This window comes from Thermosipho sp. (in: thermotogales), from assembly GCF_020054775.1.
Taxonomy (GTDB): domain Bacteria; phylum Thermotogota; class Thermotogae; order Thermotogales; family Fervidobacteriaceae; genus Thermosipho; species Thermosipho africanus.
The window spans coordinates 1-57,671 of sequence record NZ_JAIHAP010000004.1 but is presented as its reverse complement, the minus strand read 5'-3'; the positions used below and the strand labels follow the sequence as shown (position 1 = coordinate 57,671).

Below are 57,671 nucleotides of genomic sequence, written 5' to 3'. Positions count from 1 at the left end.
ACAACGACTGTAGTATATTCCATTGCTCCTGCTTCTTTTAATTTACTAACTAATCTTGCAACAGCAGATGCTTTTTGACCTATTGCAACATAAACACAATATACACCTTTTCCTTTTTGATTTATTATTGTATCAATTGCTATTGCAGTTTTACCTGTTTGCCTATCTCCGATTATTAACTCCCTTTGACCTCTTCCAATTGGAATCAAAGCATCAATTATCTTTATACCTGTTTGGAGAGGTGTGTCAACTGGTTTTCTGTAAATAACTCCAGGTGCTTTTACTTCAACATCTCTAAATTCTTTTGCTTCAATTGGTCCAAGACCATCTACAGGTTCACCAAGTGGGTTTACGACTCTACCAAGAAGTGCTTCACCAACAGGAACTTGCATTATTTTCTTTAATCTTTTTACAGTATGACCTTCTTTAATTCCTTTATAATCACCTAAAATTATTATACCTACATTATCTTCTTCCAAGTTAAATGCAACACCTATTGTCCCTGTTTCAACAAACTCAACCATTTCATTGGCCATAACGTTATTCAAGCCGTATGCTCTTGCAATTCCGTCACCGACTTGTATAACTTTACCTACGTCTTCTAAATTAATTTCTTCTTTGAATCCTTCAATTTTTGACTCAAGTACTTTTACAATTTCTCCGGGATTTATTCTCAAAATTTCACCCCTTTCTTAAGAAAAAAACTTCCTTAGCAATCTTGTCCATTCTTCCCTTTATTGACACATCTATCATTTTTCCTGCAAATTCTATAACTGCTCCTGCAATTAAAGATTCGTCAATTGTTTCTTCAATTACAGGGGTTTTACCGACATATTTTTCTACAAAATCATTTATAACTTTTATCTCTTGGTCTGATAACTTTACAGCAGTTTTAACATTAACCAATATCTTATTTTCAATATCAATAGCAGCGTATTTATAAAGCGCTTGCATTTGAGGAATAAATTTTTCTCTTTTGTTTTCAAAAACAATATTGATAAAGTTTAAGAAAGCTTCGTCAGGGCTTTCTTTAAAAACTTCCTCAAATGCTTGCTTTATTACAAGAGTCTTTTGTTCTGGTTTTACAATTGGATTGTTGAAAAATGTTGCAAAACTTTCATAAATATTCTTTACAAAAGATAAGAATTCTCCATATTTTTCGATTTTATTTAATTTTTGTCCGACAATCAATAACGCTTTAACATATTTACTGGCAATAACAGAATATCTCATTTTTCAGACCCCTTTAAAACTTTCACAAGATATTCCCTCTTTGCCTTTTCGTCTAATGTGCCTTTGAGAACTTTCATTGCAAGAGCAACCGCAATTTCTCCAACCCTTTGTTCCACTTCCTTTATCATTTCTGCACGCTGTCTTTCAATCTCATCCTTTGCTGCAGCAATGATTTTTGAAGCTTCATCTTCTGCTTTTTTCTTGGCATCACTAATAATATTTTCAGCTTCATCTTTTGCCTTTTTTATTATTGAATCAGCTTCGCTTCTAATTTTCCTTAGTTCTTCAGTTGCTTCATTTTTAAGCTCTTCAGCTTCTTTTCTTAATTGTTCAGCTTTTGCTATTTCCCCTTCTATCTTTTCTTTTCTTGCGTCCATGACCTCAAAATATTTATCGTAGAGAAATTTCTTTAAGAAGTATAAAAGCAACAAAAAACTCATCAGTTGTACAACTGATGTCAAATTAATTTCAAACATATCCATAATATCGCCTCACATTATAATGTAAGAAGTATTAAGAAAGCAATCAAAAGGGAGTAAATACCTGTTGATTCAGCAACAGCGTCTGCAAGTAACATACGAGTTGTAATTGTTCCAACCATTTCAGGTTGTCTTGCCATTGCATCCATTGCGTGTGCACCAATGTTACCTTCACCTATACCAGGACCGATAGCTCCTATACCCATTGCAAGACCTGCACCGATTGCTTTACCCATAATAATTAATGCATCTGCCAAGCTTTTTTCCATAAGTACCAACCTCCTCTTAAAGATTTATGATATTTTTTCTGAAATATATGCAACTGCCAACATTGAAAACACAAGTGCTTGAACCAAACCGACAAACATACCAAAGTAACCCCAAAATACAACAGGCATAAATAAATACTTAACTAGATACGAAAGCATAAATGTTAAAATTGCACCTCCACCGATATTTCCAAAAAGCCTTAAAGAGTGAGAGATTGGTTTTGCAAGTTCACCAATGATATTCATCGGAAGCATTATTGGTGTTGGTTCCATCCATGATTTAAGCCATCCGCCAAATCCCTTTGCTTTAATTGCAAACGCATGGCTTATTACAAAGACCATTAATGCATAAGTTAGATTTGTATTCAGATCAGCGGTTGGTGAAAACCAAGTATCCTGAAAGAGAGTAAATTTAACGTGACCATCTACCACACTTACATTTATACCTGGAATTGCACCACCAATTACATTAGCGATTGATATGTAGATAAACAAGGTGGTTGCAATCATAAAGGTAGGCTTTACAAACTTTGGATCATCAATAACACTTTCTACAACTTCATACATAAAGTCCATTACTGATTCAGATAGAGCTTGCTTTCTATCCGGAATAACTTTAAAATTTTTTCCAACGCGTACTGCGAAAATAATAAGGCCTATAATTATAGCCCAACTCATTATTAGAGTTAGAGGATTAATTCGTGTGTACCATGCTTTTGTATCAGAAAATTGTACTATCCATCTGTTAGCAAGTCCTTTTGTTACCTCGGCAGTGTCTTTCGGTACAAAGTAGATGGCATTGATAATTCCAACTACAGTATAAATTATTAAAAATATTAAAAGACCTGTGCTAATCTTTTTTTTCATGCCAGCCACCTCCAAATAAAAAGCCCACTAAATACGCAGAAATTTTTACATTTATCAATCCTAAAAAAGCACTAATAATTGCTGTGAGTTTTTCTTCAAAAATAACTCCTACTAAAAGAAAAATACTGGCTGAAAAAATATAACGAATGTAGTATCCTTTTTTGCTGACTTTTCTTTTTAAATTCAGACTAATTATATCGTAATATAGTGAAATTATGTATAAAATTGCACCAAGTGTACCAAAAATGTAACTTACTATAAACGTCGTTTTGTTTTTTGTAATAATACTACCAATAGTTATTACAATTAAAGCTATAAATATTATAACATAAATAAATTGTTTAATTATTTTTTCGTTTTTCATTTTTATCAACCTTTTCAACTTCTTTTAGCAGTTGCCGTATAGCATTATAAATACCAGATATAGCACCAAAAAACAGAAAAATAATTACAAATAATTTGTCTTTTTCAAAAATTTTATCTAACCATTTTCCAATAAAATAGCCTACTACGACATTACCTATTACCGTTGCTCCAAAAAGAGTTAAAAGATTTAATTTGTTTAATTCTTTTACGACATTGTCCTTTTTCATACTATAAAAATATCTCTTGGAAGACTACTTAAAACTTCACAGCCGCTTTCCGTGAGTAGAATATCGTCCTCGATTCTAATACCAAACTTGTTTGGCAAATAAATACCTGGTTCTACAGTTACAACGGAATTTGCTGGTAATTTTTCACTATTTAAATAACTTAATCTTGGCTCTTCATGTACTTCTAAGCCAATACCATGGCCTAATGAATGTCCAAAATATTCTCCATATCCTTCATTTTTAATGTGTTCTCTAGCAGCAAGGTCAATTTCAGCACCTGTTAAAGATGCCCTCGCAATTTCTATAGCTTTTTCTTGAGCTTTGTATACAACACTGTGAACTTTTTTGACTTCTTCAGAAGGTTCACCAATGCAGAATACTCTAGTTAAATCACTTGCGTATCCTTTGTAAAATGCTCCCCAGTCAACAACAACAGGTTCACCTTTTTCTATGGCTTTTTCGCTAGCTATTCCATGTGGAAGGGAACCACGCCATCCGGACGCAACGATTGTATCAAATGAAAATTTATCTCCACCAAGCATTTTAATTTGGTATTCAAGGTAAGCTGCAAATTCTTTTTCAGTCATACCAACTTTAACTATTTCCAGAGTTTTTTTGAAAGCTTCTTCTGCTATATGAATTGCCTTCCTTATTAATTCAATTTCCTCATCTGTTTTAACTGCTCTAAGTCTTAAAAGCTCTTGTGAGACATCTATAAATTCAACACCATCAAGATTATTGTTTAAATATTCCATAACTTTTGCTGACGTTTTATCTTTTTCAATTCCAACCTTTTTTGCTTTTATATCTTTTAGGAGTTCAACTATAAGATCTAAAAATTTTTTATCGCCTTTGAACTTTACAAGATCAAATTCTGACTCCAATTTTACTTGTTCCCAATATCTTGAATCAGTTACGATTATTCTTTTATCTTTTGAGAATATTACACCAGAAAAGCTTCCACTAAAACCAGAAATAAATCTTGTAGTCGGTTTGTTAGAGCCTTCAAAATTAAGAACTAATAAAGTATCTAATCCTTTTTCGTTTAGTAAATTTACTAAATTCATCATTTTCCCCCTTTCATTTTTCACTTGGTGTGCCTGGCGGGATTTGAACCCGCAACCTCTGGATCCGGAGTCCAGGGCTCTATCCAATTGAGCTACAGGCACTTACCTAAACTAATATAATTTTACCACCACTTTTTAAAAAATTCTTTCCATTTTTTTCAAATTCTTTTTTTGTAATGACTATATTATATTTTTTGTCAAGTGTATCAGGATTTGAATATGTAAAATTTCCAATACTTAAATGCAAAAAAGCTATTGAATAATCTTTAGTTAATGCGTCAGCTTTAATATTTTTTGAAGGTGGAACTTCATAAAATAATGCATTTTCTTCCCTTAGTTCTAAATTTAAAAATTTTTCTTTTCTAAATTTTTGAGCAACACTTGGATTTTGTACAAAATCCATAAAGATCTGTCTCGCGCTAAAGGCGTCATCATCTTTAATACCAAAAGAGCTTGCCATTTTTGTAGTCAGCCGTTCATCAATTAAAAAAACGTCGTACCCTTTTTCTACTAATTTATTTGCAAAAGTTAGAACTTTAAGACTCTGTGTTGAATAGTTTCCACTCATTGATAATGGGATACCCATGACGATCTTTTTGGCATTTGAAATAAGTTTCATAATATCTTTAGTTTTTACAGCGCCGCTTTTTGAAATAAAGTTGTTTCCTATTGCGTATCCGCATTTGCTATTTCCATAGTCGATTGCTATTATCATTGTACACCTCTATATTTCAAGATATGTATCATACATATCTCTTTCTTCAATCATCTTATAAATATCCTTTATTGAATTATTTAGTAAGAACATAGTATATCTTTCAAAGTATCTAAGTTCAAATTCACGTTCAATATTTCTAAGAATTTTTTTTCTTTCTTTGTAATCTTTTATTGCTTGATTTAATATCTTCGGAGAAATTGATACATTTTTGGAGAAATTCAAAAATTCTTCTTTGTTTTTTATATTATTTTCAAAGAATTCTTTTACTGCATTTTCGAGGTTTTCTGGAAATAGTTTTTTTAGATGTTCCATTCTCTTTTTGGCGTCCTCTTCGTTGTAATAAAGCTGCAAAATGGTATATGAATCTCCAGAAACTGCATCTATCAATTCTTTAACAGAAAGTGGAAAATCAAAAAGTCTTATTTCTGAACCATTAGGAAGCATCGAAGGGAGTCCATCTGAATTTGTTGATGATACTAATTTTTTTATTCTTCCTTTTTTAATAAGTGTGCTTATAGCCTTTTTTTGGAAATCCTCTAAAATTGGGCTGTAGAATACCAGATCTTTAAATTTGTATCCTTTAGTAATTAATTTTTCATAGAATTTTGTTACGTAGTTATAGTTTGAAAACAAGAATGCAATAGAATCAACGTCATAGTCAATAGTCTTTTTTGAATTCCTTCTATCTTCAAGGCCAAAGTTTAGTTTTCTTTCTTCACTATATAAAGGAATGTTGGTGTCAAATTTATATAGACTTGTAATTATCAATTTTTCTTTTTTTAATTTTTCTAAAAGTTTTTCATACATCTCAGTTGAGAGAGCTGACAAAATATGTATTTCATTTAATACAATAAAGTCAAAATCATCAATTGGTACTTGATCTTCGATTATCATTACTGCATTTGTAATAACATGGTTTGAAATTTTTCTATTTAAAGAATTTACAAATGAAAGGTCCTTAGGTGAGTGCCTTGAAAGGCTTTCATATACATGAAGCGTCTCAATGTTATTTGGATTTACTATTAAAGTTCTTCCTTTTTGCATTAAAAGCATTAAAAATGCGTTTCTTGTCATTGGATCCATTTGTAAAACAAAAGGTCTTTGGATATGAAGATACTTTTCAACTTTTTCATACCTTTGAGAAAGCTCATCAAAAACTCCAAAGTGTTTAAATTCTTCTTCTTTTTGTGATTTCCAGTCATTTGTAAATGAATAAATGAAGTATTTATCGTTGTAATCTTCTTCATGGACGGAAGAAATTTTAAAATCTAAGATATTTAAAATAGGTCCAACTCCATTTTTTCTTATATTTGCAACAACATCTAATGATGTAAGGAAAGCTTGAATTGCAGGTATATCATAATAATTTTTTCTAAGACCGAATCCGATGCCTTCCACAGTTTGTTTGTTTTTGCCTTTAAGGATCATCCTTACGTTGGAGTTGGTGTTTCCAAAAAATCGTATTCTATCAACAATACTATCTTTAATTAAGAAAACAGGTTCAGGATTTCCATGACCAAATGGTTCCAAATACCTGAGAGAATCTATGATTTCATCATTTATATCATCAACTTCTAAAATTGAGTCTATCTCAATTTTTGAGTCTACTTCGAAAAAAGTATTTCCAAATTTTTCTGATATTGCTTCAATTAATTCTGGTATTTTCTCGTTCTTTATGCTAAATCCTATTGCCATTGGATGGCCTCCAAATTCTTCGAAATAACTTGCAAAATCTGATAAAACTTCTAAAATATTTACACCATCCACGCTTCTACCTGAGCCTCTTCCAATTCCGTTTTCCAAAGATACAACTAAAGAAGGTTTGTTATATTTTTGAACTAATTTTGTGGCTACAATTCCTAAGACACCTGCATGCCAGTTGTCACCGCTTACAATTAAAATTGGCAGATCTTTAATTTTAGAATGTTCAATCTTTTCTATTGCTTCTTTGAAGATTTTGTTTTCAATCTCTTGCCTAGTAAAGTTGTATCCCATTAACATTTCAGCAAGTTGTTCTGCAGAAGAAATGTTATCAGTCATTATTAGTTTGTAAGCATCTTCTGCTGAATAAAGTCTTCCCGCTGCATTCAATTTTGGTGCAAGCCTGTATCCTATATCTTGACTTGATATATTTGTAATATTTAATTTTTTCATAAGCTGTAAAAGACCAATTCTGTTAGTTGTATTAAGTTTCTTTAAACCTTCTTTTACTATATATCGATTTTCATCAACTAAATCCACCATATCAGCTATTGTTCCTAATGCAACAATATCTAATACTTCATCAACTTCATCGCCTGGAATTCCAAGCTCTTGCGCGACAGCAGAAATTAATTTATATGCTACTCCAACTCCTGCAAAATCCCTGAAAGGGTATGTTTCATCATCTCTTTTTGGATCAACCACAGCGTGAGCTTCAGGAATTTTATCTTTGATTGTATGATGATCGGTTATAATTACGTACATCCCTAGTTCTCTTGCTTTTTCTACTGCTTCAAAACTTGTTATTCCGCAATCAACGCTCAAGAGAACTCTGTAGCCTTTTTTAAAATATTCTTCTACAACTTGTGGTTGTATGCCATAACCCTCATCAAGACGGTTTGGAATGTAATAATCAACTTTCCAACCATATTTTGAGAGGAAAGTTACAAGGGTGGCCACACCGGTGATACCATCTACATCGTAATCACCATATACAAATACTGGAAGCTTTTTTTCTCTTGCTTCCAATAAATACCTAACAGCCTTATCCATGTCTTTTAACAAAAATGGAGAGCGAAGGTGTTTTTTAGATGGGTATAGGAATTTTTCAATTTCTTCAAAATCTGTATAGCCTCTTGTTACCAATAACTGAGAAGTTAAAAATGGAAGATTTAACTCCTCAGAGATCTTCTGAGCAAGCTCCTTATTAAATTTTTTTAATTCCCATTTCACTATCCTACTCCTTTCTTTTTTATTTTTTCTTTTGTAATTATTTTACCACAACTAAAATTTAATTAAAAGAATTTAATTTTTTTTAAAAAATGTTGTATAATATAATTGCATTTCTACTTTTCTCACCCTCTTTTCTTTTTTCTTACTGTGTTCCATGTTCCACCAGCAACATTTTGTAAACGGAAACAAGCTTTACCAAAAAATTTCATAGGAGGTGGAATTATGAGGAACACCCCTTACTATTGGCTAGTTCTTCTTGGAGAAAAAGAGTATCATATTTTACCAATACTTTTTGTTCCATCTCAATCCCATGTTGATAACATTCTTGAAACGATTTACAAAAACAAACTTATTGATTTTGAAGTCAAAAAGGTAATGTTTTCAGATAATTTTGAAGCAGTTAAGAGGGTTACTGAAAAATATCTTAATTAAGAAGGGTAGTTTTATATGTTGAAAAATGGTATTGCTTACAAGGCTCTTGTTAGGTTTTCAGTAATAGATAGTACACAAATTGTTAGGGCTGCAACAGAAAAACATGGACTTTCTCCAATTTCTGCGGTAGCATTAGGTAGATTGTTGACTGGTGCTGCATTAATGATTCCTTGGCTTTCTGAAAAAGAAACATTAACCTATATTATTGAAGGTTCAAATCAAATAAAGTACATAGCTTCTCAAGCAAAAAGTGATGGTACTGTAAGAGGCTACGTTATCCCAAAGATAGTTGAAACAATGACAAATGAACTTGGAAAATTTGATTTAAAAAATGCTATAGGAAAAGGCACATTGAAGGTAGTAAGAGATCTAAATTTAAAAACTCCATATGTTACACCAGTTGAGTTAGTAAGCGGAGAAATAGCAGAGGACCTTGCACATTATTTTGCTGTTTCCGAACAGCTCCCAACTGCTATAGCACTTGGAGTTTTAGTTGACAAAAATGGTATTAAAAAAGCCGGTGGAATAGTTATTCAAATTTTGGATAAAAATTTACCTGAAAGTGATATACTAGAAATTGAGAAAAAATTTAAAGAAATTACTCCGATATCAAACTTTTTAGAGAATAATACTGTTGAAGATGTTGTAAAACATATATTTGGGGATAAAATTGAAAAAATTGAAGAAAGAGAAGTAGAATTCAAATGTAATTGTTCATATCAAAAGGCTGTTGAGTCATTGAAGCTTTTAAAAGTAGATGAGCTTAAAGAAATGTTAAACGAAGGAAAAGCTGAAGTTGAGTGTAAATGGTGTAGTACAAAATATTATATTGAAAAAGAGGATATCGAAAAGATTTTGGAGGAAAAAGAAGAAAAATGAGTATTTCATCTAAAGTAACTTATATAACTACTGTTATTACAGCTATTACAATGGCAATAGTTTTGATCCTTTTATACTCAAGTATTCGGTTGATGATCTATCAGTCGACTAAAAAAGATCTAATTGAAAGTGTTAGACCTTGGCTTGTTACACCCATGGGAAGAATGCACAATCCAAAAAATGATATTTATATTTCAAAAGATGGGGTCGTTATTGTTGATCCTTACGAAATTGGGCCAATAAATAAAATAGGGAAGTTTGAAATTAATGGTAGAACTTACCTTTTTTTAAGGGCAGAAAATTTGATAGTTGGAAAAGATATTACTCCTATAGTAAATTACTTAAATAACATAAAGAAAATTTTTGTGTATATTTTTGCTATTTCATTGTCACTTATTAGTTTTCTTACATACTTTATAACAAAGAAATCTACAAAGCATTTAAGAAATTTTGTCAGTGAGCTTTCAAAAATTAAAGGCGATAATTTAAGTTATAGATTTATAAAGCCGAATACTCATGATGAAGTAGATGAGCTTGTTGAAAAATTTAACGAACTTATGGATCGTGTTGAAAAAAATTACAAGCTTCAAGAAGAATTTGTATCAAATGTATCTCATGAATTAAAAACTCCAATAGCAAACTTAATAGGTTATTCGAAAATGCTTGAAAGATGGGGTCACAAAGATGAACAAATTTTAAAAGAGGCTATAGATTCTATTGCTCAAACTTCCAAGAAGATGAAAGACTTGGTTGAAAATATGATATTACTTTCAAAAAATCTGGAACTTGATATGGAACAAATTAATTTAAGAACGCTAGTTGAAGGGATAGTAGCTGGATATAAAGATATTGAAATTAAAATAATCGGAGATGGAACAATTTTGGCCAATAAAGAAGCTTTAGAGATTGTAATTAAAAATTTAGTTGATAATGCTATATATCATGGAAAAGCACCTATTGAGATAAAATTGTATCAAGACAGAATAGAAGTATCAGATCACGGAGAAGGTATAAGCAATGATTTAAAAGAAAGGATATTTGAGAAATTTCATAAGTCGAGAAAATCTAAAGGTCATGGATTAGGACTATATATAGTAAAGAAACTTTGTGATCAAATGGGGCTTAATATTTATATTAAGAATGATAAATATACCACATTTGTAGTTGAAAGGAGTGAAAAAGATGAAAACTGATATTGAAATTGCAAGAGAAGCAAAATTGGAGAAAATAACAAAAATAGCAGAAAAAATAGACATATCAGAAGAATATGTTGAGCCATATGGAAAGTACATAGCAAAAGTTGATTTGAAAATATGGGAAAAAGTTAAAAATAACAAAGATGGAAAGTTAATTTTGGTAACTGCAATGACCCCAACCCCAGCCGGAGAAGGTAAAACAACAACAAGTATAGGGCTTTCTATGGCACTAAATAGACTCGGGAAAAAATCAATAGTGACACTTAGAGAACCATCACTTGGTCCGGTATTTGGAATTAAAGGTGGGGCTGCCGGGGGAGGCTATTCTCAAGTTCTCCCAATGGAGAATATAAATCTTCATTTTACCGGTGATATACACGCAGTTTCAGCGGCTCATAATTTGATATCAGCAGTAATAGATGCACATATAAAGTTTGGAAATGAACTTGGAATTGATCCCACTCGTATATATTGGAAAAGAACCATTGACATGAATGATAGGGCTCTTAGAAATATAGTTGTAGGTCTTGGAGGAAGTGCAAATGGGCAGCCACGTGAAGATGGATTTATAATTACTGCTGCATCTGAAATTATGGCTATTTTGTGTCTTGCTAAAGATCTTAAGGATCTAAAAGAAAGACTTTCAAATATAGTTGTAGCTCAAAGTTATGACAAAAAGCTTATTAAAGTAAAAGATTTAAAAATTGAAGGAGCACTTGCAGTTTTATTGAAAGATGCTATTAAACCTAATCTTGTTCAAACAATTGAAAATACACCTGCATTTGTACACGGAGGGCCATTTGCAAATATTGCCCATGGAACAAATAGCATAATTGCAACAAAATTAGCGTTAAAGCTTTCTGATTATGTAGTAACAGAAGCAGGATTTGCAGCAGATTTAGGTGCGGAAAAGTTTCTTGATTTTGTTTCTCCAACTGCAGGCTACGATGTAAATGCAGTTGTTGTAGTTGCTACAATAAAAGCTTTAAAATACCATGGTGGTGTTAAAAAAGATGAACTTGACAAAGAAAATGTAGAAGCAATGCTAAAAGGATTGGAAAATCTTAGAGTGCATGTTGAAAATTTGAAAAAATATAATGTTCCGGTTATTGTAGCTCTCAATGTGTTTGGAAGTGACACGCAAAGAGAATTAGATGAATTTTCAAAGAATTGTGAAATTCCTCATGCACTTGTTTATGCCTTTGAAAAGGGTGGAGAAGGTGCTGTTGATTTAGCAAATCTTGTTCTTGAAAACATAAAAGAGAATCAATATAAGCCTCTTATTAAACCAGAAATGAGTCTCGAAGAAAAAATTGAAACACTTGCAAAAGAAATTTACAGGGCAAGGAACGTGATTTATACCGATAAAGCAAAAAGTAAATTGAAGTTCTTAAGAAAGCATGGATATGATACACTACCGGTAATTGTTGCAAAAACACAATCAAGTATTTCTGATGATCCAAAAAAGATTAATGCACCATCTGGTTATACTTTTACAATAAGAGATTTTGAACTTTCTGCAGGTGCAGGGTTTATAGTGGCACTTGCAGGTGACATTATGAGAATGCCGGGGCTTTCAAAAATTCCAAATGCGGTTAATATAGACATTGATGAAGAAGGAAATATAATTGGTTTATCATAATATAAGATCCTATAAAAAGTGTCTAGTTACTTTTTTAAAGAATAAAATGTGAAAAAATTATAGCAATTTCCCCAGAATGTCTGGGGAATTTTTTATACTAAATATACTCCTTTATTTTTTACAAACTCAATAAATTTTTTGTAAGTTGGATGGTTTTCAAGAGTTGATGAATCACCGATGCAAATTAATTTTCTTTTTGCACGTGTGATTGATACATTTAAACGTCTCAGATCTGTTAAGAATCCTAATTCTTTTCTCTGATTTGATCTAACAAATGAAATGATTATAACTTCCTTTTCTCTTCCTTGAAATCCATCAACTGTATTAACTTCTACTCCAAGATTGAAAGATTTAATTAAATCGACTTGGTCATCGTAAGGTGTTATAACACCAATATATTCTCTATTTAACCCAAGTTTTAGAAATTTTTCAACAATATCTTTTACAATATTTGCTTCAAGCTCATTGAAATATGAAGTTGAATCCTTTTTTTGGTTTTCTGTTTTATTTTTTCTACTTTTTGTGTCAATGAAAATAATTGTATTTTCAGGTTTTGTAATTTCATCACTACCTTCAAATCCAAGATCTTTTAAAGTTATATTTCCAATGCCTGATTTGAGTTTTCCATTGTAAAATTCTATATTTGGAAATTCCATTATTTTTTCATTCATTCTATATTGAATATTGAGAAGTTCTTTCATGTGTGGATATTTATCAACGAGTATTTCAAATAATGTTATAGAAAGTTCTTTTGCTTTTTCTGAGATAATAGTTGGTGGAAGCTGTTTGTGATCTCCAGCTAGTACAAATTTTTTACCTTTTGAAAGCGGAATTAAAACACTAGGTATAGTAGTTTGTGCTGCTTCATCTATAACGACAACATCAAATTCAAATCCTTTTAAAATTTCAGAATATGAGGATGAGTTTGTTGAAAATACAACACTTGAGTTTTCAATTATATCTTTTGAAATCTCTTCCTCAAGTTTTTCCATTTCTTCTTTGATTTTTTCTATTTTATTGTTTAAAGTTATCCACTCTGCCATGGCATTTATCATTTTTAATGGTATTCCCCTTGTTGTTTTACCTTCTTTTGAAAGTTTCAAAATTTGTTCATCCGAAAGTCCACGTCTCCACTTTTGTATAGGTTTTTGGAATTTCTCTCTTTTTTCTATTAAATTTGAAAACTCTTCTTTTAATTTATAGAGTTCTTTATATCTTTCATGTTTTTCTATTTTGAACAAAAGAGTAGAGGATAAAAGTTTTTTTGATACTCTTGAAGGATGACCAATCCTTACATGAGAGACTTTTTCAGAGAGCCTTTCAACAAGATTATCAACAGCCATATTGCTATCTGCCGAAACAAGAACTTTTTTCCCTCTCTTTACTTCCTGTAAGATATACTCAACGAGTGTTCTTGTTTTTCCGGTTCCAAATGGACCGTGAATAAGGAAAAAGTTTTTGCTTGAAAGTGCTTTAGAAATGGAAAGTTTTTGAGAATAATTAAGATTTTTATCAAAAGGTTTAAAATCAATTTTTTTAATATCATCAAATTTGATATCTTTTAGAATGTAAGAAAGAACTTTTTTGCCATTTTCAGATAAGTTTTTTAAATTATCAATTTGCCTTTTATATGTTACGTCGCTTGCGTAGAGATCAATTCTAACTTCTTTAAAACTTTTTGGAAGGAGTTTGTCTAACGAAACTACTATAAATTTTGAACCTTTTTCGACTACAACACCTTTAAAATCGTCTCTAACTTTTCCTTTATTTTTATTTATTAATACTTCATCACCAACATTAATTTCTGTTTCAATTATTTTACTTCTTCCAAATTTAATAAGATATAATCCAAGTTCTTCTCCGATTACTTTTGGCTTTAAATTTAATATTGCTCTTCCCTTTTTTTCTCGTTCAAAGCCAGATAAATTTTTTATTTCCCACTCCATTTTTTTTATTTCTTCATTTCTTTCTAATTGAACAAGTTTAATTAATTTCTCAATGTATTTTTTCAATTTTGATCACCTCACCTTTTTTATTATATCATTACAGTTTCTAAGGATTTTTTAAGGTTAAATATATATAATGAAGATGTAAAGTGCAGGGAGGTGAGATAATGCATTGGTTCTATCCAGTATGGTACCACGGCTTTTATGGATGGATTATTCCAGTAATTGGACTTGTTTTATTTATCCTAGTAGTGTTCTTATTTTATAGAATATTAAAAAACTTGATAAAAGATTTTAATGAAAAAACGTCTTCGTCGTACAATTTTTCAAATGATGAGAGTTTGAAAATTTTAAACGAGAGATTTGCCAGAGGAGAAATTAGTGAAGATGAATATAAAAGAATCAAAAGTCTAATCCTAAAAAACTAATTTTTAAATAGGAGGTGGAAGTTATGAGAAAATTGGTGTTTTTACTTGTTTCAATTGTATTTATAAGTGCATTATTTGCTTTTCCTTATAATTATCAAACAGCTAAACCGATGGATTATGAAAATGTATGGGATAAGTTAAGAAATGTAGAAGTAAGTGAACCAGCAACATACACAGGAACAATAAAAGAAGTTTACATAATAGCAAATCCAGGTTTTTCAAAGTCAAAAATTATACTTGAAACAGATGAAGGAAGCGATGTTGAGATATTTGTTGGACCTATGTGGAGATTTTTTGAATTTAAACCTGGAGAAAAAGTAGAACTTGAAGTAGTAAAAGTTAATTTTAGCAAAGATTCATCATTTTATTTAGCATACAAACTTAGAAGTGAAGGTATTACAGTAGAAATTCCTTACAAACAAATGATAAAAGAAAGAATTGAAAATTTAAAAAGGCTCAAATTTCAAAATAATGTGGTCCCAGGATTTCAAAGAAGACCATTTAGACCGATGATGCCACACTATGGTAATCCTTATGGAAATGGTTATCCTCCAATGAATAGGCCACAAAATGGATGGAAATAGAAAGTAGGGCGCACTTGAGCGCCCTACTTATTTTTTTGTAGTATTTCGTAAAGTATTTTATCACAATTTTTGAAAAAATAAACGTATCCTATTAAAAGCTTTGATTAGTATATTAAAGAATTATGTTATATTCTTCAATAATTCAGTTTTATGTTAGGATTTTCACAAAATATAAAGTTTGATAAATATACTAATATAAGTGATAATTTAAGTGTATTACAACAACATAGGGAGGTATTGAAAATGAGATTAAGTGAACTTGGTAGATTAGAGGCTCCTGGACCACTTTATAAAATGGCACAAAACCAATTCTTAAGAGCTGCAAAACTCATGGATTTAGACCCAAACATTGGTAACTTTTTACTTTGGCCACAAAAATCACTAATTGTTCATTTTCCAGTAGTAATGGATGATGGGAGAGTTGAAATATTCGAAGGATATAGAGTTCAACATAATACAGCAAGAGGTCCTGCAAAAGGTGGTATAAGGTATCACCCAGAAACAAATTTAGATGAAGTTTCTTCACTTGCATTCTGGATGACTTGGAAATGTGCTGTTGTTAACCTTCCATACGGTGGAGGTAAAGGTGGAGTTAGAGTTGATCCTAGAAAATTATCAGAAAAAGAATTAGAAAAACTCAGTAGAAGATTCTTCTCTGAAATTCAAATGATGGTAGGACCAACAAAAGATATTCCTGCACCAGACGTAAATACAAATGCAAAAATTATGGCATGGTTTATGGATACTTACAGCATGAATACTGGAAATACTACACTTGGTGTAGTTACCGGAAAACCATTAGACCTTGGTGGATCAGAAGGAAGACCAGAAGCAACCGGTCGTGGTGTTTCAATTACAGCTGCTGAAGCATGTAAGGCAAAAGGAATGGATATTTCAAAAGCAACAGTAGCAGTTCAAGGTTTTGGAAACGTAGGTTCTTATGCAGCAAAAATTTTACATGAAGAATATGGTGCAAAAATTGTTGCAGTAAGTGACGTAAGTGGTGGCTTATACTGTGAAGAAGGCTTCGATGTAAATGACCTTATTAGATACAGAGACGAAAATGGAGGAGTTATCAAAGGATATCCAAAAGGTAAACCAATATCAAATGAGGAATTACTCACATTAGATGTTGATATCTTAGTTCCTGCAGCGCTTGAAAATGCAATTAATGGAGAGATCGCAAAAGATGTTAGAGCAAAGATTATAGTTGAAGGTGCAAACGGTCCAACAACAGAAGAAGCAGAAAAAATATTAATCGAAAAAGATGTCCTTATTGTTCCTGATATTCTAGCAAACGCTGGTGGAGTTACAGTATCATACTTTGAATGGGTACAAGACTTACAAAGCTTCTTCTGGGATATAGATGATATTAGAAAGAAATTGCACAGGATAATGACAAAATCTTTCAGTGAAGTATACGCAACAAAAGAAAAATACAACACAGATATGAGAACAGCTGCATACATTGTCGCAATTTCAAGAGTAGCAGAAGCAGTCAAAAAAAGAGGATATTTCCCAATGTAATAAAGTCTATAAAAAATCAAGCCCCCTTCAAATTTTTGAAGGGGGCTTTTAATTTTGTATAGTAAAAATTAAACTCTTGCGCTAATTAAATCAATAACATCTTTTACTGTGTTAATTTTTGAAAGATCGGAATCTTCCACTTTTACTCCAAATTCATCTTCAAAGGCCATGACTAAATCCACCATATCTAATGAATCAGCACCTAAATCCTCAGTCAAACTCTTTTCGTCCGTAACTTCTTCAATATCCACACCAAGTTGGTCAGCGATAATTTCCCTTATTTTTTGAATTTTTTCCATTTTAATCACCTCCTGTCATAGGAAATAATACCACAGAGAAAAGTTAGTGTCAATTAAAAAATTTAATGTAAATTAATTTTTAAAACAAAAATAAATCCCGCATTCTTGCGGGATTTATTATACCTATATGTTTAATATAAACTTCATTAATTTTCCAAGGAAAGTATTTTCATCTAATTCGTACTGAGTTGGTTCATAACTTAATAGTTCTAAAAATTTTAAAATAAATTCTTCTAAATCATTTGGTTCGGTATAATTTTCCCAAAAATCTTCTAAGGAAGTTCTTTCAATTTCAAGCATGTGTTGGGCTTTTTTCATTAAAGGAAAATCATACTCTGAAAGTACTTCTAAAGATTTATCTATTAAATCTTCAAAGTTTAATTTTTCAAAGAGTCTTCCAAAGTATATTATTTGAAAGACTTTATAAAAACTAACTATCTTATCAATTTTAAATAAAACCATGGAAGCTTTTACAAGGTTTTTTTCAATTAATATTGGATCTGCACCGGCAATATAGGCACTTGAAATTATATATGAAAGTTTTTGATTAAAATCTTTAGCTTCTATTTTTGAAAATTCATCTAGGATAATTTCTCCTTTTTCATCCGTTAGATCAAATACTTTTTCTAGCTCGTCAAATTGAAAGTTTATATTGGAAAGCTTTTCTTCTAGTTCGTCTTTTAATTTGAATAGTACTTTTTTCAGGAAATCAACATATTCGGGATCATATTTTGTTAATTTATCAAGGATTTTATGATCGTATCCTTTAGTATAGAGCAAAATTTTTAAATAATTTTCTTCATACTCTTCTCCAGCAAGTTTAAGGTTTTCCTCTGCATCTTCATACAAACCTAAATTTTTTTGTAGTAATCCAAGTTCATTATATACTTCTGGAGTTGGGTAATTATTTGCCAACTCCTTTAGAATCTGCAAAGCTTGAAAATGTTTTCCAAGTCTAATTAAAGTATATGAAAGGTTGTATGCAATTTCAGGTTTGTACTCCACAGATAATCCATCTCTAAAAATTTTTTCAGCCTTTTCAAATTTTTGAAGTTCATTATATAAGACCCCTAATCTCAAATATACCTGTGGTAGTTTTTCAATTTTTAAAGCAGATTTATATGCAATTTCTGCATCTTTAAATTGACCATTTTCAAAGTATGTATCTCCAATTTTTAAAAGAGGTAATGAGAATTCTTTGTTTAATTCAAATGCCTTCATGTATATTTCTATTGCTTCATCGTAATCCTTTTTTAAATAAAGAACGTTCCCTAGTTCATAGTATCCAATATAGAAATTAGGATTTAATGATACTGCTTGTTTTAACTCAATTTCTGCGTTATCATAATCACCTAGTTTAGCAAATAATAATCCATAGTAAAAGTGATATCTGTAATCGTATAATACATTTTTTGCTTTTTCGAGTATTTTTCTCGCTTCTTCATATTTTTGTTCATTAAGTAATTTTTTAAACTTTTCATAGTAAAAATAAACAAGGTAAGTTGCCCAATAATCTGTTTTTTCAACAGAATATTGGGCTTCAAGTCCTCTTACTATGACATCTAAAGGTATTCTATCCATTTCTGTAATAAGCGGCATATCCTCAACTAAAACAGGTAGTTTGACTGGTAAATTCTGTTTTTTGGCAACTTCAGGTTTTATTGGTAAATATACTATAGCCTTGATCCTATCACTCCTCCTATTTTTTAACCAATTTTCCCAAATTTTCTTCCGGCAATTACATGAAAATGTATATGTGGAATTTCTTGTCCCGCTTGTTTTCCATTGTTTTGAACAATTCTATATTCTTTAAAATTTAGTTCTTCTGATAATTTTTTAATTATATTAAATATTTTCCAAAATCTTCTTTGATCATCTTCTGATAATTCGTGTATTACAGGAACGTGTTTTTTATAAATAACTAAAAGATGTATTGGGGCAACAGGGTTAATGTCTTTGATAACTATAAAATCTTCATCTTCGTATAACTTTTCGGATGGAATTTCATTGTTTATTATTTTACAAAATACACAGTTTTCCATGTTTTCCCTCCCTACAATTTTATTATTTCTTCAACTTTTGGACCTACAGAAATATGTGTTATTTTTCTTTTTACGTAAGATTCAATAAAGCTTAAGTATTCATTGAATTCTTTTGAAGTGTGATTTTCCCAGCCATCAAGAGTTTCATATATTGGTTCTGCTTTTTCCAAGTCATCTACTGAGCTAATTCTATCTACAATGTTACCGTCAATTTTGTATGCCACACAAACTTTTATTTTTTCCATGCCGTTTAGTATATCTCCTTTTGTCATTACAAGTTCTGTAGCTCCAGATACTGTAATTGCATACTTTAAGAGAGGAAGATCAAGCCAACCACATCTTCTAGGACGTCCTGTAGTTGCTCCAAATTCGTGACCTCTTTTTCTTATTTCTTCACCTTCTTTTCCAAATGCTTCTGTTGGAAATGGTCCATTTCCAACTCTTGTTAAATAAGCTTTGAAAACGCCTATATAATTCTCAGTTTTTACAGGAAAGCCAACACCATTTTGGATTCCAGTTGTATTACAATTTGCTCCAGTTACGTACGGATAGGTTCCAACATCTATATCCAGTAGTACGCCTTGTGTGCTTTCAAATAATATTTTGTTTTTGTTTATTAGGTTAATAATTTCTCCATGAGGGACTATATGGCTTTTTAGTTTTTCGTATGAGGTTAAAACATTTTCAATACTTTCGACTTCAATATTATATAGATTTTTGTAGAGTTTTGAAATGTTCTTTATTTTTTCATAGAATTTATCTTTATTTTTAAAATCACTAAGTCTTATTCCTATTCTATGCACTTTATCAGCATAAGCTGGACCTATTCCGCGTTTTGTGGTTCCAACAGCATTTTTCCCTTTAATTTGTTCTAACTTTTCATCTAGTTTCTTATGATGTGGCAAGACAACATGTGCAAGTTCTGAAATGTAAAGTTTAGGATATGTACCTGTTTTACTTTTAAATTCTTCAATTTCTTCGACTAGTTGTTCTAAATCCAAAACAACTCCGTTAGAAATAATGGCTCCAACATTTTTTTTTACGTAAAATGAAGGTAGCAGGTGGTGAATCAATTTAAAATCAGTATATTCAACTGTGTGTCCAGCGTTGCTACCACCACTGTATCTTACCACATAATCATAATCCTTTGAGAAATAAGTTGTTACTTTACCTTTTCCTTCGTCCCCCCACTGTAATCCAAAAATAACGCTTTTCAAGAAAATTCACCTCGCTTAATAATCTTCAATAGTAGATTTTTTATCACTAACAATGTTTTCTATTTCTACCAATCTTTTCAACAATTTTGATTTTAATGTTTCAACTTTTTCTATTTTCGATTTATAAAATTTTCCAACACAAAATGTATTTAATTTTAAACTTGCAAACTCAACATTTTTTCCATGAAAGTATACTCCTCTTTCAAATGTGACTTTTTCTATCTGAGAAAATCTTATTACAATATTTGAAAAATCAGCAACTGTTAAAGACTTGGATCTGAGATTATATATATTAATATTTGTTAGACCTTCCACTCTTGAATTAGTAGAGTCAATATTATTTAATATAACTTCTCTAGTATTTGCAATATTTAAATTTGTTATTGTTGAGTTTTCTAAAACTAGAAAAGCGATGTGTTTAGCGTTTATGCTAGAAATAACAGAATTTTTTATTACAACAACGTTAGTTTTTGAAACATTTACATTTTCAAGATGTGCATTTTCTATATAGACAAGTTGCCCTCCATTTGAGGAAATTTCACCATCAAAATTTTTTGTTTTTGAGACAAATTTTCCATTTTCTGAAACATCAAAGCTAATATACCCAGAAAATGAAACATCTTCTGGAATATAAACTGTTCCTTTTACTGTTATTCCACTTTTTCCTATGCTCTTTAATTCAACACCTGGTTCAAAAAAGAGTACGGCTTTTTCAGGAATTACAACACGTCCAACAATTTTGTATGGAGATTTTGAGCTGAGTAAAATATTCTTATTATTTATTCCTGATATAGGAGTTTTAGAGTCAAGTGGTGTTATATTGCTTACGCTTGGTGGAACTATGGAAAAGCCTCCTATATTTTTTGCTTCATCTATATTGCAGAATAAGAAAGGGGCTTTTTCATCTCTTTTAAAGCTTCCGGTAATTTTTTCACCAAAGAAATTTATTCTATTTTCGTAATTAATTTTTAAAACTTCATTTTCCAAAATAACAAGATTAGGATCCCTTGTAGTGAATATTGTAGAAGTTGGTGGAATAGTGTCTATAATAACTTTAAACAAGAATTCCTGGTAACTTCCTACCAATCTTAAAGAATGAACTCCTTCTTCAAAGTCAAGACCATTTATTTTTTTATTTTTTATAGCAACTCCATTAAAATATCCATCTAGATTTTCAAATTCAATCTCAACATCGTTACTTCCGATGTACCGCGGGATATTGAAAGAAAAAAGTGTTAAAGAGAAAAGTACTAGGAAAATTACAATAATTTTTTTCACTTTATATCTCCACACTTTCGCCAGGTTTTAGAATAATGCACTTAACTCCTAATTGCTTGGAACCCTTTTTAAATTTTTCTTCATCAGCGCTTATAATATCCCATGTGTTATAGTGCATAGGAATTACTACCTTAGGTTTTATCATTTCTACAGCCTTTAAGGCATCTTCAACATCCATTACAAAATTTCCACCAATTGGTAATATTGCAACATCAACACCACGTAAAAGTTCCATATCTTTTGTAAGACCTGTATCTCCTGCATGATATACAGATTTTTCAGAATAAATAACAAATCCCCCAGGATTACCTCCATATATTATATTATCTCCTTCAATTATGCCTGACCCATGTAAAGCAGGCGTCATTTTTAATTTGCCAAAATCAAAATTAAATGATCCTCCAATATGCATTGGATGAACTTTATTAACACCTTTCTTTTGAAGATAATTGCATATTTCAAAGTTTGAAACAACAGTTGCATTATATTTTTTAGAAAGCTCCACAGTATCTCCAATGTGATCTCCATGGCCATGAGTTACTAGTATATAATCTATTTTGTCAAAAGAAAAATCTTTTGGAAATGCAGGATTTCCAGTTATAAATGGATCAATTAATATCTTTTTATTTGTTTCAATAAGAAAAACAGCATGCCCTAAAAATGTAATTTTCATATTTTACACCTCCCTATCCATTTTTTACAACTAAATTATACTCTATAACTTATATAACTTGCAATATACTTTTTCAACTTTCGTGTTAAAATTTAAAAAGGGGGTGAATAAATTGAAGGTTGATTTAGTTTTTGCAGAAATTGGTTCAACTACAACTGTGGTAACAGCCTTTCACAATTTGGATGGAAAAGTAAAAATTTTAGCTCAGGGAGAACATTGGACAACTGTAAATGAAGGGGACGTAACAATTGGAATAGAGAGAGCAATTGAAAATTTAAAAGAAAAACTGGGAGTCTCTAATTTTTCATGGGATAAATTTGCTGCTTCAAGTAGTGCAGCCGGTGGGCTAAAAATGACAGTTCATGGTCTAGTATATGATATGACTGTTCGAGCTGCAAAAGAAGCTGCACTTGGTGCGGGGGCTGTAATAAAATATATTACGGCAGGAAAAATGGATGAATTTCATCTTCACAAGATAAAGCAGATTTCGCCAAAATTAATACTTCTTGCCGGTGGAGTTGACTATGGAGAAAAAGAGACAGTAATTCATAATGCAAAATTACTGTCAAAGCTTGAGTTGGATGTTCCTATTATTTATGCAGGTAATATCGCCGCAGCAGAACAGGTTGAATTCATTTTAAAAAATTCTGGAAAAACTGTTTTTGTGACTGAAAATGTTTATCCCAAAATAGATCAGTTAAATGTTGAACCTACTAGAAATATAATAAAAGAAGTTTTTGCAAAACATATTACTAAAGCACCTGGCATGGAAAAGATTTATGATGTTGTAGATTATGAAATTCATACAACCCCTGGTGCTGTAATGAAGGCGACGCAACTTTTATCTGAAATTTATGGAGATGTCTTAACAGTTGATATTGGTGGAGCTACAACAGATGTAGATTCAGTAACAGAAGGAAGTAATGAAATTCAAGAGATTACAATTTCTCCAGAACCTGTTGCAAAGCGTACTGTTGAAGGTGATCTTGGATTGTTTGTTAATGCTCACAATGTTATTGATTTAATTGGTAAAGAAAATTTAAAGCACGAATTTGAAAACTTAGATGAATTGATAGAAAGAATTTCACCTTATCCAAAAACGGACCAAGATGAATATTTTATATCAAAACTTGCCTTATATTGCTTTCAGCAAGGAATAAGAAGACATGTCGGTAAAAAAAAGCATATATATACTGCGTTGGGAAGAAAATTAATAGCGGAAGGGAAAGATTTAACTGCTGTTAGGTATCTTTTTGGGACGGGAGGTTTTTTAAGTCGTTCAAAGTATGCAAAAGATGTTTTGAAAACTGTGAATAATCTGTCAAAATTACATCCGATGGAGCTTTTACCACAGAATGAAGTTAAAATATTTAGAGATAAATATTACATTTTTGCCGCGATAGGTGTAATTGCTAGTGAAATTGATAAAGAAATAGCTAAAAAGATATTATTAGAAGATCTAGAAGAATTGGGAGGTTAAAAAATGTATGAGAATGAGAAAGTTTTGGTTGTGCCGACAGAAGATGTGGAAAGACTTTGTAATAAAAGGCATGGATTAATTTTTGTTAATGAATATGATATAATTTCGTTAATAGAAAATAAAGGTTTTTTTGTTGATAGAAATTCTGCAGAAACTGATGAAACTATAAGGCAAGTAATACCGTATATTGTATTAAGAGAAGAAAATAAATTTTTGCTTTTTAAAAGAACAAGTAAACAGGGGGAAAAACGATTACACAATCAAATAACTATAGGTGTTGGAGGACATATTAATACAGATGATTCGTTAGAACCATTGGAAGCATTTAAAAATGGTCTTATACGAGAAATAAACGAAGAAGTTGACGTTGATATAAAATCTTTAAACTATGTCGGAGTTATTAACGTAGTGGATACCCCTGTAAGTAGAGTTCATGTAGGTATATGTTACGTTGCAGATGTAAAATACAAGGGATTGAAAGAAAAGGACAAATTTATAGAACTGTTCACTGAAAATCCGAGGGAATATTTTGAGGAGATGGAAGGATGGAGCAAAACGGTAGTACAGTCGTTAGAGCTTATGCAAAAATAAATCTTTCTTTGGATGTAGTAAAAAAAAGAGACGATGGATATCATGAAATTAATTCATTATTTCAGAATATATCTCTTTATGATAGATTGTCAATTGTAAAGATAGATAGAGGACTTGAAATTAAATCAAATGTTGAAATTGAGAATAATATACTTTATAAAGTATGGGATTTGTTTTGTGAAAAATACAAAGAGCCAGAATTTGGTTTTAGGGTAATTCTTGAAAAAAACATTCCAATGGAAGCAGGACTAGGTGGAGGAAGTGCTGATGCTGCAGCTTTATTGTTTTTTCTTGGAAAAACTTTTAAAATTCCAACTTCTGAACTTTTGAATTTAGCAATAAAAATTGGTAGCGATGTTCCTTTTTTTCTAATAGGAGGTACTGCAGTAGTTAAGGGAAAAGGAGAAAAAATTGAACCGCTTCCGGCTCTTAAAGGCTATTATGTAGACCTTTTGACTAGTGAAAATGGTATATCTACAAAGGAAGCGTATAGACTTTTAAATCCTTCTTTGTTTAACAGAGCACCATGTTCTCCATATGTCTTATACGAAGCATATAAAAACAGGAATGCAGGAGAAATTAAAAGGTGTACTTATAATATTTTTGAAAAGGTGGTTGCAAATAACTATAAAGAAATTATGGCGAATATAAAAAGGTTAAGAAGGACTCATATAACAGCAGCTTTAACAGGTAGTGGAAGCGCTGTTTTTGGCGTTTCGTTTAGAGATGGTAAGTATAAGTTTGTTTCAAGGGGGGTTGAATATGAAGAAACTAAGTTATAATGATTTAAAAATAGATAATAAATTGTTTCCAAAAATTGCTACTTCAAAAAATGTAAGTCCTTGTGATACATTTATTGGTCGTGACAATGCTTTTGATTCTATGAATTTTGGGCTTTCAATAGATAAACCGGGATACAATATATTTATTGTCGGTCCCAGTGGGACGGGAAGAAAGTCATTTGCGCTCTCTGTTACAAAGAAATTTGCAAAATCAAAGAAAAATTATTATGATCTTGTTTATACAATTGATCTTGATGATCCGTATTCTGCAAAAGCTATTTTGCTTCCTCCTGGGCAGGGTCGAAAATTAAAAGAAAAGCTTGAAAATTCGGCTGAGGAAATTTTTACAAATATTCAAAAGACATTTGAAAGTGAAGAATATGAAGAAAAAAGAAAAGAACTTGAAGAGGAATATAACGAAAAACGTGAAAGTATTATTAAAGAGCTTTCTAAAAAAGCTTTAAGATTGGGTTTTTTAATAAAACTTGCTCCAACAGGAATAATTTATATACCTCAGATTGATGGAAAGGCATTGACTCCTGAAGAATTTGAAAAGCTTTCAGAAGAAGTAAAACAGACATTTGAAGAAAATTCCAAAAAAGTAGAACATCTTATATCTGGTGCACTGCACCAGCTTCGAAAACTTGATTTAGAATACAAGGAAAAATTTAATGATTTAGATAAATATGCTACATTGTTTTCAATAGAATCTTTATTTGAAGAATTGAAAGACGAATTTAGATACAGTGAAAAACTTGTGAACCATTTTGAAAAGCTTAAAAATCACATTGTAAAGCATATAGGTCAAATAAAAAAATCTGATGACTGGAAAAATTACATTAAACATATTCTAACTATTAATTTAATAGTTGACAATTCACAGGAGAATAGTGCTCCTGTAGTTTATGAAAATAACCCTACATATCCCAATCTTTTTGGAAAAGTTGAATACATTTCAAAATCTGGTGTTTTATACACAGATTTTTCAATGATAAGAGGGGGATCAATACATAGAGCAAATGGAGGCTATCTCATACTCAATGCGGAGGATTTGCTAAAATTTCCTTATGTTTGGGATAAATTAAAGAAAACTTTAATGTCTAAGAAAATTCAAATTGAGAATCTGGATAGTGCTTACGGAGTTAGTCCAACAATTACTTTAAAGCCAGAACCTATTGATTTGAATTTAAAGGTAATTTTAATAGGAACACCAGATTTATATTATATTTTATACGAGTATGATGAAGATTTTAAAAAACTATTTAAGGTAAAAGTTGAATTTGATTGGGAAATGGATGCTACAAGGGATAACATTAAGCAATATTATTCCTTTTTGTCAAATGTTGTAGAAGCAAATGAATTAAATCCCCTTGATTCTTCTGCTTTAAAGAAAATAATCTGGTATTCTATGAGACTATCAGAAAATAAAGAAAAGATATCGATGAAGATGGGAAGTATAGCCGATTTAGTTATAGAATCTGATTATTATTCAAAATTAAGAAATTCTGAGACAATTTCAAAGCAAGATGTTGAAAAAGCTATAGTATCTCGTGAAAATAGAACAAAACTTATAATGGATAAATACGATGAAGCATTGAAGAAGTACGAGATAATGATAGAAACTCATGGAAAGGTTGTAGGTCAGATTAATGGTTTAACTGTAAGTCAATTTGGTGATTTTTCTTTTGGAATGCCAGTAAAAATAACTGCAAAAACTTATGTTGGAAATACAGGAATTATTGATATACAAAGGGAATCTGATTTAAGTGGAAACATTCATGGGAAAGCCGTGTTAACGTTAATGGGTTATTTGGGAAGTAAATATGCAAGGGAATTTCCAATTTCAATAGGGGTCTCGATTAGCTTTGAACAAGTCTATGGTGTGGTTGAAGGAGACAGTGCGTCTCTTGCAGAAACAATTGCAATAATTTCTGCTATCTCAAATATTCCAATTAGACAATCAATTGCTGTTACAGGATCTATAAACCAACATGGAATAGTTCAACCTATTGGTGGAGCAATTGAAAAAGTGGAAGGATTTTATAGGTTATGCAAGCACAGGGGATTAGATGGAACTCACGGTGTTATTATTCCAGAATCAAATATCAAAAATTTGGTATTAAAAGATGAAATTTTAAATGATATTAAAAAGGGACTATTTAACATATGGGCTGTTAAAACAGTGGATGAAGCAATTGAAATTTTGATGGAGAAACCAGCTGGCAAATTAAATTCAAAGGGTAAATATCCGCGCGGCACTGTAAATTATATCGTTGAGGAAAGATTAAAAAGTATATATGAAAAGCTGGAAGGAAAAACAAAAAGTAGGAGGTCAAAATAATGAGAGTGCTTAGTGGAATGAGACCAACAGGAAAATTACATATCGGACATCTTTTTGGCGCACTTTCATCTTGGGTAGAACTTCAAGAAAAAGGTCATGAATGTTTTTATTTTGTGGCTGATTGGCATGCACTAACTACTCATTACAATGACACCAAAGAAATTGTAAATAATTCAATAGAGCTTGTTAAATCTTACCTTGCAGTTGGAATTGATCCAAATAAATCTACAATTTTTATTCAATCTGAGATTAAAGAACATGCAGAATTAACACTATTATTTTCAATGTTTGTTTCAGTTTCAAGGCTAGAGAGAGTTCCAACTTACAAAGAAATAAAGCAGCAACTTTCCGATAAAGATCTTTCAAATGCTGGATTTTTAATTTATCCGGTACTTCAAGCTGCTGATATTTTAATTTACAGGGCAACAGGTGTCCCAGTTGGTGAAGATCAAGTCTATCATATAGAACTTACAAGAGAGATTGCAAGAAGGTTTAATTACTTATACAAAGAAGTATTTCCAGAGCCTGAACCAATATTATCAAAGGTTCCAAAACTCTTGGGAACAGATGGGAGAAAAATGAGTAAAAGTTATGGAAATACAATTCCATTAGTGGCTGATGAAGAAACTCTTAAAAAAATGGTTATGCCTATGATTACGGATCCGGCAAGACAAAGAAGAACAGATCCTGGAAATCCTGAAAAATGTCCTGTATGGGACTATCACAAAGCTTTTGGAATTTCAGATAAAGATGCTGAATGGGTAAAAGATGGATGTACAAATGCAAAAATTGGTTGTGTGGATTGTAAAAAGTTGTTGTTAAAAAATATGAAGGAAAGACTAGAGCCTATTTGGGAAAGGTATAACAGTCTTACTGATGACTATGTAAAAGACGTAATAGTTGAAGGAAATAAAAAAGCAAGACAAGTTGCAAGAGAAACAATAGAGATGGTAAGAGATGCAATGCAGCTAGATTACAATTTTTTAAGGAAGTGAAAAAATGAAGGAAATATTTCAAAATTTTTGGGATGAGGTACTATTATCAATCATCTCTGTTTTAGTTGGTTATGTAGTTTATAAGTACTTAACTAAGATTATTCAAAAATCCTTAGAAGCTTTTGGAAAAGAGTTAAAAGCTCCAAAAACTGTAAAGTTTTTTGTTGGTGTTATTATTTCAGTTTTTGTAATACTTGCCTTGTTAAGCATTTGGAAAGTCAACCTTGTACCATATATAACTGGGCTTGGGATATCGAGTATAATTGTAGGTCTTGCCCTTCAAGAGCCGTTAACTAATTTTGTTTCAGGGATTCTAGTTATGTCTACTAGAAAGTTATTTGAAGGGGAAGTTGTAGACATAAATGGAGTTACAGGTGTTGTTGATGAGATAAAGATTAATCACAGTTATATTAAAAGTTTTGACGGAAAATTAATTTTAATTCCAAATAAATCTGTATGGAGTGGAATAGTTACGAAATTTTGGCCAGGTCCTGTTAGAAGAGTAACAATGGATGTTGGAGTTTCGTATAACACTGATTTGGAAACTGCATTTAAATTACTTCAAAAAGCAATTGAAGAAGAACCACTTGTTGTAAAAGAAGGTGTTAGTAATTTTATTGCTTTTAAACAATTTGGGGCGAGTTCAATAGATTTTACTGTTTATTTTTGGGTTGAAAGAAGTACTTATTTTGATGCTGTTAATTCACTTGCATTTAGAATAAAGAAAATATTTGATGAAAACAATATTGAAATACCATTTACCCAAATTGATGTTCATTTAGATTATCAAAATCTTGGAAAAGTTTTTATTTCAGAAGATAAAAAAATATAAATAACTTTACCAAGCAAAAGTTCATAAATAAGACTATACAGTAAAGAAATGTTAATAATGAAAAAGTGTTAGTCTTTAATGATTAAATTTATCCTTTTTGCTTTCCACGTATTTTATTTTTTAATAAATAATGGCCACACACTCCTTTTTTCCTGCCGTTAATATTATTATTTCCACCGTATGCTTCTTAATGTTTTTCCAAGCTAAAATTATAAGTTTTTTGAAAAAATTATTTTAGTAGTTTTTTTGATATTTTTTTATGGTAAAATATTTATGTAATGTAAAAAAATGAATAAAAAAGCAAATATAAAATTAAAAAGGTTAAAAAGTTATTTTTTAAAGTTCAAGCTTTTATGGAGGTGAAATTATGTTTAAAAATTTGTCAATAAGGGCAAAGCTGTGGCTTCTTTTGATCTTATCTGCTGTCTTACCTCTTGCTATTATTTCAACTGTAGCAATAGTTAATTCATATAGCGTCGGAAAGGAGTTAGGAACAACTTCTCTTTTATCGATAGCAACTTCGGGAACAAAAAATTTGGAAAATTTTCTTCAAGGATATGTAAATCTTGTGGATTTTCTTTCTTCTGATGCCAACGTTGTTGGTGCAAAGGAAAACAAGTACGATGAGGTTACATGGATGCTGAAAACTTTTAAAAATATTAAAGATAAGTATAAAGATGCTTTGTGGATTTATCTTGGAACTTCAGATAAAAAATTTTATATATATCCCGATGCTGAACTACCAGAGGGTTATGATCCAACAAAACGGCCATGGTACGTTGATGCAGTAAAAAACAAAGGTAAGGTAATTATAACTGAGCCATATCTAGATGCTTCAACAAGTGACATTGTAATAACTGTTGCAAAGGCTGTTGTGAATAATGGACAGATAATTGGTGTTGTGGCGCTTGATTTTAAGGCATCAGAACTTGCAAATTCCCTTCTTTCAACTAAATTTGGAGAAAATGGATATTCTTATCTGTTATCATCTGATGGTAAAACGTTATTACACGTAGATGAAGAAAAAATCGGTAAATCCGGTGCAGACATGGATTGGTTTAAACAAATGATTAATAGTAAAAATAAATCAGGAGTTATAGAATATGTTTACGATGGAATAAAGAGAATGGCAGGATTTTCAAAGATGGATAATGGGTGGATATTTGTAACTGTTGCTCTTTCAAAAGAAGTAAATAAACGAGCAACTGAAATTATGATCTTACTTGTTGTCATTTCAATAGTTGCAATTGCAATTTCATTTATTTTTGGAAGCTTTACAGGAAATTCAGTAGTAAAACCTATAAAGTCACTTGTTGAGGTAATTGAAAAACTTGGAAATGGTGATCTAACTCAAAGAGTAGAGATTAATTCAAAAGATGAAATTGGGCACATGTCAGAACAGCTTAATAAAGCACTTGATAATTTGTCTGTACTTATTTCACAAGTTGATCAAAATACATTGAAACTTAGAGAAAATTCAGAAAAACTTACAACACTTTCTGTGGAGCAAGAAAATGAAGTGGAAGAACTTACTAAAAATATAGAAGAGATAAACTATGAAATTCAAAATGCATCATCTGCGATAGAAGAAACTACAAGTGGTGTGGAAGAAGTTGCAGCAAGCGCTCAAAACGTTTCAAAGACATCACAAGACCTAACTGAAAAAGCTACAGAAGTTTCAAATTCTGCAAAAGATAGTGAAAAAGCTATAGATACTATAGTTCAAATTATTGAAAACATAAAGTTAAAATCTCAATCTATGTCAGAAAAAGTTGATGATCTTGCAAGCAATGCTAACAATATTGGAGAAATAGTTGAAACTATTTCAAGCATAGCCGAACAAACGAACCTTCTTGCATTGAATGCGGCGATAGAGGCTGCAAGGGCAGGAGAGGCAGGAAAAGGGTTTGCAGTTGTTGCTGATGAAATTAGAAAGCTTGCTGAAGAAAGTAAATCTGCAACTGATAAAATTACACAGATATTGAAAAATATTCAACAACGTTCTGAGGATGTTAGAACAGAAACAGGAGACATGGTAGAAATAGTTTCTAATGCAAGTAAAGAAAGTGAAAATATTGCAAGTAATTTAAGGGGAATATTAAATCAAATAACAGATATTTCCGGAATGATAGAAAATCTTGCTGCAATTGCACAAGAGCAAAGTGCTGCTGCAGAAGAGATGGCAAGTGCTATGGATGTTGCTAGTAGAAACGTGACAAGCGTTGCTGAAAAAATGGAATCAGTTGTTGATTCAACAAAACTTCAAAAGGAAAGATCGGTTGAGGTTAAAAATGCAGGAGATGAAGTATCACAAATTGCTAACAAACTTTATGAAGAAGTTAAGAAATTCAAGTTTTAATTGATTTTAATAGAAGCCAAGTTCCCTCCACAAACGTGGAGGGAATTTTTAATTTTTTTACTTTTTTCCGATAAGTAATATTGGAGGTGAAAATGTATGGAAATAAAAAAAATAGGTGGATATGGGTATATTCAAGGAATAAATAGTAAGAATGCAGAAAAAATAAATAGGAAGAAAAATGGTAAAGATAAAGTTGATTTTTCTGCAACGCTTGAAATCAAAAAACTTTTGTATGAATCAAAAAACATTCCTGAGGTTAGAGAAAAGTTAGTAAATGAATTAAAACAAGCGATTGAAAATGGAACGTTCAAGATTGATCCTGAAAAAATTGCAAAGGCAATATTGGGAGGGTAAAAGATGAAAGATTTATTGAAAAATCAAATTAATTTGTTAAAAAGTATTATTGAATCTTTTAAGCTTGCAGAAAGAGCATTAATAGAGAAAGATGTACAAAATCTTTCAAGACATATTTCAAAAGTTGAGGAATACTCTTTTAACTTTGAAAGCCTTGAAGAAGAGCTAAATAAGGAAATAAATAAGATGGGTTATAAGTCAATAAAAGAATATATTGAAAAGACTAATGACAGTGAAGTTGCATATTTGCTTGCGACTTTAGTTGAGAATCTTAATGAATTGACTATCGTTATGTCTAATTTTAAAAATTTAGTGGATTTTGAAAACAAATATTTTGAATTTATAAAATCGTTATTTTCAAATACTTCCACTACTTCAACTTACACAAAAAAGGGTTATGGAGTTAATCAGAAATCATTAATTGATAAAGCATATTAATATAGAGGAGTGATTGAATGCCAGATATTAGCCTTTTTGGGGCTTTAAATACAGGATTATTAGGAGTTTATACTAGTAAGCTTGCAATGAATGTTGTTTCACATAATATAGCAAATGCCAATACTCCCGGATTTTCAAGGCAAGTTCCAATTATTAGGACAATGCCTCCTATACCTGCTACAACACTTACTCAACCTTCTATTCCTTTACAGATTGGTACTGGTTCAAAGGTAAAAGATATTCAAAGAATTCGAGATGAATTTTTAGATATACAATACAGACAAGTAAATAACAAATACAATTATTGGGATTCAATTACTGCTAATCTGCATTTTGTCGAGCAACTTTTTGCTGAGCCTGGAGATTCGGGTATTAGGTACCTTTTTGATTCGATGTGGTCAGGAATAGAAGAAATTATTACTGATCCAACAAATAGTGCAGCAAAGAGGGAGCTAGTAAGTAGGGCGGAAGAATTAGTTAAAAATGTAAAAGATTTGTATTCAAGACTCGAACAATTAAGAGAGGATCTTGACTATGAAATATCCCAAAGAGTTGAGCAAATTAATGGAATGGTAAAAAGACTTGCTGATATAAATTCAAAAGTAAGACTTTCTATGGCGTTGAAATCTACTCCAAATGATCTTTTGGATGAAAGAGATAGGATTTTAGATGATTTATCAAAATTTGCTGATATTTTTTATACCGAAGATGCATCAGGTCAAATATCTTTGAGAATAGGAGATCAAATCGTATTGACTGGTAGTGATGTTAATGAATTAAGAGCACTTGAAAGACCATATGGGAAAGGATTTAAAGAAATTTTTGTAGGAAATTCAAAGGTTGATATACATGATGGAAGTTTGAAGGCAGCTATGGACTTGAGGGATGATATAATAGTCAAATATATGAATAGGCTTGATGAATTTGTTCTTTACTTAACTGATAAATTTAATTTGATTCACAAAGATGGATTTAACTCTGATGGAAGTGTAACAGGGTTGAATTTCTTTAATGAAATGACAGCTGATAATATAGAAAATTCTGTGTTATTTAGAATAGCAGGATCAAAGAGGGTTGAAGGTGGACCTATAAAGTATATTTCAGGAATGTCAAATAGGGATAATTTGAGCGACATAACAACAAAACAATTTATTGATCAGGGTGCAATTGTATTTTTTGATGGTTCAAGCAATGCCCAGGCAATTTCAGTAAATGCTGGAGATACCATCCAGGATTTTATGAACACTGTCTCATCAAGTGGACTGTGGTTTAACTTTGAAACAGCAATTCATAATGATTCTACTTATTTGCTTAGAATGACAAGTAATACAAATGATTTAAAAGATACACTTGCATTAGATTTTAATGGAAATATGTTCAATACTATGGGTTTTAATACTAAAGATGTTGATATTTACGTTATAAACCAATCTGAATTTAATGTTCAAGAAGGCACTTATAAGATAAAAATTAACGGCACCGAGGCTAATATCAATGTAACAAGTGGATATACAATTAATGACCTTGCAAACGATATTAATTCCAATTTTTCATCTGATGTAAAAGCAGTTGTATATAATAGTAAACTTTTGATAATTCCTACAAAAAGTAATAGTTTTGATAGAAATTTAGTTAATATACAAGATTCAGATGGGCTCTTTACTCAATCAAATCTTCATGTTGAAACATATAAGGCGTTAGATACAAGTAAGGAGACTTTGGATAATATTCTAGATCATACCTTGCCATTTAAGATAACAATAGGTGCTACAAGTATTGAGATTGATCCGACTCAAACTACATTAAAAGAACTTGCAGATAAATTGAATGAGGTTGGAACAGGTATTTTGTTTGATGTTACACCTCACAATAAATTTGTAATTAGAGGGACAAGGTCTATGGATTTTAAAATTGATAAAACAATAAAAGGGCCAGAGGCATTATTTGTAAAATTAGGATTTATAGATGCAGATTCTGATCCAACAAACGATTGGGATGAAGATTATGTATTTTTAAATCCTTTTGACGAGCCAAAGTCTTTAAGAGAAAGATTTGCAAAAGCTGATACTTTATTTGTTGATAAAATAACTACAAATGAACCTTTTAGATTTGTTGAAAAGTTTAAGGTAAATTCAACCGTGAGTGTTAATCCTGAAACTATTGCAGTTGATTATGGTAAAATAGAGGATAACACAAATTGGGATGCGAAAGTATTTAGTCCAACAGGTCAGGCTAATACAGCAATTATGGAAATTCTTTCAAAAATGCGTTTTGAAAAGATCTTAAATGATGGAAGAGAGAGTTTTGCAGAATATTTAGGTGGAATTGTTGCAGAGATGGGAGTTGAAGGTGAAACAGCGATGAAAATGAAAGATAATACGGATATTATAATGAAAGATATAAGCAATGAAAGAGAAAGAGTTAAAGGCGTTTCATTAGATGAAGAAATGGCAAATATGATAAAGTTTCAACATGCATTTAATGCCTCTGCAAGGGTAATGACTGCTGTGGATGAGATGATAGGTAGGGTTATTGATAGACTAGGAGTTGTAGGAAGATAGGGAGGGATTTAAATGAGAATAACTAATGGAATGATAAATGAAAGAACATTATTTAATATACAACATAGTTTGTATAGAATTTCAAAGCTTCATGATAAGCTTTCTTCGGGAAAAGAAGTTTCATATCCTAGTGATGACGCAGTAGTTGCAACGAGAGCTTCTAATATATCCAGCCGTATGAGAGAATTAAAACAATTTAAGAGGAATGTTGAACATACCCAAAACTTTGTGAATATATATGATTCTACCATACAAGAACTTACAAATGTGTATCATAGAATAAAAGAACTTATTGTTAGAGGAGCTAATGGGACGAATGATGCTGCTGAAAGAGAAGCAATAGCTTCTGAACTTGAAAAATTAAAAGAACATCTTGAAGATATTGCAAATACGCAACTTGGTGGTGAGTATATATTTGGTGGAGCAAAAAGTGATCTAAAGCCTGTTGAAAATGGAAAAATTCAAACTCCTCCTGATGCAAATATAAAAAGAAAAGTAAACGCTATGGGTTTTACGATTGAGTATGGAGTTACTGTTTACGATGTTTTCAAGCTAGAAAATGGAAAGGATGCATTTACAGTTATAGATGATGCAATAAATGCATTAAGAGAAGGAAACAGCTTAAAGCTTTCAAATATTACTTTAAAAGAAGTAAATTTATTGGAAAGCTCTACAATGGAAGTATTTGCCCAAATAGGTGCAAATTCCCGTACATTAGAGTTGGTAAGCTCAAGGTTAACAGATATTGATACGTTTATGACTGAATATCTTTCAAAGGAACAAGATGCAGATCTTACAAAGGTTTTAACAGATCTTTCTATGCAACAATCAGTTCTTCAAGCTGCTTTAAAATCAGCTGCACAAGTATTGCAAAAAACGTTGGTTGATTTTGTATCATGATTAAACTACCACCATTTGATAAAAATCTTGGAAGGGATATTAAAACTATTGATATTGATGGACATAAGCCGACGCATGCGTCGGTATTTCTTTTGTGGTATTCATTGCCAACAAGAGACATTAAGAATGTATGTGAATTGGGTAGTGGGACAGGTTTTGTAAGCTTTGGACTTTCGAAGTATTATAACTTAAAAGTTACGGGAATTGAAGTACAAGAAGAGCTTTTTAATGCTTCAGTAAAGGCTATAGAATTGAACAATGTTTATAATGTGGATTTTTTTAACTTAGATCTTAAAGATGTAAAAAATCATTTTTCTGCGGAAAGTTTTGATATGGTAGTTTTTAATCCACCTTACCATTTCTCTTCAAGTTCTGAAAATAAAATAAGGGAGATTTCAAGAAAATCAAGTCAAGAACTTTTAGAAATTTTTATATCATCTGCTTCTTTTTTGTTGAGAAATCGAGGGACTTTCGTAACAGTTGTTGCCCCTTATATTTTTCCTCTGCTTAACAACATCCTTTTAAAATATAGATTAACACCTCAGCAAATGTGTATAGCATATGGCAAAAAGGCAGAGTTAATTGCAATAAGAGGGCGTAAAAATGGAGGAATGCATTTTGAAATTGATAGACCGGTATATTTTTAATTAATATGTGGTAGAATTATAGTATGAAAATATTATATTATTTATCAGCGGTTCTTCTTATTGTTTATGTTTTATTTTTATTTTTTCAAGTACCATTTATAGATTTTTTTGAATTAAAAATTATGGATCTATTTTATCGAATAAGGGGCTCAGTTAATATAACTCCCGATGTAGTGATTGTTGGAATTGATGAGTATTCTTTAACTTCCCTTGAAGCTGAAAAGGATGTATGGCCGTGGTCAAGGCACCACTATGGAAAGGTTGTTAAGAATTTATTTAATGCTGGGGCAAAAGTTGTTGTATTTGATGTGTCTTTTACAGAAGAAGATGAAACAAATCCAATGTACGATAATTATTTTGCAAGTATTATTTCAAAATACAAAAATGTGATTTTAGGTACCTATCTGATAAATGAAAAAGATACATATCAAAAGTACAATGAAAAGATCAAAGAAAAACTTGAAAATAATATTACTTACCTAAATTATACCTACAAAATGAAAAATTTTAAAAGCCTAGATTTCATACAACCCATTGAAATTTACAAAGTCCGCCCGCCTATATTGAAGTTTTCATCACTTGTTCCTTCTGCAACATATGAAATTGGTGAAATAGATGTAGATGGCGTTGTAAGAAGTTTACCTTTGTTTTTTAAGGAGTTATGGGCCAATGAAATGGGAATTTCTTCAGGATTTTTACCTCATATGGATGTTTTGGCGGTTGCAATGTTTAAAAATGCAGATTTAACAAATTTAATAGTTGATTTTGACAAAAGAATAGTTGAAATAAAAGATTTAAAAATTCCTTTTGATTTAAATGGCCTTTTTAAAATTTTTTATTATGGAAATAATATATTTAAAGAAATTTCATTTTATGATATTGAAACGGGGAATTTTAACAAAGATATCTTTAAAAATAAAATTGTGATTATTGGGTACACAGCAACTGCTAAAGGATTGTATGACCTTAGAATAACTCCATTTTCAAACAATACTCCTGGAGTTTATATTCATGCAACTGCTATTCAAAATATGCTATCAGGTGATACTTTAATTAGAGCATCAACTTGGTTGAGGTTATTATTTACTACATTAGCAATTATTTATGTTCTTTTGTTTTCAAGGTCAAAAAATATAAAAGTAAATATTTTGGCTCTTCTTTCTGTACCATTAATTTTTCTAGTTTCATATATGTTATTCTTAAATCAAGTGTATCTAGATAGCTTTTTTCCGGTAGTTTCTTGTATTATTTTAAGTACTACAAATATTTCAAAGAATCTTATTCAAGAGAATAAAGAAAAAAAGAAAATCAAAGAATATCTATATAGATATGTTCCAGATAATGTAGCTGATTATTTGATAAAAAGTGGAAAGTTAACACTTGGTGGAGAAACAAGAAATATTGTTGTACTTTTTTCAGACATAAAAGGTTTTACAAGTCTTTCTGAAAAACTTGACGCAAGTGAATTAGTTGAATTGTTAAACAGCTATTTAACAAGAATGAGTGACATTATAAAAAATAAATATAATGGAACAATTGATAAATTTGTTGGAGATGCCATAATGGCTGTTTTTGGTGCACCAATTAGTTTTGAGGATGATATTGAAAGGGCTTTAAAATGTGCACTTGAGATGAGACAAGAATTAAGAAAATTTAACAGTGAGAATAATATGAATTTGGATAGCGGTATAGGAATTCATTTTGGTCCAGCAATTGTAGGTAACATTGGAGCACCTTTTAGAATGGATTATACAAGCATAGGAGATACTGTTAATACTTGTTCAAGGATAGAACACTTAACGCGAGAACTGCCAGCAAATGTAATTGTTTCTGAAAGTGTTTACAAACTTGCAAAAGAAAAATTTGAGTTTATTTTTCTTGGAGAATATCGTGTTAAAGGGAAGAGCATGCCGTTAAAATTATATGAATTAAAGGGTGAGAAGAATGTTTGAGTTTAAGAACTTGGTTGTAGACAGTTTTGGAAAAGCAGGAAAAAAAGTTATTTTAAAACTTGATATAAAAGATCATACTATAGAAATATATGATGCACTACCTGATTATGAAACACTTTATTTTATAGCAAATTTTTTTGAAATTTTTGATCCAAAATTTTCAGAAAATATAATTTCGAAAATAATAAATTCAAACAATTTAGATGATGTACTAAATTCTATGAAAAAGGTATGGGATCTTGACGATATATTATATGACGAAAATAATTTTGAAATTGAATTTAGTAATAATACATTTTACTTTCCAATATATAGTAAAACTGCTGGTAGGCTTGGAACTATTATTTTAAAAGGAAATTTAAGTCCTGATTTCATTCTAAATTTTCTTGCAATTTCTGATGCTATAACTTCCATATTAGAAGGTTTTATATTAAAGATGAGAGTTTCTGAACTTTTATATAGTACTTTAGAAGCTTTATCAAAAGCACTCACTAAGAAGATAAACGTTGATGAAAAATTGCAGAAAGAGATAGAAAATAAAATAATAGCCATTGGCGAAAAATTTAATATTCCAAAAGATATATTGAAGATTGCAAGTAAAATTTATGATTTAGGGAAAATAGGTGTGCCTGATTATGTATTTTCTAAAAAGGAACTTAGTAAAGAAGATTTAGAAATTTTAAATAAACATGTGGAATACGGGTATGAAATATTAAGTAAGATAGAAGATATTCCAGATCAAATATTAAAAGCAGTTTTGTATCATCATGAAAAGAAGGATGGAAGTGGTCCATTAAAAGTCAAAGATGTTCCACTATTAGCCCAAATTATTGGAATAGTTTTGGAAGTTGTTGAAAATAAAACTCCAATTGATGCTTTGCAAGGGAAATACGATGAAAAGCTCATTGAGGAGATGAAAAAGAATGGATAGGTTTATACATTTGTTTCTTGGACATCTTGTTGGAGACTATGTACTTCAAAATAAATTTATAGCATCTTACAAGCAAAAAAAATTAAAAGTTCTTTTGATGCACATAATTTTAATTTTCTTTAGTCAGGTTGCTTTTTTTGCGGGAAAAGACTTTAATATTAATTCAATATACATAATTTCTTTTGTAACACTTTCTCATTTTTTTATTGACTTTTTTAAATACAAAAATAATAATAAGCCATTTTTTAAGAGTCCAAAATACTATTTGATAGATCAATTGATGCATATTTTTACACTTTTTCTAGCTTCTATTTTTTCAACTCAAACCTTTTTTTATATTCCAAATAAACTTGCAGTAATTTTAATTTCTGCTATTTTTAATGCCTATTTTCTTGGAATTTACACTTTTATTCTAAAAAATAATGTTGGTGAATATAAGCGTGATTTTGTAGGCTACATTGTTAGAGGACTTTGCCCTATCTTTTATATTTTTGGACCCCTTGTTTATTCAGTATATACTTTATTGACAGGGTTTTTTTCACTTTACTTTTTAAAAAGTTATCAGGTAATTTCCTGGGCTCTTTCAATCATATCGACCATAATTTTTATGGAGGTGTTATTATGAAAAAAATACTTTTTCTCCTTATAGTTTTATTTTCAATTTCAATTTTTGCAAGTCTTACAGTTATACCTGATGCAACAGTTGTAGAAGTTGGAAGCCCGTTAGGAATAAAGGTGATTTCTGATAAAACAGTATTTGTTGAATTTAGTCTTGGTGGTTTTGAACCAGCTGATGTGGTATTTGATGGAATTGCTGGAGACTCATATGTTTATTACATTGCTCCTTTAATTGAAGCGAGTGACACTCTTATTTTCAAAACATCGAATGAGTCAACGTCGATAACTATTTACTTTGTTAAAAGTAGTGAAGAGGTAAAAAATAAATCATTTGCAAAGGTCAAAAGTTTTTCTGGACACGTTGCAATTAAGAAAGGAGACCTTTGGAATTCAATAACATCTGAGACGGTAATTGAAGAAGGAGACGAAATATTAACAATGGAAAATTCCTTTGTTGAAGTAGAGTTTGAAGATGGTAGTGTATCAAAAATACTAGAAAATTCCCAGGTTTTATTCGAAAGAATTAGATACGACAAAGGTGTAGTTGACATAGTAATGGACCTAAAAAAAGGAAAAAGTTATAATATAGTTCAAAAGCTTTTGAATAAGTTTTCAAAGTTTAGAATAAAAACCGAGAGTGTCACAGCAGGTGTTAGAGGAACAAGATTTGCTGTTTTTGAAAATGGAAAAATATTAACGTACGAAGGATCAGTGTTTGCCTATTTTTCAGATGGAAAGGTTTTACCGGTTAAAGAAGGATACGCTTTAGAATCATTTGAAAAACCGAAAAAGGTAGATATACCTGAAGAGGAATTTGTTAAAGTGATGCCCGAAAAGCCAACAACTAAAAAAGAAGAGGTTAAGGAAAAAGAGAAAACAACGTCTATACAACCGAGCGTCTCCAGTTTCTGTTGGACCTGTTAGAAAAGGTAATGATTATTATATGGTTTATTCGATAGCTCCTGAGTTTGATTTTGGTTTAGTAAGAGTTGGAGTTGGATTTACTGCGTATTCTACTGATGTTTCAGGTAATTTGTATTATGGACTTCCTTCGGATAATCCAAGTACAAATATAATCAATGGACTTACATTAAACTCTTTGGCCTTTAAAATTTTTAATGTGGATTTTAGATACGGTAATATGCTTCCAAAGTCACTTGGGCTTGGATTTACAACTAGAAATTATTACAACCCATTTTCAAAGAGTTTTGATATTGAATATGATAGTGATAAATTTTTGTTGTATGCTCGACTACCGTATGAGCTTTCAAAGATTTATCCAATTGAATTTTTAACGTCTGATTCTATTTTCTTGGCTGAGGCTAGCATAAAATTTAATTTACCATTTATTGGAGAATCAAGCATTGGTGTAGGTGTTACTATTGATACGCAGGCAAGTTCAGCTTTCCTAGAAGATATTTCTGCAACGCCGGTTGAATCTGCATATTCACTATTTTTGAAAAAAGAAATTTTTAAGAACTTTGATTTTGGAATAGAATTGTCTGTTGAAAATGGCTTAAATGACTATTCATTAGGAAGCTTTGCAGGCTTTTATGGTAACTTTTCATTTGTTAATCTAACCGCAGGTATATATTATTACCTAGATGGATTTGTACCTTTCTATTTTAATAATAACTACTCTTATTTAAAGAGTACTAATAAATTACCAGCTATGGATAGTAAAAGTTCCTCAGGATATCTTTCTGGCTTTGACTTTGATACAAGTTTTGCTAAGGGTAAATTATATCTATATGGAACATTAACCAATTTTTCAAGCTCTACTCTTGAAGGACAAATTGAGATATCAATTCCTCAAATTGGAACTTTTAGTGGTTTGTCTATAGCTGGATATTACTTTGATAAAACACCATTTGAAGGAAGTTTGTTCAGTTTAGACACAACATCTTATTTAAAAATTATTTATCCTTTAGCTGGAGAATCATTCTCAGCAGGAGTAATATTTATGTGGGATGGAGAAAAGTGGAATGAAAATGTAATTATCGGAGTGGATCTTTGGAGGTGATAGATTGTATGCACCTTATTGGGTATCTGGGTACATTATTGATAAGGAAATAATTGGAAAAAAAAGTAAGATAAAGGTTAATATAGATGGCATTGAGTTTTATCTTTTAGAGAAAGATATCAACTATTCGATTTTGAAAATGCTTGTGAGGCATGCAAAGAAAAAAAGTCTAAAAATATTAGATGATGTTGAGAAAGTTTCGTTTATGGCTGCAAAACTTAATAGTTCATTGCGACTTTCTACTTTGCTAAAAAATATTCAGGAAAGTATATGCAATATTTTAGATGCAGAAGCTGCTTCTGTGTTACTTTTAAAAGATGATCACTTGCAATTTCTTGTTACTGTTGGAAAGGCGAGCGGAAAGATAGAAAGTATACCAGTCCCTATGGAATCAATTGCTGGGACAATATATAAAAGTGGAAAAGCTATGGTTTTTAACGACCTTTCTAAAGCTCCACACTTTAAGAAAGTTGATAAAGTTTCAAAGTTTAAAACTAAAAATATTGTAGGTGCACCAATATATTCAGATCAAGAAAAAGTTGGAGTAATTGAGGTTTTAAATAAAGAGGATGGATTTAATGATAGAGACGCAAAGATAGTTGAATTATTTGCAAAGTTAATAGGAAAGAAGTTATTGAGTACATGGGAACATGAAAAGTTTAGTAAGCTGTTTAAAAACATAATTCTTGCGTTTTCTACAATGATAGATAAAAGGGATAAATATACACATATGCATTCTAAAAATGTAGCGTATATTTCAAGGTTAATAGGAGAAGAGCTTGGTTTTTCTGAACATACCCTTGAACAATTGGAATATTCTGCAATTTTACATGATGTAGGAAAAATTGGTATTCCAGACAGCTTGTTACTAAAAAAGGGAAAATTAACAGATGAAGAATACAAAATTATTCAGTCACATACTATTATGGGCGCAGAAATTTTAGAAGAAATAAAACATACAACTTATGACATTATTTCCGGAGCTTTAGAACATCATGAAAGACTCGATGGAACTGGTTATCCTTATGGAAAGAAAAATGGAGAAATAAGTCTTTTTGGAAGAATAATTGCCATTGCTGATGTCTACGATGCTTTAACTGCAAAAAGACCTTATAAAGAACCATGGCCGAAAGAAAAAGTATTGAAAATTTTAAGACAAGATAGTGAAAATGGAAAATTTGATATTAAACTTGTTGAAATACTAGAAAAAATTGCCCCTTAACAGGGGCAATTTCTGGCTGGGAGGGGTGGATTCGAACCACCACTGGCGGATCCAGAGTCCGCAGTCCTGCCATTAGACGACCTCCCAACTACATATTTAATTTTATCATATAAAATGATAAAATCAAGATATAAAAAGTGAGGTGGAGTATATGAGTCTGTTGAAAATCCTTGGTCCAGTGATGGTAGGACCATCGAGTTCTCATACTTTGGGGGCATTGAAAATTTCAAGATTTGCTTATAAATTAGTTGGAAAAACTCCTGATAGAGTTACATTTTTGCTTCATGGTTCTTTTTCAAAAACATACAAAGGTCATGGAACGGATAGGGCACTTCTTGCTGGGATAATGGGATTTAAGCAGGATGATCCAAGAATAAAAGATGCATTTGAAATTGCAAAAGAAAGAGGTCTTAAGTATTCTTTTGAAATTCAGGATTTGGGTGAAGTACATCCAAATACTGTGAGAATAAAGTTTGAAGTTGATGGCATCTCCCATGAAATAGAAGGTTCATCAATAGGCGGTGGAGATATAAAAATTACAAATATAGATTCTGTTCCCTGTGATTTGTCATGGGATTATGACACACTTGTTATTGTTAACAAAGATATTCCAAAGGCACTTGAGAAAATTCTTGATGCGATAAATGTTAATGTTGCAAATCTATATTTAAGAAGAATAAATGCCTTACTTGAGAGGGCGCTAACAATTGTGGAACTTGATGAGCCTATAGACAATTTAGAAGAAATTACAAAGATTCCATACGTTTATGAATGCTATTTTATTGGGAGGGACTATTGATGACCTGGAAAGAAATAAGTGAAATGTCGAAAAATATGGAGCTTCATGAAGTTATATTAACACTTGAAATGCTTGAGAATGGTGATGATCCAGTAAATCTTAAGAATATGCTAGGGGATATTTTAAAAGTAATTTTGGAAGAATCAGAAAAACAGTATGGTAAAAAACAAAAAACTTTAACAGGTCTTACTGGAGAAAATGCATTTAAATTTAGGAATTATTCTCCAAAATTAATGGGTGAGTTCAATTATATTGCTACTACAACAGCACTTTCAATTGCAGAAAGCAATGCTTCAATGGGAAGAATAGCTGCGTGTCCTACAGCGGGTTCCTCGGGAATTATTCCAGGAGTATATTATTCCTTGTATAAGTTATTTAATCCCAGTTTTGAGGAACTTTTAAATTCATTTATAGTTTCAGGTGGTGTAGGAAACGTTATTGCAAAAAAAGCAACACTTTCCGGTGCTGCAGGAGGCTGTCAAGCAGAAATTGGTGCTGCTGCTGCAATGGCGGCTGCAGGGCTTTCATATTTTTTTATAAAATCTGCTGATGTTGCAGGTAATGCAGCAGCACTTGCACTTAAATCACTTATGGGACTTGTTTGCGATCCAGTAGGTGGATTTGTAGAAGTTCCATGTGTAAAAAGAAATGGAAATATAGTTAATTTGGCAATTTCTTCTGCAGAACTTGCCATGTCAGGAATAAAAAGTGTAATTCCATTGGATGAAGTTATTGATGCAATGTATAAAGTAGGAAAAAGTCTTCCTGAATCTTTACGTGAAACTGGTGAGGGTGGAATTGCTGCTACTCCGACTGCAAGAAAATTAATTGATAATATTAAAAATAAGCTTTTTTAGCATGTTTATACGATTTTATTCGAATATATTCTGAAATATAAATCTTTTACTCCTCCATACAACAGTTTACAACATTCTTTTATAATGTTATAATTTTATTGAAAAAATATTTACTAAAACTTTACAAAATTCTTAGTAAAAGGGGGGAGTAGGATGTTTGATGGGAATATAGAAAAGTTAAAAAAATGGTTAGATTCAAATCCGACCATTCAGGAGTTAAAATCCCAGGCAAGAATTTTAGGTCTAAAGGTAAAAAGGATGATGAAAAAAAGAGAAGTAATTAAACTCATAGAGGGCTATATTAATCAAATGCAAGAGCTTCAGGAAATTCAGAGACCTAGTTCAGCAAATTCCGTAAATAATGTTAAAGAAGATCAAGATATTAAGCAAGAAAAGGATATTAAACTTCCAGAAAGTTACAATAAAAACAAGCTTGTTGTTTTACCAGTAAATCCAAATTGGTTACATGTTTATTGGGACCTTTCTGACAAAACTAGAGAATCTTTAATGAATCTTCCAAATGGTTTTAGAATCGTATTAAGAATATATGATGTAACTTTCATAGATTTCAATGGTAATAATGCACATAGAACTTTTGAAATTTCGGTTGATTTAAGAACAATGAAAAATTACTATGTTAATGTTCCTATGCCGAATGCAGATTATCTTGCGGAGTTAGGATATGTAGCCCCCGATGGAGAATTTCACCCAATTATACGTTCCAATCTTTGTAAAACTCCCCCAAATTCTCCAAGTCAAAGCACACGTGAAAGATGGCTGGATATAAGGAAAAAGAGAAAAATAGTTACCCCTTCAGATGGTGTTTTAGTAAAAGAAGTTGAAACCATTCCAGGATCTATTTTTAACAATAACCCTATGTCCAAGGAACAATCTATTTGGCAGCTCTTTAGTAGGCTCAGAAGTGGAAGGGGGATGTAATTATGCCAAAAGGAAATGTAGTATTTGTTTTACATGCACATTTGCCATATGTTCATCATCCAGAGTATAAATTTTTTCTTGAAGAAAATTGGTTGTTTGAAGCTATAACGGAGACGTATGTTCCGCTACTTAGAATGTTTAAGCGACTTGAAAATGAAGGAATAAAATTTAATTTAACGATGTCAATTACTCCCCCTTTGATGGAAATGCTAGCAAATAAATCTTTACAAGAAAAGTACATAAATAGGATGACAAGGTTAATAGAGCTTGCTGGAAAAGAAATAGAAAGAACAAAAAATGAAAATCCCAAAAAACATAAAATGGCAAAGTATTATTATGAGGATTTAAAAGAAATATTGTATATATTTAAAGATGTATACAATGGAAATATATTGAACGGATTCAAAGAATACATGGAAAAAGATAGATTGGATATAATAACTTGTAATGCAACACATGGTTTTCTTCCGTTAATGGAAATGTATCCTCAAGCAATTAGGGCTCAGATTGAACAGGGAATTAAAACATATGAAAAACATATGGGAAGAAAACCAAGAGGAATATGGCTTGCAGAATCTGCCTATTTTTCTGGACTTGATAAGTATCTTAGTGAATATGGAATCGAATATTTCTTTGTGGATTCTCACGGTTTTTGGTATGCTGATGAAAGACCTAAATATGGTGTTTACAGACCTATAATTACTCCAAATAATGTCTTTGTATTTGCTAGAGATCCAGAAAGTAGTGAGCAGGTTTGGAGCGCAGAAATAGGTTATCCTGGTGATGGACGATACAGAGAATTTTATAGAGATATAGGATTTGATAGAGAGTTTGAATACATAAAACCCTATATTGATCCAAGTGGAGTTAGGATGAATACAGGAATTAAGTATCATAAAATAACCAGTAAACAAACACCTCAAAATAAAAAGGATTTTTACGATATAGATGAAGCAATTCAGGCAGCTAAAGAGCATGCCATGGATTTTTTAAGAAAGAAAGAGCAACAATCTAAAAAATTGATTAGCTTGTTTAATGGAATTGAACCAGTCATAGTCGCTCCTTTTGATGCAGAACTTTTTGGTCATTGGTGGTATGAAGGCCCAATCTTCCTTGAAGAATTTATGCAACTGGCTTCAAAAAGTTCTTTGGTGAGAACATTAAAGGCTTCTGATGTTGTAGATATAGTAGAAAAAGTACAAATTGCAACTCCTGCCACCTCTACATGGGGAGCAAATGGATACAATGAAGTGTGGTTAAATGGAACTAACGATTGGATTTATCCTCACCTTCATGAAATGGTAGAAAAAATGACTGAACTTGCACAAAAGTATCCTAACAAGGATGAAATTGAACCTGAAATAAGAAGGGCATTAAATCAAATGGCCAGGGAATTATTGCTTGCTCAATCAAGTGATTGGGCGTTTATAATGACAACTAGGACAAGTGTTGAATATGCTGTTAATAGGACTAAAACACACATAAGGCGCTTTTTGGAGTTATATGACATGGTTAATAGCGGGAAAGTAGATGCAAAAAAACTTTCATATTATGAATGGACAGATGATATTTTCTCTGATATTGATTATACAATGTATTTGAAAACAGATAAGTAAAATTAATTAATCCATAGTTGTTAACAGAACAAAAACACATTTGAAACTTTTTTACGTTTGTAGAATATCCTTTTAGGTGGTAAAATAGTCATGGGAATACTTTCACATTATTGATATTTAGATGCAAACTATACTTGTTTTAGTGTTTAAAAATCTTTTTTGTAAGGAGGGAGATAACAGTGCCCGCAAAATATTTTGAGATTAGATGGCATGCAAGAGCAGGGCAAGGTGCAAAGAGTGCCTCCCAGATGCTTGCAGAGGCAGCTCTTGAAATGGGAAAATACGTTCAATCTTTCCCAGAATATGGTGCAGAAAGAACAGGAGCACCAATGAAGGCTTTTAATCGTGTTGCCGATGAACCAATTTTGGTCCATAGTTCAGTTGATAATCCAGATGTTGTAGTTATAATTGATGATACCATGTTAGGACAACCAATGCTTACCGAAGGAACAGATGAAAACACTGTATTTATAGTAAATACCGTTAAAGATGTTGAATATGTGAGACAGAAACTTGGAGCAAAAGGGAAAGTTTGTACAATTGCTGCAACAGATATTGCACTTGAGGAAATTAAAAGAGGGATTCCAAATACTGTTATGTTAGGTGCTATTGCAAAAGTTACAGGAATAATAACACTTGAAAGTGTAGAACAAAGAATTAAAAAGGCATTTGCTAAAAAATTCCCTGAAGAAGTTGTAGAAGCAAATGTTAGAGCCCTTCGCCGTGGATTTGAGGAGGTGAAATGCAATGGCTGAACTCAAAGGATGGAAAGATATTCCAATTGGCGGAGTTATAGATAAACCCGCTACTGCAAAAGAATATCAAACAGGAACGTGGAGAGTTATTAGACCCGTTCACCAACCAGAAAATTGTATTCATTGTATGATGTGTTGGCTTTACTGTCCTGATCAAGCAATTGTAATTGAAGTTGTAGATGGAAAGCCAAAAATGAAAGGATACAATTATTATTACTGTAAAGGTTGCGGACTTTGTGCAAATGTATGTCCAAAAACAAATGATAACCTTCCTGAAGAAAAAAGAGCAATTGTTATGAAACCTGAAACGGAATTCCAAGACTAAGGAGGTGCCTGAAATGCCAGAAGTAAAAAATAGACAAGCAGTTACTGGCGCGCAAGCGATTGCAAATGCTATGCGTCAAATAAATCCTGATGTTGTTGCAGCTTACCCAATTACCCCTCAAACACCTGTTGTTGAATATTTTGCGCAATTTGTTGCAGATGGTGCTGTAGAAACTGAAATGATCCCAGTTGAAAGTGAACATAGTGCAATGAGTGCTGTTGTCGGTGCAGCAGCAGCAGGTGCTCGTGCAATGACAGCAACAGCAGCAAATGGTCTTGCATTGATGCACGAAATTGTATACATAGCAGCATCTTCAAGGCTTCCAATTGTTATGGCTGTTGCAAATAGGGCTCTTTCTGGACCAATTAACATTCACTGTGACCACAGTGATGCTATGGCAGAAAGAGATTCTGGATGGATTCAACTTTGGGCAGAAAATGCTCAAGAAGCTTATGATTTTACATTAATGGCAATAAGAATTGCAGAACATGAAGATGTTAGATTGCCTGTTATGGTAAATTTTGACGGTTTTATTATTTCACATGGTGTTGAAGTAGTAGACTTTTTAGATGATGAAGTAGCAAGGAAATTTGTTGGTGAGCCAAAAGTTATGTATCCACTTCTTGATACAGAGCATCCAGTAACACACGGTCCACTAGATCTATATGATTATTATTTTGAACACAAAAGGCAACAAATTGAAGCAATGAAACATGTTAAAAAAGTATTTAAAGAAGTTGCAGAAGAATTTGCAAAGATTTCAGGAAGAAAATATGATCTTCTTGATAAGTATAAAGTTGATGATGCAGAGTACATAATGATTGCACTTGGTTCAACAGCAGGAACGATTAAATATACTGTTGATCTTTTAAGAGAAGAAGGACACAAAGTAGGAGTAATAAAGCCACAAATCTTTAGACCATTCCCAAAGAATGAATTGCAGGAATTACTAAATGGTCGAAAAGGTGTTATTGTATTAGATAGAGCAGCATCATTTGGTGCAGAAGCACCTCTATATGAGGCTGTAAAGAGTGCACTTTATGAAGTTGCTGTAAAACCACAAATCGGAAGTTATGTCTATGGACTTGGTGGAAGAGATATTAAGATTGAGCACATTAGAAAAGCATTTGAAGATGCATTTAGTGGTAACTTAATAGCTGATGAAGAAAGATACCTAGGACTCAGGGAATAAGGAGGTGTAATTGATGGCTTTAAATATAATGCAACTTGCAACAATGTTTGCAGATAAACACCCTGGTATAACATCCGGTCACAGACTTTGCCCAGGTTGTGCTGCTCCAAATGTAGCAAAATTTGCCCTTATGACAGCAGAAGCACTTGGTTATACCCCAGTTGTTGGATTTGCAACAGGATGTATGGAAGTTTCAACTACAATCTATCCATACACAGCATGGAATGTTCCATATATTCATAATGCATTTGAAAATGTTGCAGCAACAGTTAGTGGTGTAGAAACTGCATATAGGGCCCTTTTGAAAAAAGGAAGACTTGTTGATCCAAACAAAAAATATGCATTCTTTGCATTTGGTGGAGATGGAGGAACATACGATATCGGTCTTCAAGCACTTTCTGGTGCAGTTGAGAGAGGACACAAATTTATTTATATAGTATACGATAATGAAGGTTATATGAATACTGGAAACCAGAGATCAGGTGCTACACCTCCTGGTTCTCAAACAACAACACAACCAGTAGGTAAAAAATTGTCTGGTAAGATCCAGCTTAAAAAGAACATTGTAGAAATTATGGCTGCTCACGAAAATGTATACGTTGCAACAGTATCCACTTCTGAACCAATGGATTTCTTCAAAAAAATCGAAAAAGCATTAAACTTTGATGGCCCATCATTTATAGCTGCAATGTCTCCATGTGTAAGATTCTGGAGAGTTAATGATGATAAAGCAGTTGAGATTTCAAAACTTGCAGTAGAAACTGGTTATTGGCCATTGTATGAAGTAGAAAGAGGAGTATATAGAGTAACAAAGAAAGTAAAAGAATTAAAACCAGTTAGAGAATTCATTGAAAAACAAGGAAGATTTAGACCTCTCTTGAAGAGACCAGATGCTGATGAAATAATCAATGAATTGCAAGAATATGTAACAAGTAGATGGGAAAGACTTCTTGCACTTGAAGAAGCAACAAAAGATAAACCAATTAGATAATTTATTTAGGAAGATAATAAAAGCAAGGCGTCATGCCTTGCTTTTTTTGATATAATTGAGTAGAGCAATTATAGAAAGAGGTGGAAAGATGGGAGATTTGTTTACTATCATTTTTCAAATTTTTTGGATGGTATTGATTATTTCAAGTTTTACGCCGTTATTTAAAAGTTTGTCTTTGCATTCTTCAAGAGATGGGCTAATAAGAGCTATTGAGAAAAAAAGAGGAAGTAGAGTTATAACATTGATACACAGGGAAGAGTCCCTCAATTTCTTTGGACTCCCCATTAGAAGGTATATAGATATAGAAGATTCTGAAGAATTGATAAGGGCTATTAAGATGACTCCAAATGATATGCCAATAGATTTAATTATTCATACTCCAGGTGGGCTAGTATTAGCTGCTGAGCAAATTGCAAATGCTTTAAAAAAGCATAAAGGGAAAGTGACTGTGTTTGTTCCACATTATGCAATGTCTGGTGGAACTTTAATAGCTTTGGCGGCTGATGAAATTGTAATGGATGAAAATGCAGTTCTTGGACCAATTGATCCTCAACTAGGACAGTATCCAGCTGCCTCTATTTTGTCTGTTGTTAAAAAGAAAGATATAAACGAAATAGATGACCAAACGTTAATTTTAGCAGATGTAGCAGAAAAAGCAATGAAACAAATGAAAGAATATGCGACTAATCTTTTAAAGGAAAAATATGAAGAAAATGCTGAAGAGTTGGCTGATAAACTTGTAAGTGGATATTGGACACATGATTATCCAATTACAGTGGAAAAAGCAAGAGAACTTGGATTAAAAGTTTCTACAGATATGCCAAATGAGATTTATTTGCTAATGAGTCTTTATAAACAATCAGGAAAGAGAAGACCTTCTGTAAATTATGTACCTGTTGATTATAGGGTATTTAAAGACAATCAAAAATGATATAATTTCTGATAAAAAAGTGGCTTCCATTTTTTTTAAGGAGCCACTTTTTTATATGATAAAATAAACATAGAATCAAAAAATAATGAGGTGGTTTTTCTGTTATATCAAGTAGCTTTGTCCAATTCCTCTTTAAAGAAAATTTTTTACTGTCAGTCAAACATACCGTTGGAAAAAGGAGAACGAATTATAGTAAAGTTTAAAGGAAAAAAAACAATAGGATATGTTTTGGGAGAAGTTAATAACAGTTTCAATAAAGATAAAGATACATTAGTTTTTCAATCAAAACTAGATGGGAAGAGTTTTTTAAAAAGCTGGTTAGTTGATGCTTTGAAAGATGCTGCGTTTTATTATAACACGCCTGTTGGCAAGCTTTTTGATTTATGTTTTCCAAAAGGCATAGAAAACTATTTTGTTCAAAGGGTAAAATTTAATAACCCTCTTTATGGTTTTGAAGAGTTTACCTTGGATGAATTTATAAATAAATTTGGTGAAAAGAAATTACAGCAATTTTTAAAAGATGGAACAATATCTGTGTTTAAGGATTTTAAATTGAAAGTTCCCACCCCAAGAAAGGAAATTTATTTGGAGTTAAAAGCAGATTTAAAAGAGATAAGCACTAAAAGATTGACAGAGAAGCAGAAAAAAGTAATTGACTATCTTTTCTTAAATAAAATCGTTTCTTATAAAGAATTAAAAGAGCTTGTAGATATTAATAAAGATGTAATTTTGCAACTTAAAAGAAAGGAATTAATTGAAATATATGAGAATATTCCGGAAAAGATTAAAAAAGTTGTTCTTAATGAAGAACAAGAGAAAGTTGTTGAAGAGATTGTTAAGAGTAAGTCCAAAGTATTGTTGCATGGTGTTACAGGTAGTGGTAAAACAGAAGTATATCTTTCAGTTATAGAAAGGTTAAATACAAAAGTTTTATATCTTGTTCCAGAAGTATCACTAATAGAGCAAACACTTTCTAGAATTTATTCTAGATTTCCAGATTTGAAGGTAGAAGTTTATCATAGCTATTTAACAAAAAGTCAAAAGGTGGATGTTTGGCTAAAGGCTATAAAAGGAAAAATTGATATTTTAGTTGGAACAAGAAGCGCATTTTTTATACCTCATAATTATGGCTTAATAATCGTCGATGAAGCACATGATGAAAGTTATTATCAAGATGGTGAAGTAGTGTACGATATAAATTATCTTGCCGATAAGTTCCATGGTCCAGTTATTTTTGGAAGCGCAACACCAAGGCTTGATCATTATTTAAAGGCAAAAGAGAATAAGATGAAAATTTGTAAGTTAACAAAGAGGTATGGTTCACATCTTCCTGATGTTGAAATTATAAATATGAAAAAAGAGGAAAAAGTAACATATCATCTTTCTAAAAAACTTGTAGATGAAATAAAAAATGAATTGGATAAATCAAAGAGTGTAATGTTATTTGTAAGAAGAAAGGGTTATTCACTTATTATGTGTACTAATTGTGGTCACGTAGTAAAATGTCCAAATTGTGATGTTGCCTTAACTTATCATAAATCTAATGAAAAGTTGAAATGTCATATATGCGGTTATGAGGCAGAAGTAATATCGACTTGCCCAGTATGTGGTTCATTAATGCTTTTGGAAAAGGGTGCTGGAACTGAAAGGATAGAAAAGGAGATTCAAAATCTTTTTCCTGCAAGAAATATTTCGCGAGTTGATACTGAAGTTATTCAGGATTATAGATTATTTCAAAGAATTTTGAAGGGTCTATACAATGGAGAACTTAATATTTTGGTAGGAACAAAGATGATAACGAAAGGGTTGGATGTTCCCACTGTCAATTTGATTGGAGTAATTGATATTGATGCCATTCAAAGCTTGCCTGATTATAATTCCGCTATTAATTTGTTTAGGCTTATTGTACAAGTTGTTGGCCGTTCAGGAAGAAAAGAAAAAGGAAAAGCATTAATTCAAACATATGATCCTGAAAGTTTGGTATTAGAATATGCTGTCAAACAAGATGTAGAAGGTTATTATGACTATGAATTAAACCAAAGGAGGGTTCTCAATTACCCTCCATTTGTTGATATTATTCAAGTTGTTGTTTATTCTAATGAAAAAGAAAGTGGATTTAAAAATGCAAAGAAAATAGTTGAAGAACTAAAAGAAAACAAATTACAAATTCTTGGACCAACTGAATTTTTTATTCCAAAAATAAGAAATTTATATTTACATCATTTTATAATAAAAACAAATGAAGTGTTAGAGGTAAATCAAACTTTAAACGATTTATTGGTTAAATTTCCAGCTAAAGTTAGTATAAGGGTCAATCCACCATCATTGTATTTTATTTGATTATATTTTCAATGGCAAGCTTTTCCTCTTTTTTCAGTACTTTTTCAACATCTAAAATTAGAATCATCCTATTTTCAAGTTTAGCAATTCCAAGCAAGAATTCAGCAGATAATCCGCTGTATTCTGGTGTTTGATCTATTTTATCACCACTTAATGTAATAACTTCTTTTACATCGTCAACTAGAAAACCCATCTTTTTGCCATTTTCTTCAAATCTAATAACTATTATTTTTGATTTTTCCTTATCTTCGAAATCTTCTAACATGAATTTTTTACGAAGGTTTATAATGGGGATAACTTCTCCCATGAGGTTGATTATTCCTTCAACATAATCTTTGGAATTTGGCAGTTTAGTGGTTTTTTCATATTCTTTTACCCTATCTACTTTCATAATATCAATAGCAAATTCTTCATCTCCTAAAACAAAAGTTAAAACTTTTAATTCCATACTGTCACCTCCTCTGTATTTGATTATATCATATTAATTTAACTTTTATATGCCTTAATTGCTGATCTAAATCAATTATTTCAATATCTACAATGTCATTAATATTTAGATCTCTAGTTATAAGTTTTTTATATAAGAATGCGGATTCTTTTAGCCCTATATCAATAAATGCTCCAAAGTCTGTTATATTTGTAACTTTTCCCTGCAATCTTAAGCCTATTCTTAAGTCTTCAAATGTCAAAATATCATCAAATAATTTTGGCTTAGGAATAGATTCTCTTGGGTCTAATCCAGGATTTTTAAGCTCATTTATTATGTCCTTTAAAGTTAATATTCCTACATTTAATTCTCTAGAAAGTTTTTCAATGTCAATATTGTCTAAATTAAGACTAATTATTTTATTTGCTATTTCATATTGTTCAGGGTGAATCCTGCTCTTTTCAAGTGGATTTTTTCCATCAATTATTCTTAAAAAACCAGCACATTGTTCAAATGTTTTTTCTCCGAGTCCCTCTATGTTTAGTAATTGATTTCTTTCTATAAATTTACCATGTTTTTCCCTGTATTTTACTATTTTTTTGGCAAGTGAAGGTGTAATTCCTGATACATATTCAAGAAGTTTGGCAGAGGCCGTGTTTAGATTAACACCTACCATATTAACTACATCTTTTGTAATGTTGTTTAGTTCTTCTTCCAACTTTTTTTGATTTACATCGTGTTGGTATTGTCCTACACCAAGTGATTTTGGATCAATTTTTACAAATTCTGAAAGAGGATCTTGCACACGCCTGCCAATACTTATTGCACTTCTAATTGTAGGATCAAGATCTGGGAATTCTTCTATAGCTATTTTTGAGACAGAGTATACTGAAGCTCCAGCTTCATTTGCAAAGATATACTTTACATCCAGATTAAATTTTTTTATTGTATTTACTATAAACTTTTGTGTTTCTCTAGATGCCGTGCCATTACCTATAACTATTAGGTTTAGATCAAATTTCTTGATTAATTCTATGACAATTTTTTCCGAATTTTCAATATCATTGTGTGGAGGAGTTGGGAAAATAATTGCTTTTTCAAGGAATTTCCCGTTTTCATCAAGAACTGCAATTTTACATCCAGTTTTATTTCCTGGATCTATAGCAAGGATTCTTTTGTCTTTTAATGGTGGTGTGAGTAATAGTTGTTTTAGGTTTTTTGAGAAAATTACAATGGCTCTATTTTCTGCCTTTTGGGTAAGTTGGTTTCTAATTCTTTTTTTTATAGAATCAAATAATTTTCTCCAACCCAACTCAAGTCCTTTTAATATAATTTCGTTTTTAAGATCAAGCTTTGTGAGCTTGAATATTTCATTTTTGAATTTATCATCAAGTGTAATTTGGACTTTTAAAATGTTTTCTTTTTCTCCTCTGTTTATAGATAATACACTGTATTCTTTTAGGTTTTTAATTTTTTGAGAAAAATTTTCATAGGCGTCATATTTTGTTTTGTAATCAACTTTTTTAGTACATTTTAAATATCCGTATTCAAATATAAGAAATTCTAATCTTTTTCTTATATTTTCATCATGAGAAAAATTTTGAGCAATAATATTTATCAAACCTTCTATTACTTTATCTTTTGTGTTGAAGGTTTTGTTAAAATATTTTGGAATTTCTTTTTCAAAGCTTTCAGGATTATTTATTAGTTTATTGTAAAGCTCTAAAAGACCATTTTCAATTGCAATATCAGCCTTAGATTTCTTTTTCTTTTTATAAGGTAAATATATCTGTTCAAGTTCATCTAAATCGTATGAATTTTCGATTTTCTTTTTCAGCTCCATTGTGAGTTTATTTTCTTTTTCAAGTGCTTTTAATATTTTCTTTTTTTCCTTTTCTACTTTTTCATAGTAATGAAATAGGTTTTGGATTTCTCTTAATTGTTCTTCGTTTAATCCACCGGTTTGGTCTTTTCTATACCTTGCTACAAAATGAATAGTATTTTCTTTTAAAAGTAATATTGCATTTTTAACTTGCCAGTTTTCTAGATTCATTTTTTTAGAAATTAGTTTTTCCAAAATTTCACGCTCCTTTATAGAAAAATTATATCAGAAAAAGCAAGAATGTTTAATTTTCCTTTTACATTCAAATGTGGTATAATATAATGCTGCAGGGAATTTTAGAAAAGGAGGGGAAAGTTTATGAAAAAACTATTGGTAATTTTATTGTCACTTGTTGTTATTTTTTCTTTTGCAAAGACTAAAGTTGTATTCTGGCATGCTATGGGTGGAAATCATGGGAAAACTTTAGAGCAGATTGTAAATTCATTTAATGAATCACATCCTGATATTGAAGTAGAAGCTATTTACGTTGGAAATTACGGTGCTTTATCTCAAAAACTTCTTGCTGGTGCACAAGCTGGGGAACTTCCAACAATTGCACAGGCTTATTCAAACTGGACTGCAAAATTAATTCAAAGTGGCGTTGTCCAAAAATTAAATGACTTTTTAAACGATCCAAAGATAGGGCTTGCAAAAGAGGAATGGGAAGATGTATACGAACCTTTGAGAAAAAATTGTATGTGGGGTAATGACATTTATGCTGTTCCTTTCAACAAGAGTCTTTACATTTTATACTACAACGCAGATCTTCTAACACTTTACGGTGTTGATGTTCCAAAATCAATTAACGAACTTTACTATGCTGCAAAAGTTTTAACAGAAGATGTTGATGGTGATGGTAAACCAGATCAATATGGATTTGGATTTAGAACAACTGCAGACTTGTTCCAAATTCTTCTTTCACTTAGAGGCGGTTCTGTTTTAAAGATGGAAAATGGAAAATGGGTATCAAATATAGATAGCCAAGAAACAAGAGATGTTTTAAGCTTTGTTAGAAAAATAGTTGATGAAGGTATTGCATATTATCAAGGAGGATACATGAACGATCCATTTGGTCAACAAAAGGTTGTTATGTACATAGATACAATTGCAGGAAGAAAATACGTTGAGAGCTCTGTAAAGGGTAAATTTAATTGGGGTTGGGCACCTGTACCAGTTTGGAAAACAAGAAATGTTCCATTTGCAGGAACCGACATTATTATGTTTGCAAATGCAACTGATGAAGAGAAAAAAGCAGCTTGGGAATTTATGAAATACCTTATTTCACCAG

55 protein-coding genes and 2 tRNA genes (1 of these 57 running past the window's edge) are annotated in these 57,671 nt (G+C 31.3%); 36 read left to right on the top strand and 21 right to left on the bottom strand.

Translation table 11 applies throughout. The annotated features are described in order from the left end of the window. The 11 genes from atpA to recJ form a co-directional block, all read right to left on the bottom strand. A protein-coding gene (gene atpA, locus JG780_RS01830; RefSeq protein ID WP_287569042.1) for a F0F1 ATP synthase subunit alpha crosses the window boundary here: on the bottom strand, positions 1-677 show its beginning. Its footprint begins 847 nt before the window's first position; only the first 677 of its 1,524 coding nucleotides appear in the window; it begins with the start codon at positions 675-677; the stop codon falls past the left edge of the window. A 4-nt stretch (positions 678-681) separates the two neighbouring features. Further along, complete coding sequence (locus tag JG780_RS01825) at positions 682-1,233, bottom strand: F0F1 ATP synthase subunit delta (protein WP_287569041.1); 552 nt, start codon at positions 1,231-1,233, stop codon at positions 682-684. Beyond that, positions 1,230-1,715: a F0F1 ATP synthase subunit B gene (gene atpF / locus JG780_RS01820; protein WP_012579652.1), complete on the bottom strand. Its 486-nt coding sequence runs from the start codon at positions 1,713-1,715 to the stop codon at positions 1,230-1,232. The genes JG780_RS01825 and atpF overlap by 4 nt, the downstream gene beginning before the upstream one ends. A 14-nt stretch (positions 1,716-1,729) precedes the next feature. After that, positions 1,730-1,981, bottom strand: a complete 252-nt coding sequence (locus JG780_RS01815; protein WP_004100570.1) for a F0F1 ATP synthase subunit C — start codon at positions 1,979-1,981, stop codon at positions 1,730-1,732. Positions 1,982-2,005: 24 nt separating this feature from the next. After that, positions 2,006-2,848: a F0F1 ATP synthase subunit A gene (gene atpB, locus JG780_RS01810; RefSeq protein ID WP_004100572.1), complete on the bottom strand. Its 843-nt coding sequence runs from the start codon at positions 2,846-2,848 to the stop codon at positions 2,006-2,008. Then, positions 2,832-3,212 carry an F-ATPase I-subunit gene (locus JG780_RS01805; protein WP_012579651.1) on the bottom strand — a complete coding sequence of 127 codons (381 nt, stop codon included), beginning with the start codon at positions 3,210-3,212 and terminating at the stop codon, positions 2,832-2,834. Before JG780_RS01805 ends, atpB begins: the two co-directional genes overlap by 17 nt. Next, positions 3,190-3,441, bottom strand: a complete 252-nt coding sequence (locus JG780_RS01800; RefSeq protein WP_004100576.1) for an AtpZ/AtpI family protein — start codon at positions 3,439-3,441, stop codon at positions 3,190-3,192. Before JG780_RS01800 ends, JG780_RS01805 begins: the two co-directional genes overlap by 23 nt. After that, the gene (locus JG780_RS01795; protein ID WP_170128433.1) at positions 3,438-4,508 is read right to left on the bottom strand and encodes a M24 family metallopeptidase; all 1,071 of its coding nucleotides are present in this window, start codon (positions 4,506-4,508) and stop codon (positions 3,438-3,440) included. The genes JG780_RS01800 and JG780_RS01795 overlap by 4 nt, the downstream gene beginning before the upstream one ends. A 25-nt stretch (positions 4,509-4,533) precedes the next feature. Then, positions 4,534-4,610, bottom strand: a tRNA-Arg gene (locus tag JG780_RS01790). Positions 4,611-4,614: 4 nt separating this feature from the next. After that, positions 4,615-5,223: a Holliday junction resolvase RuvX gene (gene ruvX, locus JG780_RS01785; RefSeq protein WP_004100580.1), complete on the bottom strand. Its 609-nt coding sequence runs from the start codon at positions 5,221-5,223 to the stop codon at positions 4,615-4,617. A gap of 9 nt (positions 5,224-5,232) precedes the next feature. Next, positions 5,233-8,160, bottom strand: coding sequence for a single-stranded-DNA-specific exonuclease RecJ (gene recJ, locus JG780_RS01780; protein WP_287569040.1), 2,928 nt, complete (start codon positions 8,158-8,160; stop codon positions 5,233-5,235). A 222-nt stretch (positions 8,161-8,382) separates the two neighbouring features. Between recJ and JG780_RS01775 the strand changes: the two genes are divergently transcribed. The 4 genes from JG780_RS01775 to JG780_RS01760 are packed head-to-tail and all read left to right on the top strand — an operon-like array spanning position 8,383 to position 12,309. Further along, positions 8,383-8,592 carry a hypothetical protein gene (locus JG780_RS01775; RefSeq protein WP_004100582.1) on the top strand — a complete coding sequence of 70 codons (210 nt, stop codon included), beginning with the start codon at positions 8,383-8,385 and terminating at the stop codon, positions 8,590-8,592. A 15-nt stretch (positions 8,593-8,607) separates the two neighbouring features. Beyond that, entirely contained in the window at positions 8,608-9,471 is an 864-nt protein-coding gene (hslO, locus tag JG780_RS01770; protein ID WP_287569038.1) for an Hsp33 family molecular chaperone HslO, read from the top strand. Next, a complete protein-coding gene (locus tag JG780_RS01765) occupies positions 9,468-10,664 on the top strand; it encodes a sensor histidine kinase (RefSeq protein WP_287569037.1) in 1,197 nt (398 codons plus the stop codon). Before hslO ends, JG780_RS01765 begins: the two co-directional genes overlap by 4 nt. Further along, positions 10,654-12,309: a formate--tetrahydrofolate ligase gene (locus JG780_RS01760; RefSeq protein ID WP_287569035.1), complete on the top strand. Its 1,656-nt coding sequence runs from the start codon at positions 10,654-10,656 to the stop codon at positions 12,307-12,309. Before JG780_RS01765 ends, JG780_RS01760 begins: the two co-directional genes overlap by 11 nt. Positions 12,310-12,401: 92 nt before the next feature. Here the strand turns inward: JG780_RS01760 and JG780_RS01755 are convergent, their stop codons facing one another. After that, entirely contained in the window at positions 12,402-14,321 is a 1,920-nt protein-coding gene (locus JG780_RS01755; RefSeq protein WP_287569034.1) for an IGHMBP2 family helicase, read from the bottom strand. 101 nt (positions 14,322-14,422) lie between these two features. Between JG780_RS01755 and JG780_RS01750 the strand changes: the two genes are divergently transcribed. From JG780_RS01750 to JG780_RS01740, 3 genes are all read left to right on the top strand, one after another. Continuing rightward, positions 14,423-14,683 carry an SHOCT domain-containing protein gene (locus JG780_RS01750; protein ID WP_004100591.1) on the top strand — a complete coding sequence of 87 codons (261 nt, stop codon included), beginning with the start codon at positions 14,423-14,425 and terminating at the stop codon, positions 14,681-14,683. Between the two features lie 23 nt (positions 14,684-14,706). After that, on the top strand, positions 14,707-15,267 hold the full coding sequence (locus tag JG780_RS01745; RefSeq protein ID WP_004100594.1) for a hypothetical protein: 561 nt from the start codon (positions 14,707-14,709) through the stop codon (positions 15,265-15,267). Positions 15,268-15,510: 243 nt separating this feature from the next. Next, positions 15,511-16,794: a Glu/Leu/Phe/Val family dehydrogenase gene (locus JG780_RS01740; RefSeq protein ID WP_004100596.1), complete on the top strand. Its 1,284-nt coding sequence runs from the start codon at positions 15,511-15,513 to the stop codon at positions 16,792-16,794. 68 nt (positions 16,795-16,862) lie between these two features. Here the strand turns inward: JG780_RS01740 and acpP are convergent, their stop codons facing one another. The 6 genes from acpP to JG780_RS01710 form a co-directional block, all read right to left on the bottom strand. Next, positions 16,863-17,093 (bottom strand): acyl carrier protein, encoded by a 231-nt coding sequence (acpP, locus tag JG780_RS01735; RefSeq protein ID WP_004100598.1) that lies wholly within the window; start codon positions 17,091-17,093, stop codon positions 16,863-16,865. Positions 17,094-17,216: 123 nt separating this feature from the next. Next, positions 17,217-18,692 (bottom strand): tetratricopeptide repeat protein, encoded by a 1,476-nt coding sequence (locus JG780_RS01730; protein WP_287569033.1) that lies wholly within the window; start codon positions 18,690-18,692, stop codon positions 17,217-17,219. 107 nt (positions 18,693-18,799) lie between these two features. Next, complete coding sequence (locus tag JG780_RS01725) at positions 18,800-19,135, bottom strand: HIT family protein (protein WP_004100603.1); 336 nt, start codon at positions 19,133-19,135, stop codon at positions 18,800-18,802. A gap of 11 nt (positions 19,136-19,146) precedes the next feature. Then, positions 19,147-20,352: an adenylosuccinate synthase gene (locus tag JG780_RS01720; RefSeq protein ID WP_114702175.1), complete on the bottom strand. Its 1,206-nt coding sequence runs from the start codon at positions 20,350-20,352 to the stop codon at positions 19,147-19,149. Between the two features lie 15 nt (positions 20,353-20,367). Then, positions 20,368-21,630 (bottom strand): hypothetical protein, encoded by a 1,263-nt coding sequence (locus tag JG780_RS01715; protein WP_287569032.1) that lies wholly within the window; start codon positions 21,628-21,630, stop codon positions 20,368-20,370. A 1-nt stretch (position 21,631) separates the two neighbouring features. Continuing rightward, entirely contained in the window at positions 21,632-22,303 is a 672-nt protein-coding gene (locus JG780_RS01710; protein WP_012579640.1) for a metal-dependent hydrolase, read from the bottom strand. Between the two features lie 112 nt (positions 22,304-22,415). On the opposite strand from JG780_RS01710, the gene JG780_RS01705 reads away from it, so the two are divergent. The 18 genes from JG780_RS01705 to JG780_RS01620 all read left to right on the top strand — a co-directional run bounded on the left by JG780_RS01705 (position 22,416) and on the right by JG780_RS01620 (position 43,329). Then, on the top strand, positions 22,416-23,783 hold the full coding sequence (locus JG780_RS01705) for a GlmL-related ornithine degradation protein (protein ID WP_004100607.1): 1,368 nt from the start codon (positions 22,416-22,418) through the stop codon (positions 23,781-23,783). 3 nt (positions 23,784-23,786) lie between these two features. Then, complete coding sequence (locus tag JG780_RS01700) at positions 23,787-24,374, top strand: NUDIX domain-containing protein (RefSeq protein WP_004100609.1); 588 nt, start codon at positions 23,787-23,789, stop codon at positions 24,372-24,374. Further along, entirely contained in the window at positions 24,329-25,156 is an 828-nt protein-coding gene (ispE, locus tag JG780_RS01695) for a 4-(cytidine 5'-diphospho)-2-C-methyl-D-erythritol kinase (protein ID WP_287569031.1), read from the top strand. The genes JG780_RS01700 and ispE overlap by 46 nt, the downstream gene beginning before the upstream one ends. After that, the gene (locus JG780_RS01690) at positions 25,137-27,497 is read left to right on the top strand and encodes an AAA family ATPase (RefSeq protein WP_004100612.1); all 2,361 of its coding nucleotides are present in this window, start codon (positions 25,137-25,139) and stop codon (positions 27,495-27,497) included. The genes ispE and JG780_RS01690 overlap by 20 nt, the downstream gene beginning before the upstream one ends. After that, positions 27,497-28,492, top strand: coding sequence for a tryptophan--tRNA ligase (trpS, locus tag JG780_RS01685; RefSeq protein ID WP_004100615.1), 996 nt, complete (start codon positions 27,497-27,499; stop codon positions 28,490-28,492). The genes JG780_RS01690 and trpS overlap by 1 nt, the downstream gene beginning before the upstream one ends. Before the next feature lie 4 nt (positions 28,493-28,496). Next, positions 28,497-29,324 carry a mechanosensitive ion channel family protein gene (locus JG780_RS01680; RefSeq protein WP_004100623.1) on the top strand — a complete coding sequence of 276 codons (828 nt, stop codon included), beginning with the start codon at positions 28,497-28,499 and terminating at the stop codon, positions 29,322-29,324. Between the two features lie 367 nt (positions 29,325-29,691). Then, the gene (locus JG780_RS01675) at positions 29,692-31,683 is read left to right on the top strand and encodes a methyl-accepting chemotaxis protein (protein ID WP_287569030.1); all 1,992 of its coding nucleotides are present in this window, start codon (positions 29,692-29,694) and stop codon (positions 31,681-31,683) included. Between the two features lie 96 nt (positions 31,684-31,779). Beyond that, complete coding sequence (gene flgM, locus JG780_RS01670) at positions 31,780-32,037, top strand: flagellar biosynthesis anti-sigma factor FlgM (protein ID WP_012579638.1); 258 nt, start codon at positions 31,780-31,782, stop codon at positions 32,035-32,037. A 3-nt stretch (positions 32,038-32,040) separates the two neighbouring features. After that, positions 32,041-32,475: a flagellar export chaperone FlgN gene (gene flgN, locus JG780_RS01665; protein WP_287569029.1), complete on the top strand. Its 435-nt coding sequence runs from the start codon at positions 32,041-32,043 to the stop codon at positions 32,473-32,475. 17 nt (positions 32,476-32,492) lie between these two features. Then, complete coding sequence (flgK, locus tag JG780_RS01660; protein WP_004100636.1) at positions 32,493-35,036, top strand: flagellar hook-associated protein FlgK; 2,544 nt, start codon at positions 32,493-32,495, stop codon at positions 35,034-35,036. 12 nt (positions 35,037-35,048) lie between these two features. Next, the gene (gene flgL, locus JG780_RS01655; RefSeq protein WP_287569028.1) at positions 35,049-35,936 is read left to right on the top strand and encodes a flagellar hook-associated protein FlgL; all 888 of its coding nucleotides are present in this window, start codon (positions 35,049-35,051) and stop codon (positions 35,934-35,936) included. Next, a complete protein-coding gene (locus JG780_RS01650) occupies positions 35,933-36,583 on the top strand; it encodes a tRNA1(Val) (adenine(37)-N6)-methyltransferase (protein ID WP_012579635.1) in 651 nt (216 codons plus the stop codon). Before flgL ends, JG780_RS01650 begins: the two co-directional genes overlap by 4 nt. A 23-nt stretch (positions 36,584-36,606) precedes the next feature. Continuing rightward, positions 36,607-38,535 carry a CHASE2 domain-containing protein gene (locus JG780_RS01645; RefSeq protein WP_287569027.1) on the top strand — a complete coding sequence of 643 codons (1,929 nt, stop codon included), beginning with the start codon at positions 36,607-36,609 and terminating at the stop codon, positions 38,533-38,535. After that, positions 38,528-39,466: an HD-GYP domain-containing protein gene (locus JG780_RS01640; RefSeq protein WP_287569026.1), complete on the top strand. Its 939-nt coding sequence runs from the start codon at positions 38,528-38,530 to the stop codon at positions 39,464-39,466. Before JG780_RS01645 ends, JG780_RS01640 begins: the two co-directional genes overlap by 8 nt. Then, positions 39,459-40,091, top strand: a complete 633-nt coding sequence (locus tag JG780_RS01635; protein WP_114702182.1) for a DUF3307 domain-containing protein — start codon at positions 39,459-39,461, stop codon at positions 40,089-40,091. The genes JG780_RS01640 and JG780_RS01635 overlap by 8 nt, the downstream gene beginning before the upstream one ends. Beyond that, positions 40,088-41,008, top strand: coding sequence for a FecR family protein (locus JG780_RS01630; protein WP_287569025.1), 921 nt, complete (start codon positions 40,088-40,090; stop codon positions 41,006-41,008). Before JG780_RS01635 ends, JG780_RS01630 begins: the two co-directional genes overlap by 4 nt. Positions 41,009-41,027: 19 nt before the next feature. Beyond that, positions 41,028-42,107, top strand: coding sequence for a hypothetical protein (locus tag JG780_RS01625; RefSeq protein WP_287569024.1), 1,080 nt, complete (start codon positions 41,028-41,030; stop codon positions 42,105-42,107). Between the two features lie 4 nt (positions 42,108-42,111). Then, on the top strand, positions 42,112-43,329 hold the full coding sequence (locus JG780_RS01620; protein ID WP_012579630.1) for an HD domain-containing phosphohydrolase: 1,218 nt from the start codon (positions 42,112-42,114) through the stop codon (positions 43,327-43,329). A 13-nt stretch (positions 43,330-43,342) separates the two neighbouring features. Here the strand turns inward: JG780_RS01620 and JG780_RS01615 are convergent. Then, a tRNA-Gln gene (locus JG780_RS01615) sits at positions 43,343-43,416 on the bottom strand. A gap of 64 nt (positions 43,417-43,480) precedes the next feature. Between JG780_RS01615 and sdaAB the strand changes: the two genes are divergently transcribed. The 10 genes from sdaAB to priA all read left to right on the top strand — a co-directional run bounded on the left by sdaAB (position 43,481) and on the right by priA (position 54,074). Continuing rightward, positions 43,481-44,128 carry an L-serine ammonia-lyase, iron-sulfur-dependent subunit beta gene (gene sdaAB / locus JG780_RS01610; protein WP_004100646.1) on the top strand — a complete coding sequence of 216 codons (648 nt, stop codon included), beginning with the start codon at positions 43,481-43,483 and terminating at the stop codon, positions 44,126-44,128. Beyond that, positions 44,128-44,985, top strand: coding sequence for an L-serine ammonia-lyase, iron-sulfur-dependent, subunit alpha (sdaAA, locus tag JG780_RS01605; protein WP_004100648.1), 858 nt, complete (start codon positions 44,128-44,130; stop codon positions 44,983-44,985). The genes sdaAB and sdaAA overlap by 1 nt, the downstream gene beginning before the upstream one ends. Positions 44,986-45,138: 153 nt before the next feature. Beyond that, the gene (locus JG780_RS01600) at positions 45,139-45,924 is read left to right on the top strand and encodes a DUF4912 domain-containing protein (RefSeq protein WP_287569023.1); all 786 of its coding nucleotides are present in this window, start codon (positions 45,139-45,141) and stop codon (positions 45,922-45,924) included. 2 nt (positions 45,925-45,926) lie between these two features. Then, positions 45,927-47,540, top strand: coding sequence for a glycoside hydrolase family 57 protein (locus JG780_RS01595; protein ID WP_287569022.1), 1,614 nt, complete (start codon positions 45,927-45,929; stop codon positions 47,538-47,540). A 179-nt stretch (positions 47,541-47,719) separates the two neighbouring features. After that, positions 47,720-48,295: a 2-oxoacid:acceptor oxidoreductase subunit gamma family protein gene (locus JG780_RS01590; protein WP_004100654.1), complete on the top strand. Its 576-nt coding sequence runs from the start codon at positions 47,720-47,722 to the stop codon at positions 48,293-48,295. Beyond that, positions 48,288-48,620, top strand: a complete 333-nt coding sequence (locus JG780_RS01585; RefSeq protein WP_004100655.1) for a 4Fe-4S binding protein — start codon at positions 48,288-48,290, stop codon at positions 48,618-48,620. The genes JG780_RS01590 and JG780_RS01585 overlap by 8 nt, the downstream gene beginning before the upstream one ends. Before the next feature lie 13 nt (positions 48,621-48,633). After that, positions 48,634-49,812 (top strand): pyruvate synthase subunit PorA, encoded by a 1,179-nt coding sequence (gene porA, locus JG780_RS01580; protein ID WP_004100656.1) that lies wholly within the window; start codon positions 48,634-48,636, stop codon positions 49,810-49,812. Positions 49,813-49,825: 13 nt separating this feature from the next. Further along, on the top strand, positions 49,826-50,803 hold the full coding sequence (locus JG780_RS01575; protein ID WP_004100657.1) for a thiamine pyrophosphate-dependent enzyme: 978 nt from the start codon (positions 49,826-49,828) through the stop codon (positions 50,801-50,803). Positions 50,804-50,891: 88 nt separating this feature from the next. After that, complete coding sequence (locus JG780_RS01570; protein ID WP_287569021.1) at positions 50,892-51,734, top strand: SDH family Clp fold serine proteinase; 843 nt, start codon at positions 50,892-50,894, stop codon at positions 51,732-51,734. Between the two features lie 90 nt (positions 51,735-51,824). Beyond that, positions 51,825-54,074, top strand: a complete 2,250-nt coding sequence (gene priA, locus JG780_RS01565) for a replication restart helicase PriA (RefSeq protein ID WP_353844449.1) — start codon at positions 51,825-51,827, stop codon at positions 54,072-54,074. On the opposite strand, the gene JG780_RS01560 is transcribed toward priA, so the two are convergent. Beyond that, on the bottom strand, positions 54,067-54,522 hold the full coding sequence (locus tag JG780_RS01560) for a chemotaxis protein CheW (RefSeq protein ID WP_004100661.1): 456 nt from the start codon (positions 54,520-54,522) through the stop codon (positions 54,067-54,069). The two genes, priA and JG780_RS01560, sit on opposite strands and share 8 nt — an antisense overlap. 28 nt (positions 54,523-54,550) lie before the next feature. After that, the gene (locus JG780_RS01555; RefSeq protein ID WP_287569019.1) at positions 54,551-56,578 is read right to left on the bottom strand and encodes a helix-hairpin-helix domain-containing protein; all 2,028 of its coding nucleotides are present in this window, start codon (positions 56,576-56,578) and stop codon (positions 54,551-54,553) included. A gap of 123 nt (positions 56,579-56,701) precedes the next feature. Between JG780_RS01555 and JG780_RS01550 the strand changes: the two genes are divergently transcribed. Then, the coding region (locus JG780_RS01550) for an extracellular solute-binding protein (RefSeq protein WP_287569018.1) at positions 56,702-57,671 on the top strand (970 nt) is incomplete at its 3' end.

Excerpts from the sequence above, each read along its gene's own strand:
- flgM (WP_012579638.1), top strand. The coding sequence starts at position 31,780 with ATGGAAATAAAAAAAATAGGTGGATATGGGTATATTCAAGGAATAAAT.
- flgK (WP_004100636.1), top strand. The coding sequence starts at position 32,493 with ATGCCAGATATTAGCCTTTTTGGGGCTTTAAATACAGGATTATTAGGA.
- JG780_RS01690 (WP_004100612.1), top strand. The coding sequence starts at position 25,137 with ATGAAGAAACTAAGTTATAATGATTTAAAAATAGATAATAAATTGTTT.
- JG780_RS01740 (WP_004100596.1), top strand. The coding sequence starts at position 15,511 with ATGAGATTAAGTGAACTTGGTAGATTAGAGGCTCCTGGACCACTTTAT.
- JG780_RS01680 (WP_004100623.1), top strand. The coding sequence starts at position 28,497 with ATGAAGGAAATATTTCAAAATTTTTGGGATGAGGTACTATTATCAATC.
- JG780_RS01710 (WP_012579640.1), bottom strand. The coding sequence starts at position 22,303 with ATGAAAATTACATTTTTAGGGCATGCTGTTTTTCTTATTGAAACAAAT.
- JG780_RS01800 (WP_004100576.1), bottom strand. The coding sequence starts at position 3,441 with ATGAAAAAGGACAATGTCGTAAAAGAATTAAACAAATTAAATCTTTTA.
- JG780_RS01575 (WP_004100657.1), top strand. The coding sequence starts at position 49,826 with ATGGCTTTAAATATAATGCAACTTGCAACAATGTTTGCAGATAAACAC.
- hslO (WP_287569038.1), top strand. The coding sequence starts at position 8,608 with ATGTTGAAAAATGGTATTGCTTACAAGGCTCTTGTTAGGTTTTCAGTA.
- atpF (WP_012579652.1), bottom strand. The coding sequence starts at position 1,715 with ATGGATATGTTTGAAATTAATTTGACATCAGTTGTACAACTGATGAGT.
- JG780_RS01600 (WP_287569023.1), top strand. The coding sequence starts at position 45,139 with ATGTTTGATGGGAATATAGAAAAGTTAAAAAAATGGTTAGATTCAAAT.
- JG780_RS01570 (WP_287569021.1), top strand. The coding sequence starts at position 50,892 with ATGGGAGATTTGTTTACTATCATTTTTCAAATTTTTTGGATGGTATTG.
- JG780_RS01760 (WP_287569035.1), top strand. The coding sequence starts at position 10,654 with ATGAAAACTGATATTGAAATTGCAAGAGAAGCAAAATTGGAGAAAATA.
- JG780_RS01650 (WP_012579635.1), top strand. The coding sequence starts at position 35,933 with ATGATTAAACTACCACCATTTGATAAAAATCTTGGAAGGGATATTAAA.
- flgL (WP_287569028.1), top strand. The coding sequence starts at position 35,049 with ATGAGAATAACTAATGGAATGATAAATGAAAGAACATTATTTAATATA.
- sdaAB (WP_004100646.1), top strand. The coding sequence starts at position 43,481 with ATGAGTCTGTTGAAAATCCTTGGTCCAGTGATGGTAGGACCATCGAGT.
- JG780_RS01815 (WP_004100570.1), bottom strand. The coding sequence starts at position 1,981 with ATGGAAAAAAGCTTGGCAGATGCATTAATTATTATGGGTAAAGCAATC.
- JG780_RS01625 (WP_287569024.1), top strand. The coding sequence starts at position 41,028 with ATGGTTTATTCGATAGCTCCTGAGTTTGATTTTGGTTTAGTAAGAGTT.
- JG780_RS01635 (WP_114702182.1), top strand. The coding sequence starts at position 39,459 with ATGGATAGGTTTATACATTTGTTTCTTGGACATCTTGTTGGAGACTAT.
- JG780_RS01750 (WP_004100591.1), top strand. The coding sequence starts at position 14,423 with ATGCATTGGTTCTATCCAGTATGGTACCACGGCTTTTATGGATGGATT.
- acpP (WP_004100598.1), bottom strand. The coding sequence starts at position 17,093 with ATGGAAAAAATTCAAAAAATAAGGGAAATTATCGCTGACCAACTTGGT.
- JG780_RS01675 (WP_287569030.1), top strand. The coding sequence starts at position 29,692 with ATGTTTAAAAATTTGTCAATAAGGGCAAAGCTGTGGCTTCTTTTGATC.
- JG780_RS01730 (WP_287569033.1), bottom strand. The coding sequence starts at position 18,692 with ATGCCGCTTATTACAGAAATGGATAGAATACCTTTAGATGTCATAGTA.
- JG780_RS01560 (WP_004100661.1), bottom strand. The coding sequence starts at position 54,522 with ATGGAATTAAAAGTTTTAACTTTTGTTTTAGGAGATGAAGAATTTGCT.
- JG780_RS01645 (WP_287569027.1), top strand. The coding sequence starts at position 36,607 with ATGAAAATATTATATTATTTATCAGCGGTTCTTCTTATTGTTTATGTT.
- JG780_RS01825 (WP_287569041.1), bottom strand. The coding sequence starts at position 1,233 with ATGAGATATTCTGTTATTGCCAGTAAATATGTTAAAGCGTTATTGATT.
- JG780_RS01745 (WP_004100594.1), top strand. The coding sequence starts at position 14,707 with ATGAGAAAATTGGTGTTTTTACTTGTTTCAATTGTATTTATAAGTGCA.
- JG780_RS01805 (WP_012579651.1), bottom strand. The coding sequence starts at position 3,212 with ATGAAAAACGAAAAAATAATTAAACAATTTATTTATGTTATAATATTT.
- trpS (WP_004100615.1), top strand. The coding sequence starts at position 27,497 with ATGAGAGTGCTTAGTGGAATGAGACCAACAGGAAAATTACATATCGGA.
- atpB (WP_004100572.1), bottom strand. The coding sequence starts at position 2,848 with ATGAAAAAAAAGATTAGCACAGGTCTTTTAATATTTTTAATAATTTAT.
- JG780_RS01630 (WP_287569025.1), top strand. The coding sequence starts at position 40,088 with ATGAAAAAAATACTTTTTCTCCTTATAGTTTTATTTTCAATTTCAATT.
- porA (WP_004100656.1), top strand. The coding sequence starts at position 48,634 with ATGCCAGAAGTAAAAAATAGACAAGCAGTTACTGGCGCGCAAGCGATT.
- JG780_RS01795 (WP_170128433.1), bottom strand. The coding sequence starts at position 4,508 with ATGAATTTAGTAAATTTACTAAACGAAAAAGGATTAGATACTTTATTA.
- JG780_RS01585 (WP_004100655.1), top strand. The coding sequence starts at position 48,288 with ATGGCTGAACTCAAAGGATGGAAAGATATTCCAATTGGCGGAGTTATA.
- JG780_RS01765 (WP_287569037.1), top strand. The coding sequence starts at position 9,468 with ATGAGTATTTCATCTAAAGTAACTTATATAACTACTGTTATTACAGCT.
- flgN (WP_287569029.1), top strand. The coding sequence starts at position 32,041 with ATGAAAGATTTATTGAAAAATCAAATTAATTTGTTAAAAAGTATTATT.
- ruvX (WP_004100580.1), bottom strand. The coding sequence starts at position 5,223 with ATGATAATAGCAATCGACTATGGAAATAGCAAATGCGGATACGCAATA.
- JG780_RS01640 (WP_287569026.1), top strand. The coding sequence starts at position 38,528 with ATGTTTGAGTTTAAGAACTTGGTTGTAGACAGTTTTGGAAAAGCAGGA.
- sdaAA (WP_004100648.1), top strand. The coding sequence starts at position 44,128 with ATGACCTGGAAAGAAATAAGTGAAATGTCGAAAAATATGGAGCTTCAT.
- ispE (WP_287569031.1), top strand. The coding sequence starts at position 24,329 with ATGGAGCAAAACGGTAGTACAGTCGTTAGAGCTTATGCAAAAATAAAT.
- JG780_RS01700 (WP_004100609.1), top strand. The coding sequence starts at position 23,787 with ATGTATGAGAATGAGAAAGTTTTGGTTGTGCCGACAGAAGATGTGGAA.
- JG780_RS01725 (WP_004100603.1), bottom strand. The coding sequence starts at position 19,135 with ATGGAAAACTGTGTATTTTGTAAAATAATAAACAATGAAATTCCATCC.
- JG780_RS01775 (WP_004100582.1), top strand. The coding sequence starts at position 8,383 with ATGAGGAACACCCCTTACTATTGGCTAGTTCTTCTTGGAGAAAAAGAG.
- JG780_RS01595 (WP_287569022.1), top strand. The coding sequence starts at position 45,927 with ATGCCAAAAGGAAATGTAGTATTTGTTTTACATGCACATTTGCCATAT.